The organism is Pseudomonas sp. RW407 (genome assembly GCF_003176655.1).
Classification (GTDB): domain Bacteria; phylum Pseudomonadota; class Gammaproteobacteria; order Pseudomonadales; family Pseudomonadaceae; genus Pseudomonas; species Pseudomonas delhiensis.
The window spans coordinates 889,838-931,355 of the sequence record NZ_QGSL01000106.1; the positions used below are offsets into that span (position 1 = coordinate 889,838).

General features: G+C 69.5%; 35 protein-coding genes and 1 pseudogene. 22 read left to right on the forward strand and 14 right to left on the reverse strand.

What is annotated here, in order from left to right; all coding sequences use genetic code 11:
- Positions 1-162: 162 nt before the first annotated feature.
- From DK254_RS20795 to DK254_RS20805, 3 genes are all read right to left on the reverse strand, one after another.
- Complete coding sequence (locus tag DK254_RS20795) at positions 163-1,023, reverse strand: helix-turn-helix transcriptional regulator (protein ID WP_109935804.1); 861 nt, start codon at positions 1,021-1,023, stop codon at positions 163-165.
- Between the two features lie 53 nt (positions 1,024-1,076).
- Positions 1,077-2,495, reverse strand: coding sequence for an aminotransferase (locus DK254_RS20800; RefSeq protein ID WP_109935290.1), 1,419 nt, complete (start codon positions 2,493-2,495; stop codon positions 1,077-1,079).
- A 109-nt stretch (positions 2,496-2,604) separates the two neighbouring features.
- On the reverse strand, positions 2,605-3,708 hold the full coding sequence (locus DK254_RS20805; RefSeq protein WP_109935291.1) for a polyamine ABC transporter substrate-binding protein: 1,104 nt from the start codon (positions 3,706-3,708) through the stop codon (positions 2,605-2,607).
- Between the two features lie 157 nt (positions 3,709-3,865).
- Between DK254_RS20805 and DK254_RS20810 the strand changes: the two genes are divergently transcribed.
- The 19 genes and pseudogenes from DK254_RS20810 (at position 3,866) to DK254_RS20900 (ending at position 27,098) form a co-directional block, all read left to right on the forward strand.
- Positions 3,866-4,513 (forward strand): TetR family transcriptional regulator C-terminal domain-containing protein, encoded by a 648-nt coding sequence (locus tag DK254_RS20810; protein ID WP_089393906.1) that lies wholly within the window; start codon positions 3,866-3,868, stop codon positions 4,511-4,513.
- Positions 4,514-4,623: 110 nt separating this feature from the next.
- Positions 4,624-5,364 (forward strand): response regulator, encoded by a 741-nt coding sequence (locus DK254_RS20815; RefSeq protein ID WP_109935292.1) that lies wholly within the window; start codon positions 4,624-4,626, stop codon positions 5,362-5,364.
- 2 nt (positions 5,365-5,366) lie between these two features.
- Entirely contained in the window at positions 5,367-6,149 is a 783-nt protein-coding gene (locus DK254_RS20820; protein ID WP_109935293.1) for an ABC transporter substrate-binding protein, read from the forward strand.
- A pseudogene (locus DK254_RS20825) lies at positions 6,146-8,346 on the forward strand (ATP-binding protein). Before DK254_RS20820 ends, DK254_RS20825 begins: the two are co-directional and overlap by 4 nt.
- A 407-nt stretch (positions 8,347-8,753) precedes the next feature.
- A complete protein-coding gene (locus DK254_RS20830; protein WP_109935294.1) occupies positions 8,754-10,157 on the forward strand; it encodes an amino acid permease in 1,404 nt (467 codons plus the stop codon).
- Between the two features lie 316 nt (positions 10,158-10,473).
- Positions 10,474-11,262, forward strand: a complete 789-nt coding sequence (locus tag DK254_RS20835) for an enoyl-CoA hydratase/isomerase family protein (protein ID WP_109935295.1) — start codon at positions 10,474-10,476, stop codon at positions 11,260-11,262.
- A 16-nt stretch (positions 11,263-11,278) separates the two neighbouring features.
- Positions 11,279-12,439: an acyl-CoA dehydrogenase family protein gene (locus DK254_RS20840; protein WP_109935296.1), complete on the forward strand. Its 1,161-nt coding sequence runs from the start codon at positions 11,279-11,281 to the stop codon at positions 12,437-12,439.
- A gap of 11 nt (positions 12,440-12,450) precedes the next feature.
- A complete protein-coding gene (locus DK254_RS20845) occupies positions 12,451-14,544 on the forward strand; it encodes an acetate--CoA ligase family protein (RefSeq protein ID WP_109935297.1) in 2,094 nt (697 codons plus the stop codon).
- 204 nt (positions 14,545-14,748) lie between these two features.
- The gene (locus DK254_RS20850; RefSeq protein ID WP_109935298.1) at positions 14,749-16,359 is read left to right on the forward strand and encodes a 5-guanidino-2-oxopentanoate decarboxylase; all 1,611 of its coding nucleotides are present in this window, start codon (positions 14,749-14,751) and stop codon (positions 16,357-16,359) included.
- Between the two features lie 57 nt (positions 16,360-16,416).
- Positions 16,417-17,607 (forward strand): pyridoxal phosphate-dependent aminotransferase, encoded by a 1,191-nt coding sequence (locus DK254_RS20855; RefSeq protein WP_109935299.1) that lies wholly within the window; start codon positions 16,417-16,419, stop codon positions 17,605-17,607.
- The gene (locus tag DK254_RS20860; RefSeq protein WP_109935300.1) at positions 17,600-19,018 is read left to right on the forward strand and encodes an aldehyde dehydrogenase family protein; all 1,419 of its coding nucleotides are present in this window, start codon (positions 17,600-17,602) and stop codon (positions 19,016-19,018) included. Before DK254_RS20855 ends, DK254_RS20860 begins: the two co-directional genes overlap by 8 nt.
- Before the next feature lie 179 nt (positions 19,019-19,197).
- Entirely contained in the window at positions 19,198-19,902 is a 705-nt protein-coding gene (locus DK254_RS20865) for an NAD(P)H-dependent oxidoreductase (protein WP_109935301.1), read from the forward strand.
- Positions 19,903-20,306: 404 nt separating this feature from the next.
- A complete protein-coding gene (locus tag DK254_RS20870; protein WP_218281430.1) occupies positions 20,307-21,242 on the forward strand; it encodes a LysR family transcriptional regulator in 936 nt (311 codons plus the stop codon).
- Positions 21,243-21,363: 121 nt separating this feature from the next.
- Positions 21,364-21,564: a hypothetical protein gene (locus tag DK254_RS20875; RefSeq protein WP_009614826.1), complete on the forward strand. Its 201-nt coding sequence runs from the start codon at positions 21,364-21,366 to the stop codon at positions 21,562-21,564.
- Positions 21,565-22,102: 538 nt separating this feature from the next.
- Positions 22,103-22,960: a MurR/RpiR family transcriptional regulator gene (locus DK254_RS20880; protein ID WP_109935303.1), complete on the forward strand. Its 858-nt coding sequence runs from the start codon at positions 22,103-22,105 to the stop codon at positions 22,958-22,960.
- A gap of 2 nt (positions 22,961-22,962) precedes the next feature.
- Positions 22,963-23,604 (forward strand): isochorismatase family cysteine hydrolase, encoded by a 642-nt coding sequence (locus DK254_RS20885; protein WP_109935304.1) that lies wholly within the window; start codon positions 22,963-22,965, stop codon positions 23,602-23,604.
- Positions 23,605-23,618: 14 nt separating this feature from the next.
- A complete protein-coding gene (locus DK254_RS20890; RefSeq protein WP_109935305.1) occupies positions 23,619-24,950 on the forward strand; it encodes a glutamine synthetase family protein in 1,332 nt (443 codons plus the stop codon).
- Positions 24,934-25,677, forward strand: a complete 744-nt coding sequence (locus DK254_RS20895) for an N-formylglutamate amidohydrolase (RefSeq protein WP_109935306.1) — start codon at positions 24,934-24,936, stop codon at positions 25,675-25,677. The genes DK254_RS20890 and DK254_RS20895 overlap by 17 nt, the downstream gene beginning before the upstream one ends.
- A gap of 77 nt (positions 25,678-25,754) precedes the next feature.
- Positions 25,755-27,098, forward strand: a complete 1,344-nt coding sequence (locus tag DK254_RS20900; RefSeq protein WP_109935307.1) for an APC family permease — start codon at positions 25,755-25,757, stop codon at positions 27,096-27,098.
- Positions 27,099-27,537: 439 nt separating this feature from the next.
- Here the strand turns inward: DK254_RS20900 and DK254_RS20905 are convergent, their stop codons facing one another.
- Positions 27,538-28,872 (reverse strand): sigma-54 dependent transcriptional regulator, encoded by a 1,335-nt coding sequence (locus DK254_RS20905; protein ID WP_109935308.1) that lies wholly within the window; start codon positions 28,870-28,872, stop codon positions 27,538-27,540.
- Entirely contained in the window at positions 28,869-30,626 is a 1,758-nt protein-coding gene (locus DK254_RS20910) for an ATP-binding protein (RefSeq protein ID WP_109935309.1), read from the reverse strand. Before DK254_RS20910 ends, DK254_RS20905 begins: the two co-directional genes overlap by 4 nt.
- A 103-nt stretch (positions 30,627-30,729) precedes the next feature.
- Here DK254_RS20910 and DK254_RS20915 point away from each other — a divergent pair, with 103 nt between their 5' ends.
- The gene (locus DK254_RS20915; protein ID WP_109935310.1) at positions 30,730-31,608 is read left to right on the forward strand and encodes an alpha/beta fold hydrolase; all 879 of its coding nucleotides are present in this window, start codon (positions 30,730-30,732) and stop codon (positions 31,606-31,608) included.
- Here the strand turns inward: DK254_RS20915 and DK254_RS20920 are convergent, their stop codons facing one another.
- Entirely contained in the window at positions 31,609-32,070 is a 462-nt protein-coding gene (locus DK254_RS20920; RefSeq protein WP_109935311.1) for a DUF3301 domain-containing protein, read from the reverse strand.
- A 124-nt stretch (positions 32,071-32,194) separates the two neighbouring features.
- Between DK254_RS20920 and pdxY the strand changes: the two genes are divergently transcribed.
- A complete protein-coding gene (gene pdxY, locus DK254_RS20925; protein ID WP_109935312.1) occupies positions 32,195-33,064 on the forward strand; it encodes a pyridoxal kinase PdxY in 870 nt (289 codons plus the stop codon).
- Between the two features lie 53 nt (positions 33,065-33,117).
- Here the strand turns inward: pdxY and DK254_RS20930 are convergent, their stop codons facing one another.
- The 6 genes from DK254_RS20930 to DK254_RS20955 form a co-directional block, all read right to left on the reverse strand.
- Positions 33,118-33,408, reverse strand: coding sequence for a nucleotidyltransferase family protein (locus DK254_RS20930; protein WP_109935313.1), 291 nt, complete (start codon positions 33,406-33,408; stop codon positions 33,118-33,120).
- A 4-nt stretch (positions 33,409-33,412) separates the two neighbouring features.
- Positions 33,413-35,107, reverse strand: coding sequence for a YbaL family putative K(+) efflux transporter (gene ybaL, locus DK254_RS20935; RefSeq protein ID WP_109935314.1), 1,695 nt, complete (start codon positions 35,105-35,107; stop codon positions 33,413-33,415).
- 182 nt (positions 35,108-35,289) lie between these two features.
- Positions 35,290-35,793: an acyl-CoA thioesterase gene (locus tag DK254_RS20940; RefSeq protein WP_089393931.1), complete on the reverse strand. Its 504-nt coding sequence runs from the start codon at positions 35,791-35,793 to the stop codon at positions 35,290-35,292.
- 141 nt (positions 35,794-35,934) lie between these two features.
- A complete protein-coding gene (locus tag DK254_RS20945) occupies positions 35,935-36,693 on the reverse strand; it encodes an SDR family NAD(P)-dependent oxidoreductase (RefSeq protein ID WP_089393932.1) in 759 nt (252 codons plus the stop codon).
- 191 nt (positions 36,694-36,884) lie between these two features.
- Positions 36,885-38,267, reverse strand: a complete 1,383-nt coding sequence (locus DK254_RS20950) for a glutamine synthetase family protein (RefSeq protein ID WP_109935315.1) — start codon at positions 38,265-38,267, stop codon at positions 36,885-36,887.
- A 133-nt stretch (positions 38,268-38,400) separates the two neighbouring features.
- A complete protein-coding gene (locus DK254_RS20955) occupies positions 38,401-39,795 on the reverse strand; it encodes an aspartate aminotransferase family protein (RefSeq protein ID WP_109935316.1) in 1,395 nt (464 codons plus the stop codon).
- A gap of 223 nt (positions 39,796-40,018) precedes the next feature.
- Between DK254_RS20955 and DK254_RS20960 the strand changes: the two genes are divergently transcribed.
- A complete protein-coding gene (locus DK254_RS20960) occupies positions 40,019-40,681 on the forward strand; it encodes a GntR family transcriptional regulator (RefSeq protein WP_109935317.1) in 663 nt (220 codons plus the stop codon).
- Positions 40,682-40,688: 7 nt separating this feature from the next.
- On the opposite strand, the gene DK254_RS20965 is transcribed toward DK254_RS20960, so the two are convergent.
- Entirely contained in the window at positions 40,689-40,901 is a 213-nt protein-coding gene (locus tag DK254_RS20965) for a YgdI/YgdR family lipoprotein (RefSeq protein WP_109935318.1), read from the reverse strand.
- A gap of 104 nt (positions 40,902-41,005) precedes the next feature.
- Positions 41,006-41,407: an SMI1/KNR4 family protein gene (locus tag DK254_RS20970; protein WP_074980597.1), complete on the reverse strand. Its 402-nt coding sequence runs from the start codon at positions 41,405-41,407 to the stop codon at positions 41,006-41,008.
- Positions 41,408-41,518: the final 111 nt, after the last annotated feature.

Genomic DNA, 41,518 nt, shown 5'->3' on the forward strand with positions numbered 1-41,518 from the left:
CGGGGGTTCCGGCTATCGCGGACAAGGTCCGCTCCTACCATTCCGGTGGGCACGGCTCGCTCCTACGAAGAGCCCCTCGGCGTAGCCGGTTAGACAGTTGCTGGACTCCCCCGTAGGAGCGGACTCCGTCCGCGATGGATGGGTGTCCGGGCGATCGGCGTTTCAGGCGGGCCCGTCGCGGGTCAGCCAGTCGATGAACAGCGAGAACAGCTCCGCCTGGGAGTTGATCTCGAGCTTGGTGTAGAGGTGCTTGCGGTGCATGCGCACCGTCTCCGGCGAGATGTCCAGTACCCGCGCGCTGGACTTCACCGAGTGGCCGCGCAGCAGCAGGTGGGCGATTTCCCGTTCGCGCTCGGTCAGGCAGTCGCCGCCGAAGTTCATGAAGGCTTCGCGGATGTGCCGGTTCAGCGCCGCCGCCGGTTGCGCGCCGGCGTCGCCGCCGGCCAGCAGCAGGTCGAGGCCGCCGCGGCTCTCGAACTGCCGGCACAGCTCGCGCACCAGCGGCAGGGCGGCGCGCAGCAGCTCGGTCTGCGCCTTGCTGAAGCGCGCGCCGCTGCGGCCCTGGTACACGCACAGGGAGAGCTTGCGCTGGGCGTCGAGGTCGACGATGTAGTGGCTGTCTTCCACCGAGCCGCACTTGAGGTAGTAGGTCTTGTAGTACTCGCTGGCGAAGAAGTCGTCCGGGGCGATTTCCGCCAGCGGGTAGAAGCCCTCGGCCAGGCCGCCCTCCATGGCCAGGCAGAAGGGGTCGAGCAGGTAGCCGCGGGCGTAGTAGCGCTCGGTCAGCGGCTCGCGGTAGGCCTCGGGGATGCCGTGCTGGAACAGGTGGCGCGGCGGCTGGCCCTTGCGCTCCAGGCCGAACAGCGAGGACTCGATGGGCACCAGCGCGTTCAGCGCCTCCACCAGGCGCGCCGGGAATTCCGCCGTGGCCACCGCGGCCATGGCGCGCGCCAGCCCCGCATGCCAGGCATGCAGGGCCGGGCTGTTGAGTGGGGCATCGAGTGGGGTGGCCGGTGTGCTCATGGTCGGCAGCATACGGCCGCCGCCGACCAGCTGCAAAGCGCCGCGTCCGCGCATCAATGCCCCGCGTAGTCGCCGCTGCGCTTGAGGTCCTCGGCGGTCTCGAGGATGGCCTCGCGCAGGGTGTCGACCACTTCGTCGACCTGCTCGCGGGTGATGGTCAGCGGCGGCGACATCACGTTCAGGTGCACGATGGGCCGCACCAGCAGGCCGCGGGCCTGGGCGCGCAGGTGGATCTTCTCGCCGATGTTCAGTTCCTCCGGGAACAGCGTCTTGCTGCGCTTGTCGGCAACGAACTCGACGCAGGCCATCAGCTTCTGGCAGCGAACGTCGCCCACCAGCGGCAGCCCGGCCAGTTCCTGCAGGCGCTGCTCCAGGTAGGCGCCGACGTCCTTGACGTGCTCCAGCAGGTTCTCGCGCTGGATGATCTCGATGTTCTTCAGCGCCGACACGCAGCTCACCGGGTGCCCGCTGTAGGTGAAGCCGTGGCTGAAGCAGCGGCCCTGGTTCGGCTCGGCGATCACCTTCCAGATTCTGTCGGAGAAGATGCACGCGCCCAGCGGCAGGTAGCCGGAGGTCAGGCCCTTGGCGGTGGTGATGATGTCCGGCTGCATGCCGAACACGTCCTCGGAGGCGAAGAAGGCGCCCAGGCGGCCGAAGGAGGTCACCACCTCGTCGGCGACGTAGAGCAGGTCGTACTTCCGGCACACCTCCCACATGCGCTTGTGGTAGCCCTTCGGCGGGATGATCACGCCGCCCGAACCCATGATCGGCTCGGCGAAGAAGGCCGCGACCTTGTCGGCGCCAAGTTCCAGGATCTTGTCCTCGAACTCCTTGACCAGGAACTCCAGGAAATCTGCCTCGGTCATGCCTTCCGGCGCGCGGTAGGGGTTGGGGCAGGAGATGTGGTGGATGAGGTCCTTGAGGAAGTCGAACTCCGCCGGGTGGTCGGCGACCTTGCCGCCCAGGGACATGGTCAGGAAAGTCGAGCCGTGGTAGGCGTTGACGCGGCTGATGATGTGCTTCTTGGCGTGCTTGCCGCGGCAGTTCTGGTAGTACTGGATCAGCCGGTAGGCGGTGTCCACCGCGGTGGAGCCGCCGGTGGTGAGGAACACGTGGTCGAGGTCGCCCGGGGCCAGTTCGGCGAGCTTCTCGCAGAGCTGGATGGCGGTGACGTTGGCCATGTCGCAGAAGGGGTTGGAGTAGGCCAGCTGGCGCACCTGCCCGGCGATGGCCTCGGCCATCTCCTCGCGGCCCAGGCCGATGTTGGTGCACCACATGCCGCCCACGGCGTCCAGGTAGCGGTTGCCCTTGGTGTCGTAGATGTAGGCGCCTTCGCCCGCGGCAATGTTCAGCGCGCCGTTCTCGCGGTGGTCGTCGAACACGTGGTAACCGTGGACGTAGTGGGCCTTGTCGGCGGCGACCAGCTTCTCGTCGTCGAACTGGGCGAAGAAGGCGGCGGATGGGGTGGTCATGGCAGTACCTCGATAGTGCGGTTTCAACTCGTTAATTCCGTTTCCCTCTCCCCAGCCCTCTCCCCGAAGGGAGAGGGCTGGGGAGAGGGGGCTCTTGCTTGAACAGATGTCAGGTCCCGGTCTTCACCGCATTCCAGGTCCGGGTGATCAGCCGGGTGGCCTTGGGCCCCTGGACCTTCTGGGTGAACAGCCGCGAGCGCGTCTCGGCGTCCGGGTAGATCGCCGGGTCGTCGCGCACCTCGGTGGCCAGCAGCGGCTTGGCCGCGATGTTGCTGCTGGCGTAGCGGATGTAGTCGCTGACGTCGGCGGCCACCTTGGGTTGCAGCATGTATTCGATGAACTTGTGGGCATTGGCCACGTGGGGCGCATCGGCCGGGATGTAGAAGTCGTCGAACCAGATCAGCGAGCCTTCCTTGGGCACGAAGTAGCCCAGCTTGACCTTGGCCCCGGCCTCGTCGGCGCGGGCCTGGGCGGTGGCGTAGTCGCCGGACCAGGTCATGGCCATGCACTGGTCGCCGTTGGCCAGGCCGTTGAGGTAGCTGGTGGAGTCGAACTTGCGGATGTAGGGTCGGATCGACTGCAGCAGGTCCTGGGCGGCCTTGAGGTCCTCGGGGTTGGCGCTGTTCGGGTCGCGCTTGAGGTAGGCCAGGGCCAGGGGGATGACGTCGGTGGGCGAGTCGATGATGGTCACCCCGCAGTCGGCGAATTTCGACACCACCTTGGGATCGAACAGCATCGCCAGCGAGCCGATGGGCGCGTCGGGCATGCGCTGCTTGATCTTGTCGATGTTGTAGGTGATGCCGTTGCTGCCCCAGGTGTAGGGCGCCGAGTACTGCACGCCCGGGTCGTAGTGGTCCAGGTGCTTGAGCACCTCGGGGTCGAGGTTGTTCCAGCTGGGCAGCCGGCTCTTGTCCAGCGGCTGGAACACCCCGGCCTTGAGCAGCGGCGGCACCAGCGCGGCGTTGAGCACCACCAGGTCGTAGCCGGAGCGGCCGGGCAACAGCTTGCCCTGCACCGTCTCGTAGGAGTCGTAGGTGTCGTAGACCACCTTGATCCCGGTGGCCTTCTCGAAGTCGGCGATGGTGTGCTCGCCGATGTAGTCGGACCAGTTGTACAGCCTCAGCGTGTTGGCGCCGTTGGCGTCCGCGGCCTGGCCGAGCAAGGGGCTCAGCGCCAGGGCCGTGCCCAGGATCGCTGCGAAGGGTTTGTACATGTCACTCCCACCTGTGGTTGTTTTCGAGGGTCGTGTCGGCTGTGGCCACTGTCCGCCGCCGGCCTTCGCCGGGCCATTCCCCGAATGGGTGGGTGGGGCTGGTATGCTGTTGCACATTCGTTCAGATTGGCGGCCTTGGACACAGGAGCGGCAGGCGATGAACCAGGCAGTGCGCTTTTCCCGGCTGGAACCCGAACAGCGCAAGGCGCTGCTGATCGAGGCCACCCTGGCGTGCCTGAAGCAGCACGGCTTCCAGGGCGCGTCCATCCGCAAGATCTGCGCCGAGGCCGGGGTTTCGGTGGGGCTGATCAACCACCACTACGCGGGCAAGGACGAGCTGGTCGCCGAGGCCTACCTGACGGTCACCGGGCGCGTCATGCAGCTGCTGCGCGAGGCCATCGACCAGGCCGCGCCGGATGCCCGCGCGCGCCTCTCGGCGTTCTTCCGCGCCTCGTTCAGCGCCGAACTGCTCGACCCCCAGCTGCTCGACGCCTGGCTGGCGTTCTGGGGCGCGGTGAAGACCGCCGAGGCGATCAACCGCGCCCACGACCATTCCTACGGCGAGTACCGCGCCCTGCTGGCCCAGGCGCTGGACCAGCTGGCCGAGGAGGAAGGCTGGGCCGACTTCGACGCCGACCTCGCCGCCATCGCCCTGTCGGCCATGCTCGACGGGCTGTGGCTGGAATCCGGGCTGAACCCCAACACCTTCACCCCCGAGCAGGGCGTCCAGGTCTGCGAGGCCTGGGTCGACGGCCTGCAGGCCGGCGGGCGGCAGCGCTTCAGCCGCCGGCCGGCGGACTGTTGATCGGCCGTTCAGCAATCGCTACTCTGCGCCGGCCCCTGGGAAATTTCCCACGGGCGTCCATCCTCTAATAAGAAATCCGCCGCGACCTCGCCGGCGGCCGCAGCAGGGTATTGGCGATGGCTCCCCGTGTACTGATCGTCGACGACGATCCGCTGATCCGCGAACTCCTCCAGTCCTACCTCGTCGGCGAGGGCTACGAGGTGGCCTGCGCCAGCACCGCCGAACAGGCCGAGGCCAGCCTGGCCGACGCCGAGCAGGGCGGCCCGCCGTTCGACCTGGTGCTGCTGGACATCCGCCTGCCCGGCAAGGACGGCCTGACCCTGACCCGCGAACTGCGGGTGCGCTCGGAGGTGGGCATCATCCTCATCACCGGGCGCAACGACGACATCGACCGCATCGTCGGCCTGGAATGCGGCGCCGACGACTACGTGATCAAGCCGCCGAACCCGCGCGAGCTGGTGTCGCGGGCGAAGAACCTGATCCGCCGCGTGCGCCACGCCCGCACCCCGGCCCCGGCCGCGCCGGTGCGCCAGCCGCTCAAGCGCTTCGCCCACTGGCGCCTGGACGCCGACCGCCGGCGCCTGGTCGACCGCGACGGCAGCGAAACCCCGCTGACCCACGGCGAGTTCCAGCTGCTCAGCGTGTTCCTGCGCAACAGCGGCCACACCTTGAGCCGCGACCAGCTGATGGACCAGATCCGCAACCGCGAGTGGCTGCCCAACGACCGCTCCATCGACGTGCTGGTCGGCCGCCTGCGCCGCAAGCTGCGCGACGACCCGGCCGAACCCGAACTGATCATCACCATCCACGGCGCCGGCTACCTGTTCACCGCCGCCCCCAGCGACGCCTGAGCATGCGCTGGCTGGCCCTGCTCGCCCTGGCGCTGCTCGTCCTGGCCCGGGGCGGCCTGGCGCCGGCCGCCGAGCGCGTGCGCTACTGCGACTATCCGGTGTACCCGCCGGTGTCCTGGAGCGACGGCCACGAGGTGCGCGGGCTGGCGCCGCAGGTGGTGAAGAGCGTGCTCGGCGGGCTCGGCTACGAGGTGCAGGTGGTGGTGCTGGGCAACTGGAAGCGCTGCCTGCTGGACGCCGCCGCCGGGCGCGTCGACGTGGTGCTGGCCTACCGCACCGAGCAGCGCGACCAGGGCCTGGCCTTCGCCGAGGCGCCGGTGCTGCGCGAGGAAGTGGCGCTGTTCTACAACCGCCGCAAGCCGGTGCGCTTCCAGGGCCTGGACGACCTCTCCCGCTACCGCGGCGGGTTGCTCTTCGGCGAGAGCTACGGCGCCGGGTTCGACCGCTTCGTCGCCAGCCACGACAACATCGAGTACGTCTCCGACAGCCGGCAGAACTTCGGCAAGCTGATCCGCCAGCGCATCGACTTCATCCCCTACGAGCGGCGCACCGGACGGCTGTTCGTCGAGCGCCTGCCGGGCGGCGCGGACATAGTGGACGCGCCGCGGCCGATCACCGTCGACTACCTGCGCCTGGCGGTGTCGCGGCATTCGCCGCTGCAGGCCCGCCTGGGCGAGATAGATGCCGCGCTGCGCCGCCTGCAGGCCGACGGCAGCCTGGCGCGCTGGCTGGACGAAAGCGAGCGCGACTACCGCGCCATGCTCGCCGCCGGGGCGCAGCCGTGAGGGCCCTGCGCGCCCCCGGCCCGCTGGCGCGGCGCCTGCTGCTACGGGTGCTGGCCTTCAGCCTGTGCTTCACCCTGCTGGCCGGCGCCGTGCAGCTGTACCTGGAATACCGCCGCGAGATGCGCGACATCGAGACCCGCCTGGAGCTGATCCGCAGCGGCTACCTGGCCAGCTTCGAGCGCAGCCTGTGGGACCTCAACCAGGCCCAGCTCAACGTGCAGCTGCACGGCCTGGTGGACTTCCCCGACATCGCCTGGGCCAGCCTGGCCAGCGCCGACTTCAACCTTGTCCAGGGCGACATCCAGGCCCCCGGCCCGCTGCGCGTCGAGCACTTTCCGCTCAGCTACCAGCCGCCGGACGGCGAACCGCGGGCCCTCGGCGAGCTGGCCGTGGCCATCGACCTGGGCGCCATCTACCGCCGCCTGTGGCACGGCGGGCTGAGCAACTTGCTGTGGATGGGCCTGTTCCTATGCGGCCTGGCGGTGGCCCTGAGCTGGCTGTTCCACAAGCTGGTGACGCGCCACCTGGAGCGCATGGCCGAGTTCGCCGGGCGCATGGCCGGCGGCGACCTGCAGCAGCCACTGCGGCTGGACAAGCGCATCCGCGCCGAGGACGACGAGCTGGACACCGTGGCCCACGCCCTCGACGACATGCGCCAGGCCCTGCGCGAGGAACGCGACGAACTGCAGCGCCAGGTCGAGCGGCGCACCGCCAGCCTGCGCCGGGCCAAGGACGAGGCCGAGGCGGCCAACGAGGCGAAGAGCCGCTTCCTGGCCACCATGAGCCACGAAATCCGCACCCCGCTCAACGGCATCCTCGGCATGGCCGAGCTGCTGCGCGACGCGCCCCTGGGCGAGCTGGAGCGCAAGCGCCTGCACGCCCTGCACAAGGCCGGCGAAGGCTTGCTGGCGGTGCTCAACGAAGTGCTGCACTTCGCCAAGCTGGAGGACGGCGCCAGCCTGCCGGAGCCGGTGGACTTCGACCTCGGCGAACTGCTCGACGAGGTGCTGACGCTGCTGGAGCCGCGCGCGGCAGCCAATGCCACCGTGCTCTCCTTGCGCCTGGACGCGGCCGTGCGCCGCCGTTGCCGCGGCGCCGGGCAGTTCCTCCGCCAGGTCCTGAGCAACCTGGTGGCCAACGCGGTGAAGTTCACCGAGGAGGGCGAGGTGCGCCTGGAAGTGACGCTGCTGGCGCAACGGGGCGAGGCCCAGCGCCTGCGCTTCGCCGTGGTCGACGACGGCATCGGCATTCCCGCGGCGGTGCAGGCGCGCATCTTCGAACGCTTCACCCAGGCCAGCGAGGAAGTCACCCGGCGCTACGGCGGCAGCGGCCTGGGCCTGGCCATCAGCAAGCGCCTGGTGGAGGCCATGGGCGGCCGCATCGGCGTGCGCAGCGTGGAAGGCGAGGGCAGCACCTTCTGGTTCGAGGTCGAGCTGCAAGCCGCGCTGGCCCCCATGGCGGAACCGCGGGCGGCGCCGCGCAGCGAGCGTGCCCTGAGCGTGCTGCTGGTGGAAGACGTGCCGCTCAACCGCGAAGTGGCCCAGGGCCTGCTGGAGCGCGACGGCCACCGGGTACGCTGGCCGAGGACGCCGACCCGGCCCTGGCCGCCTGCCGCGAACAGGCCTTCGACCTGATCCTGCTGGACATGCACCTGCCGGGCCTCGGCGGCATCGAGCTGTGCCAGGCGATCCGCGCCCAGGCCGACGGCCGCAACCGCGAGACGCCGATCCTGGCCTTCACCGCCAGCGTGCAACCGGCCCTGGTGCGCCGCTACTTCGACGCCGGCATGCAAGGCGTGCTGGCCAAGCCGCTGCGCCTGGACGACCTGCGCCGCGCCCTGGCCAACCTGCACGCGCCTGCGCCCGAGCCGGCAACGGACGGGGTGATCGACGCGCAGGTGCTGGCGACCCACCGCGAACTGCTGGGCGAGCACCGGGTGAACGAACTGCTGGGCGTGCTGCGCGACCTGCTGGCGCAACAGCTGCCGCTGCTGCACGAAGCCATCCGCGCCGGCGACGCCAGCGAGGCCGCCGGCCTGGCCCACCGCCTGGCGGGCAGCTGCCACTCCATGGGCCTGCGCGGCCTGGGCGAATGCCTGCACGGCCTGGAAGAAGCGGCCCTGGCCGGCGAGCCGCTGCAAGCCTGGAGCGAAAGACTCGACACGCAACTCAGCGCCGCCAGGACGCACCTCCTGTAGGAGCGAGCTTGCTCGCGAACGGATCCCCCGGCGGCTGCGGTGCCATGCGGTTCGCGAGCAAGCTCGCTCCTACGAAAGGCACAAAATGCGCAGACCCAGCAGGGAGGTACGCGCATCCAGCAGGCACGGACCGTCCCCTCTCCCTTCAGGGAGAGGGGGCCGTTCGGCAGGCTTGGATGTTTCGGAGTCAGCCGGACGTTGTCCCGAGGGCGTGGGGACTAGCCCGCTACAAATTCCTTACAGCTTTTTACATCTTCGATCCCGCCGTTCAACGCGACCTTACATCGCCTTCGAATAATCCGGCGGTATCCGTGCCCGAGCCACGGCCTCTGACTGATTGGAGATAACAACAATGATCCAACGTAGAGTTCCGCTGCGCCGCGCCCGCCGTCTGCCGGGGGGGCGCCATGTCTGATTCGAAGCTCCAGCTCTCCCGCGCGCTCAAGAGCCGCCACATCTTCATGCTGTCCCTCGGCGGGGTGATCGGCACCGGCCTGTTCATGGGCGCCGGCGTCACCATCAACCAGGGCGGCCCGGCCGGGGCCGTGCTGGCCTACCTGGTGGCCGGCCTGCTGATGTACCTGGTGATGGTCTGCCTGGGCGAGCTGTCGGTGCAGATGCCCGTCTCCGGTTCCTTCCAGGCCCACGCCACACGCTTCATCGGCCCGGCCACCGGGTTCATGATCGGCTGGGTGTACTGGATGAGCTGGGCCTCCACCGTCGGCCTGGAATTCACCGCCGCCGGCATGCTGATGACGCGCTGGTTCCCCGAGGTGCCGATCTGGATCTGGTCGGGCTTCTTCGTGGTCGTGCTGTTCTCCCTCAACGCCCTGGCCACCCGCGCCTTCGGCGAGGCCGAGTACTGGTTCGCCGGGATCAAGGTGGCGGCCATCCTCGCCTTCATCATCGTCGGCGTGCTGGTGATCTTCGGCGGCATCCACCTGAACGACGGCGCGCCGGCGCCGGGGCTGGACAACCTGGTCGGCGACAGCCTGTTCCCCAACGGCCTGTCGGCGGTGTTCGCGGTGATGATGACGGTGGTCTACGCCTTCCAGGGCTGCGAGATCATGGGCGTGGCCGCCGGCGAGACCGACCAGCCGGAGAAGAGCATCCCCCGCGCCGTGCGCAACGTGGTGTTCCGCGTGCTGATCTTCTACGTCCTGGCGGTCCTCGTGCTGGCCGCCATCATCCCCTGGCAGAAGGCCGGGCTGGTGGAGAGCCCCTTCGTGCAGGTGTTCGACATGGTCGGCATCCCCTACGCGGCGGACCTGATGAACTTCGTCATCCTCACCGCCATCCTCTCGGTGGGCAACTCCGGCCTGTACGCTTCCACCCGCATTCTCTGGGCCATGTCCAGGACCGGCATGGCGCCCAGGGGCCTGTCCAAGCTCAGCGCCCGCGGCGTGCCGCTGTACGCGCTGCTGATCAGCCTGGCCTTCGCCCTGCTCTCGCTGCTGACCAGCGTGGTCGCCGCCGACACCCTGTTCATGGTGCTGATGGCGGTGAGCGGGATGGCCGGCACCGTGACCTGGATCGTCATCGCCTACGCCCAGTACCGCTTCCGCCGCGAGCACATGGCCAAAGGGGGCAGCGTCAAGGACCTGAAGTACGCCGCGCCGCTGTTCCCGCTGATCCCCCTGGCCTGCATAGCGATCTGCTGCTCGCTGTTCGTGTTCCTGGCCATGGACCCGACCCAGCGCCCGTCGCTGTACTGGGGCTTCGGCTTCATCGCCGCGTGCTACCTGGCCTACTACGTGCTCAAGCGCAAGCGCCCGCAGCAGGCCAGCGAGGCGGTGCCCAGCGTCGGCTGAGCCTTCTGCACACAAGAAGCCCCGCCCTGCGGGGCTTCTTGTTTTTCGCGGACAGAGTCCGCTCCTACGGTTCCAGGGAAGCACGGACGTAGGAGCGGACTCCGTCCGCGAAGGCCCGCAGGGCCGTTTGTTCGAAATTGTAACAACGCCCGCCGCAAACCCTCACCAAATCCCCACAGCCCCCGCACCACGCGGCCTTCCCGCCGTCCGGCGGGGCGTTACAAGCCACCCATTCGGGTGCATTGCCGTCTTGTTGAACACTTGTTTAGTATGGTGGCCAACACCGCCCTCATGCGACAACAACAACGAGGCCAGCATGACTCACGCATCCCCGCTCAGCCGGGTCCAGGACGGCATCGCCTGGATCACCCTGAACCGCCCCGAACAGCGCAACGCGCTGGACATCCCGACGCTGAAGAACCTGCACGCCCTGCTCGACGCCTTCGAGGCCGACCCGGCCGTGCGCGTCATCGTGCTGACCGGCGAGGGCCGCAGCTTCTGCGCTGGCGCCGACCTCGCCGAATGGGCCGAGGCCGAGGCCCGCGGCGAACTGGAAACCTACGGCTGGACCGAGACCGCCCACGCCCTGATGCGTCGCCTGCACGGCCTGGACAAGCCGACCATCGCCGCCGTCAACGGCACCGCCGTCGGCGCCGGGATGGACCTGACGCTGTGCTGCGACTTCCGCGTCGCCGGCGCCGGCGCGCGCTTCAAGGCCGGCTACACCGGCATGGCCTACTGCCCGGACGCAGGCGCCAGCTGGCACCTGCCGCGGCTGATCGGCGGCGAGGCGGCCAAGCGCCTGCTGTTCCTCGATGAGTTGTGGAACGCCGAACGCGCCCTGGCCGCCGGCCTGGTCGGCGAAGTGGTCGCCGACGAGCGACTGCTGGCCAGCGTCGGCGAGTTCGCCGCGCGCCTGGCCGCCGGCCCGACCTTCGCCTTCGCCCAGACCAAGCGCCTGATCCGCGATGGCGCCAACCGCACCCTAGCCCAGCAACTGGAAGCCGAGCAGGCCGCCGGGCTGCTCTGCGGGCGCAGCGAGGATGCCGCCGAGGCCCTGCGCGCCGTGGCCGAGAAACGTTCCCCCCAATTCCAAGGCCGTTGAGCGGCGAGGTGATTCCATGGATTTCAAGCTGACCCAGGAACAGGAAATGCTCGTCGAGGCGGTCAAGGCCTTCGTCGAGAAGGAACTGCTGCCCCACGAGGAAGAAGTCGACCGCGCCGACGCCGTGTCCCCGGAGCTGGCCGCGCAGATCCGCGGCAAGGCCATCGCCGCCGGCTTCTACGCCTTCAACATGCCCGAGGAAGTCGGTGGCGGCGGCCTCGACTACCTGTCCCAGGCGCTGGTGGAGCGCGAGCTGTCCAAGGTTTCCTGGGCGCTGCACGTGTTCGTCGCACGGCCCTCGAAGATCCTCATGGCCTGCAAGGGCCAGCAGGTCCAGGACTACCTGCTGCCGGTGGTGCAGGGCGAGAAGATCGACTGCTTCGCCCTCACCGAGCCGGGCGCCGGCTCCGACGCCAACTCGATCAAGACCCGCGCCGTGCGCGAGGGCGACGACTTCGTCATCAACGGCGCCAAGCACTTCATCAGCCACGCCGGGCACGCCGATTTCGCCATCGTCTTCGCCGTCACCGACACCTTCGAGAAGAACGGCAAGAAGCGCAACGCCGTGACCGCCTTCCTGGTCGACAAGGGCACCCCGGGCATGACCGTGCGCCGCGGCCCGCGCTGCGTCAGCAACAAGGGCTACCACACCTACGAGATCTTCTTCGACGACTGCCGCGTGCCGGCCGCCAAGGTCCTCGGCGAAGTGGGCAAGGGCTGGGAAGTGGCCAACGCCTGGCTCACCGCTGGCCGTGTGATGGTCGCCGCCAACTGCGTCGGCCAGGCTCAGCGCGCCATGGACCTGGCCCTGCAATGGTCGGCCGACCGCAAGCAGTTCGGCCAGGCCATCGGCAGCTACCAGGGCATTTCCTTCAAGCTGGCCGACATGGCCACGCAGATCCGCGCCGCCGAGCTGATGACCCTGCACACCGCGTGGAAGATGGACCAGGGCAGCATGACCGATGGCGAGGCCGGCATGGCCAAGCTGTTCGCCAGCGAAGTGCTGGGCAAGGTCGCCGACGAGACCGTGCAGATCTTCGGCGGCATGGGCCTGATGGACGAGGGCCCGGTGGAACGCATCTGGCGCAACGCGCGCATCGAGCGCATCTGGGAAGGCACCTCGGAAATCCAGCGCCACATCATCTCCCGCGAACTGCTGCGGCCGCTGCTGCGCTGATCGGTGATCCCATGAGCCAACGTGACAATCTCAAGCGCCTGCTGGCCCCGCGCCACCTGGCCTTCATCGGCGGCCGCAGCATGGCCCGCGCGCTCAAGCGCTGCGCCGAGGGCGGCTTCGCCGGGCCGATGTGGCTGGTCAACCCGCAATACGACCAGCTCGAAGGCGTGCCCTGCGTGCGCAGCATCGCCGAACTGCCCGAAGGCCCCGACGCGGTCTTCGTCGCCACCAACCGCGACCTGACCCTGCAGGCCGTCGCCGAACTGGCCGCCAAGGGCGCCGGCGGCGCCATCTGCTACGCCTCCGGCTTCGCCGAGACCGGCGCCGAAGGCCAGGCCCTGCAGCAGCGTCTGCTCGATGTGGCCGGCGACATGGCCCTGCTCGGGCCGAACTGCTACGGCCTGCTCGACTACCTGCACGGCGCCGCCCTGTGGCCGGTGGCCCACGGCGGGCACATCGTCGAGAAGGGCGTGGCGGTGCTGACCCAGAGCGGCAACTTCGCCTACAACCTGTCGATGAGCGACCGCTCGCTGCCCGTCGCCTACATGGCCTCGGTGGGCAACCAGGCGCAGCTGGGCGTGGCCGAGCTGATGGACGTACTGCTGGACGAGCCGCGCGTCACCGCCATCGGCCTGCACCTGGAAGGCCTGAAGAACGTTCCCGGCTTCGCCCGCGCCGCCTACAAGGCGCTGCAGAAAGGCATCCCGGTGATCGCCCTGAAGACCGGCGTGTCGCAGATAGGCGCGGAACTGGCGCTCAGCCACACCAGCTCGCTGGCCGGCTCCGACGCGCTCTACGACGCACTCTTCGACCGCCTCGGGGTGATCCGCGTGAGCGGCCCGGTGAGCTTCATCGAAACCCTCAAGGCCGCCGCTTGCGGCAACCTGCCGGCCGGCCCGAGCCTGGCCGCGCTGGCCTGCTCCGGCGGCGACGCCGGGCTGATCGCCGACTACGCCGAGCGCAACGGCCTGCCGCTGCCCAAGCTGGTCGAGGCGCAGCGCGCCGAGCTGGCCCAGGTGCTGCCGGACTACGCCAACATCGCCAACCCGCTGGACTTCACCACCGCCATCTGGGGCGACGGCCCGGCGCTGGAGAAGATGCTCGACAGCGCCCTGCAGACGCCCGCCGACGCCGCGCTGCTGGTGCTCGACTACCCCGGCGAGGAAACCGGCGAGCGCCCGCAGTGCGACCTGCTGCTGGAACTGTACTGCGCCGCGCTGAAGCGCCACGGCAAGGTCGGCTTCATCGCCTCGGCGCTGCCCGAACTGCTGCCGGCCCATGCCCGCGAACTGTTGCACGGCCACGGCGTGGCGGCGCTGCAGGGCGTGGAGGACGGCCTGGCCGCCTGGGGCCGCATCGCCCACTACCGCCAGCGCCGCGATGCCTTGCTGGCCCGTGGCGAAGCGGCGCTGGTGCCGCTGTGCCCACAAGCCATCGAAGGCGAGGGCCGGCTGCTCGACGAATGGGCTTCCAAACAGACGCTCAAGCCCTTCGGCCTGCCGCTGCCGGCGGCCGTGCTCAGCACCCCCGGCCAGGCCCGCGAGGCCGCCGCCGACCTGGGCTACCCGCTGGTGCTCAAGGCGGTCAGCGCCGAGCTGCCGCACAAGACCGAGGCCGGCGGCGTGGCGCTCAACCTGCGCAACGAAGCGGCCCTGGAAGCGGCGCTGTTCGACATGCGCGAGAGCCTGGCCAGGCACGCGCCCCAGGTGAAGTTCGAGCAGGTGCTGCTGGAGCGCATGGCCAGCCCGCCGCTGGCCGAGCTGATCGTCGGCATCAAGCGCGAGGTCGGCTTCGGCCTGGCCCTGGTGCTGGGTGCTGGCGGCATCCTCGTCGAGCTGCTCAAGGACAGCCGCAGTCTGCTGCTGCCGACCACCGACGCGGCCATTCGCGACGCCCTCCTGGGCCTGCGCAGCGCGCCGTTGCTCAGCGGCTTCCGCGGCCGCCCGGCGGTGGACATGGACAAGCTGGTGGACGCCATCCGCGCGGTGGCCGACTACGCCTGCGAGCACGCCGACAGCCTGCTGGAGCTGGACGTGAACCCGCTGCTGGTGAACGCCGAAGGCGCCGTGGCGGTGGATGCGCTGGTGCGGCTGGGCGACGGCTGAGGACCTGAAGGGGAACACGAACGCTCCCCTCTCCCTTCAGGGAGAGGGGCTGGGGGAGAGGGTGGTGGGCCGGTGCTCCGATGGCACCGGCAAGAGCCCCTCTCCCCAGCCCTCTCCCGCAAGCGGGAGAGGGGGCAAAGCATTCCGGCGCCCGCCGCGAGTTCGGCGTCCGTCCCGGAACAACGAGTTGCGAGGAGACACCCCATGCAAGAACAAAAGACCCTCACCGGCGGCCAGGCCCTGGTCCGCCTGCTGGCCAACTACGGCGTCGACACCGTGTTCGGCATCCCCGGCGTGCACACCCTGGAGCTCTACCGCGGCCTGCCCGGCAGCGGCATCCGCCACGTACTCACCCGCCACGAGCAGGGCGCCGGCTTCATGGCTGACGGCTATGCGCGGGTCAGCGGCAAGCCCGGCGTGGCCTTCATCATCACCGGCCCGGGGGTGACCAACGCCGCCACCGCCATCGGCCAGGCCTACGCTGACTCCATCCCGCTGCTGGTGATCTCCAGCGTCAACCACACCGCCAGCCTGGGCAAGGGCTGGGGCTGCCTGCACGAGACCCAGGACCAGCGCGCCATGACCGCGCCGATCACCGCGTTCTCGGCCGTGGCCCTGACCCCGGAAGACCTGCCCGAGCTGATCGCCCGCGCCTACGCCGTGTTCGACAGCGAGCGCCCGCGCCCGGTGCACATCTCGGTGCCGCTGGACGTGCTGGCCGCGCCCATCGCCCGTGACTGGACCGGCGAGGTGGTGCGCCGCGCCGGCCGCGGCCAGCCTAGCACCGCCGCATTGCAGCAGGCTGTGGATAAGCTCGCGGCCGCCAAGCGCCCGATGATCATCGCCGGCGGCGGCGCGCTGCATGCCGCGCAGGCCCTGGCCGCGCTCAGCGAACGCCTGGCCGCGCCGCTGTTCACCAGCGTCGCCGGCAAGGGCCTGCTGGCCCCGGAAGCCCCGCTGGCGGCCGGCGCCACCCTGTGCACCCAGGCCGGCTGGGACATGATCGCCGAGGCCGACCTGGTCCTCGCCATCGGCACCGAGATGGCCGACACCGACTTCTGGCGCGAGCGCCTGCCGCTGACCGGCGAGCTGATCCGCGTCGACGTCGATTCGCGCAAGTTCAACGACTTCTACCCCAGCGCCGTGGCCCTGCTCGGCGACGCGAAGGCCACCGCCGAGGCGCTGCTGGCCGCGTTGCCGGCTGCCAGGCGTGACGTCGGCAGCGCCATCGACCGCGTGGCCCAGCTTCGCCAGCAACTGGAAGCCAGCCACGCGCCGCTGCAGCTTATCCACAAGGCGATCCTCGAACGTATCGCCAAGGCGCTGCCGGCCAATGCCTTCATCGCCAGCGACATGACCCAGCTGGCCTACACCGCCAACTACCTGTACCCCAGCCGCGCCCCCCGCGGCTGGCTGCACCCCACCGGCTACGGCACCCTCGGCTATGGCGTGCCGGCCGGCATCGGTGCCAAGTTCGGCGCGCCGGAGCGCCCCGGCCTGGTGCTGGTGGGCGACGGCGGCTTCCTCTACACCGCCCAGGAGCTGGCCACCGCCACCGAGGAGCTGGGCAGCCCGCTGGTGGTGCTGCTGTGGAACAACGATGCCCTCGGGCAGATACGCGACGACATGCTCGGCCTGGACATCGAGCCCATCGGCGTGCTGCCGCGCAACCCGGACTTCGCCCTGCTCGGCCGCGCCTACGGCTGCGAAGTGCGCCAGCCGCAGAGCCTGGACGAACTGGAGCGCGACCTGCGCGCCGGCTTCGCCCACCCCGGCGTGACCCTGGTCGAGCTGAAACACGCCTGCGCCCAGTAGGCCCCGTCGTACCCGCCGGGGCCCACGCGGGCCCCGGCGCCTTGAAGGACATTCCCCATGCGCTACTCCAACCTCACCCAACGCATCGCCGGCGACGGCGCCGCCGCCTGGGACATCCACTACCGCGCCCTGGCGCGCATGGCACAGGGTGACGACATCCTGCTGCTGTCGGTGGGCGACCCCGACTTCGACACCCCGGCGCCCATCGTGCAGTCGGCCATCGACAGCCTGCTGGCCGGCCACACCCACTATTCCGAAGTGTGCGGCAAGCGCAACCTGCGCGAGGCCATCGCCCGCCGCCACAGCCAGCGCAGCGGCCAGGCGGTGGACGCGGACGACGTGGTGGTGCTAGCCGGCGCGCAGTGCGCGCTCTACGCCGTGGCCCAGTGCCTGCTCGACCCGGGCGACGAGGTGATAGTCGCCGAGCCCATGTACGTGACCTACGAGGCGGTGTTCGGCGCCTGCGGGGCCAAGGTGGTGCCGGTGCCCGTGCGTTCGGAAAACGGCTTCCGCGTGCAGGCCGGGGATGTGGCGGCACTCGTCACCCCGCGCACCCGCGCCATCGCCCTGAACAGCCCGCACAACCCCTCCGGCGCCAGCCTGCCGCGCGCCACCTGGGAAGCCCTGGCGGCGCTGTGCATCGAGCACGACCTGTGGATGATTTCCGACGAGGTCTACAGCGAGCTGGTGTTCGACGGCGAGCACATCAGCCCGGCCAGCCTGCCGGGCATGGCCGAGCGCACCGCGACCCTCAACAGCCTGTCCAAGTCCCACGCCATGACCGGCTGGCGGGTGGGCTGGGTGGTCGGCCCGCGCGAACTCTGCGGCCACCTGGAGAACCTCGCCCTGTGCATGCTCTACGGCTCGCCGGACTTCATCCAGGACGCCGCCTGCACCGCGCTGGAAGCCCGGCTGCCGGAGCTGGAAGCCATGCGCGAGGCCTACCGCCAGCGCCGCGACCTGGTCCTCGACTGCCTGGATGGTTGCGTCGGCCTGCGCGCCCTGCGCCCGGACGGCGGCATGTTCGTGATGGTCGACATCCGCCCCACCGGCCTGTCCGCCCAGGCCTTCGCCGACCTGCTGCTGGACCGCCACGGCGTCTCGGCGCTGGCCGGCGAGGCCTTCGGCCCCAGCGCCGCCGGGCACATCCGCCTGGGCCTGGTGCTCGGCGCCGAGCCACTGCGCGAAGCCTGCCGGCGCATCGCCCTGTGCGCCGCCGAATTGCTGAAGGAGAAACGCTATGCATGACCGCCTGCAGCTCTACATCGACGGCGCCTGGGTGGCGCCGCAAGGGCAGGGCCTGGCCGAGGTGCAGAACCCGGCCACCGAAGAAACCATCGGCCGCGTGCCGCTGGGCGCCGAAGCCGACGTGAACCGCGCGGTGGAAGCCGCGCGGCGTGCCTTCCCGGCCTGGTCGCGGACGCCCTCCAGCGTGCGCGCCGGCTACCTGCGCGCCCTGGCCGAACAGCTCCGGGCCCGGGCCGACGAGATGGCCGCGCTGATCACCGCCGAGCTGGGCATGCCGGTGCAGTGGTGCCGGATGGTCCAGGTCGACGGGCCGATCGAGGGCCTGGAAAGCTACATCCCGCTGGCCTCGCACATGGACGAGGTGCGCGAGGTCGGCAACTCGCTGGTGGTCAAGGAAGCGGTGGGCGTGTGCGCCTTCATCAACCCCTGGAACTACCCGCTGCACCAGTTGATCGGCAAGCTCGCCCCGGCCCTGGCCGCCGGCTGCACGGTGGTGGTCAAGCCCAGCCAGGACACCCCGCTGCACGCCTTCCTGCTGGCCGAGATGATCGACGCCATCGGCCTGCCGGCCGGGGTGTTCAATCTGGTCAGCGGCCCCGGTTCGAAGGTCGGCGAGGCGCTGGCGCGGCATCCGCAAGTGGACATGGTCTCCTTCACCGGCTCCACCGGCGCCGGCATCAAGGTTTCCGAAGCGGCGGCGCCGACGGTCAAGCGCGTGTGCCTGGAACTGGGCGGCAAGTCGCCGTTCCTGATCACCGCCGATGCCGACCTGGCCGCCGCCGTGCGCCACGGCGTGCAGGACGTGATGATCAACTCCGGGCAGACCTGCACCGCGCTGACGCGCATGCTGCTGCCCGCCAGCCGCTACGCCGAGGCGCTGGAGATCGCCCGCGCCGAGGCCGAGGCGCTGAAGCTGGGCGACCCGCTGGAGGCGGACAGCTTCCTCGGCCCGATGTGCTCGGCCGGCCAGCGCCGCACGGTGCTGGACTACATCCGCGTCGGCCAGGAGGAGGGCGCGCGCCTGCTCTGCGGTGGCGCGGAGCGGCCGTTCGGCCTGGAGCGCGGCCACTACGTGCAACCGACGCTGTTCGCCGGCGTGAACAATTCGATGCGCATCGCCCGCGAGGAAATCTTCGGCCCGGTGCTGTGCCTGATCCCCTATGCCGACGAGGCCGAAGCCCTGGCCATCGCCAACGACTCGCCCTTCGGCTTGTCCAGCGCGGTCTGGGCGGGCGACCGCGAGGATGGCCTGCGCCTGGCCCGGCACATGCGCGCCGGCCAATGCTTCGTCAACGGCGGTGCGTTCAACTACCGCGCGCCCTTCGGCGGCTACAAGCAGTCCGGCAACGGCCGCGAATGGGGCGAGGAAGGCCTGGCCGAGTTCGTCGAGCACAAGGCCATCCAACTCTGAGCGCCTGAAGAGCACCCTCTCCCCAGCCCTCTCCCGCAAGCGGGAGAGGGGGCAAGAGCAGTCCAGCGCGGCGGTGAAGTGTCGCGCTGGCACGGATAGCTCCCCTCTCCCTTCAGGGAGAGGGGCTGGGGGAGAGGGTGCCGAGCCCAGCGCCGATGCCCGACCATCAAGGAATCCACATGAACGTACTGATCGTCCACGCCCACAACGAACCCCAGTCCTTCAGCACCGCGCTGTACAAGCTGGCCGAGGAAACCCTGCAGGGCCAGGGCCACGAAGTGCAGGTCTCGGACCTGTACGCGATGCACTGGAACCCGGTGGCCAGCGCCGCCGACTTCGGCGCCCGCGCCAACCCGGACTACCTGGTCTACGCCCTGGAACAGCGCGAAGGCGCCAAGGCGCATACCCTGGCCGCGGACATCCAGGCCGAGCTGGACAAGCTGCTCTGGGCGGACCTGGTGATCTTCAACTTCCCGATCTACTGGTTCTCCGCCCCGGCCATCCTCAAGGGCTGGTTCGACCGCGTGCTGGTCTCGGGCATCTGCTACGGCGGCAAGCGCTTCTACGACCAGGGCGGCCTGGCCGGCAAGAAGGCCCTGGTGAGCGTGACCCTCGGCGGGCGCGAGCACATGTTCGGCGAAGGCGCCATCCACGGCCCGCTGGAGGACATGCTGCGGCCGATCCTGCGCGGCACCCTGGCCTACACCGGCATGACCGTGCTGCCGCCCTTCGTCGCCTGGCACGTGCCCTACATCAGTAACGACGCGCGCCAGGACTTCCTGCGCCAGTACCAGGACCGCCTGCAGCGCCTGGAGCACGACCAGCCCCTGGAATTCCCGCGCCTGGAGCAGTTCGACGAGCGCCTCTACCCGCTGCCGCGCTGAGCGGCACGTCGGCACCGTACTGAAACCTCGTCATTCCCGCGAACGCGGGAACCCAGTGGCTGATGTTCGCGCTGGAAGTCGCTGGTTCCCCGCGTTCGCGGGGATGACGGGATAGGGATGCGGCGCTCCAGGGTTCGCGAGCAAGCTCGCTCCTACGGTTCGATGCACTCACCCCTAACGAAAAAAGGCGCACATCAATCAAGACATGCGCCTCTGGAGGAAAAGGGCAGCCGCTGCAGCCTGGTATGCGCGGGGGAGTGTTGGCGACCGGCTGGTGTGCCGGGTGCCATACGACGGGCCGGTTGGGCCCGTCGCTGCTGCAGCGACCTGGTTGCCACTATACCCGGCAACTGTCCGGGGAAAATGACCCTATACTGCGATTCAGTTTTGCAGACGGGGCAACAGTGGACACTTTACATGCGATGCGGGTCTTCGCCCGCGTGGTCGATGCCGGCAGCTTCACCGCTGCGGCCAACGCCCTGGGCCTGTCGACCGCCCAGGTCTCCCGCGTGGTCTCGGACCTGGAAGCCTACCTGCAGGCGCGCCTGCTGCACCGCACCACCCGGCGCCTGGCGCTGACCGAGACCGGCGAGCGCTACCTGCAGCGCTGCCGGGCGATCCTGGTGGACGTCGACGAGGCCGAGGCCGAGGCCAACGGCGCGCACCTGAGCCCGCGTGGCCGGCTGCGGGTGCACTCGCTGACCGGGCTCGGCCAGCAGCACCTGATCCCGCTGATCTCGCGCTACTGCCAGGCGTACCCCGAGGTCTACATCGAGCTGACCCTGGCCCAGCGCCAGCCGGACATCCTCGAAGAAGGCCAGGACGTGGTCATCACCCGCGACCGCGAACTGCCCGACTCCGAATACGTCGCCCAGACCCTCGGCACCATCTACAGCGTGCTCTGCGCCAGCCCCGGCTACCTGGCCGAACGCGGCACGCCGCGCGGCATCGACGACCTGCGCGAGCACCGCTGCCTGCGCCTGCAGGACCCGACCTTCCCGGAAGGCTGGGCCTTCGAGGAGGACAACGAGGCGAGCGTGATCCGCCCGCGCGACACCTTCATGGTCAACGTCGCCGAGGCCCTGGCCGGGGCGGCCCGCGCCGGCATGGGCATCTGCCTGCTGCCCAGCTACGTGGCCGCGCCGGCGCTGAGCCAGGGCGAACTGGTGCGCGTGCTGCCCGAGCGCAGCCTGCACGTACGGCAGATCTTCGCCCTCTACCCGTCGCGGCGTTTCCTCGACGCGAAGATCCGCACCTGGGTGGAATTCCTCAAGGAAGAACTGCCCAAGGCCTTCGATGCCGACGAGCAGGTGATGAACGACCCCGCGCACTGGGCCTGAAAACGGATTGTTGCTTTTCAGGCAATGGTCTGTTGGTGAGCCAGCTATTTTTCCGCCTGTCACCGAGTCGTAACCTTTGCATCGCCCCCAACGAGCGGGGCCAATCAAAGGTTCGAAAATCATGTCCCGTAAACTTGTTGTTGCTGCCCTGCTGTCCGTTTGCTCGCTGTCCTTCGTGCAACTGAGCTTCGCCGAAGAGTCCCGACTGATGACCGACAAGATGGTGAAAGCCAACGAGGCCGCCATCGCCGCTGCCCAGCAGGCCTCCGACGCCGAGCGTACCGCCGGCAAGGCCGCTGCCCAGTCCAACGCCGATTCCTGATCGGCGTTCCCTTCCCCCGGGAAGCCCGGAGCGTGAGCCGGTATTCCCAATGCCTTGCGCCGCATACGAGATGCGGCGTTTTTTTATCCCGGCGGGGGCGGTGATTCTTTCATTTTTTGAAAAAGTCTTTCGCCGTCTTCGCGCTTTATCCTCAATAGTTAGGTCAATATACTTGCCTTTATCTGCCGGTTTCCCCCGGCAGGCCCGACACGATCAGCCTGATGTGTCACCCGAGGGTGCGGTGACTGCGAATCTTCCGCCCCCTCACGCCAGCCGGTTCCTCCAACGCCGACTGGCGCTGCTTCCCGACGCCGATATCCGATTGCTCCAATCGACGTCTTCTTTCCGGCCGCTGCACTCAGCGGCCGTTTTTTTGCCCGGAACAAATCCCGACTGCCGAAGCGCCCGTGCCGCTGCCCGGTATAGAGCGGGCGGATGCCTGTGCGCGGAAAATGTAGTGAATCGAACATAAATAAAGTATTTGCAATGATTTGAAATATTCACTACAAGACCAGGCATAACCGCCAAGGGAGCTGCCATGTCCAGCCTCAAAGACCGCCTGGCCGCACCGGACGTCGCCCTGACGCCGGCCGAGCGCAAGGTGCTGCGTGCCCTTCTCGACGACTACCCGCGCCTGGGCCTGGGCCCCATGGCGCGCCTGGCGCGGCAGGCCGGGGTCAGCGACCCGACCATCCTGCGCCTGGTGAAGAAGCTCGGCTTTGCCGGCTACGGCGAGTTCCAGGATGCCCTGCTGATCGAGGTGGACGACCGCCTGCGCTCGCCGCGCACCCTGCTCGCCGAACGCCGCGAACGCATGGAGCACGACGACCCCTGGTCGAGCTACCTGGCCGACGCCTCGGACAAGCTGCAGCACACCCTGAACCTGACCCGCGCCGACGACATCCGTCTGCTCGGCGACTGGCTGCTCGACCCGCGCCTGCGCCTGTACTGCCACGGCGGCCGCTTCAGCCGCTTCCTCGCCGGCTACCTGGTCACCCACCTGCGCCTGCTGCGCGGCGGCTGCCTGTGGCTGGACGACGGCATGGCGCTGCCCGACCTGCTGCACGATATGGACCGCCAGTCGCTGCTGGTGCTGTTCGACTACCGCCGCTACCAGGCCCAGGCCCAGCTCGTCGCCCAGACCGCCAAGGCCCGCGGCGCGCGGGTGGTGCTGTTCACCGACATCTATGCCTCGCCGCTGCGCGAACTGGCCGACCTGATCGTCAGCGCGCCGGTGGAATCCACCTCGCCCTTCGACTCGCTGGTGCCGGCCATGGCCCAGGTCGAGGCGCTCATCGCCAGCCTGGTGGCGCGCAGCGACGCCCAGCTCGACGAGCGCCTGGAGGGCATCGACCAACTGCGCGCCGCCTTCAACGCCCACCTGCTCGAGGAGTGACCATGTTCAGCCTGCCCCACCACTCGCCCCGCGACCTGCCGTACCGCCGCGGCGAGACCGCCATCCTGTTCGTCGACATGCAGAACGCCTGGGTCATCCCCGGCCGCGACGCCCACGTCGACGCCGGCAAGGCCCGCTACTTCTACGAGCGCGTGCAGAACCAGGTGATCCCCAACCAGCAGCGCCTGCTGGCGGCCATGCGCGGCGCCGGGCAGAACGTGCTGCACACCATCATCGAGAGCCTCACCGCCGACGGCCGCGACCGCTCCCTGGACCACAAGCTGTCGGACATGCACCTGCCCAAGGGCCACCCCGACGCCCAGGTGATAGACGCGCTGGCGCCGGCCGAGAACGAAATCGTCCTGCCCAAGACCTCGTCCGGCGTCTTCAACTCCACCGCCATCGACTACGTGCTGCGCAACCTCGACGTGCGCCACCTGATCGTCTGCGGCGTGGTCACCGACCAGTGCGTGGACATGGCCGTGCGCGACGCCGCCGACCGCGGCTACCTGGTGACCCTGGTGGAAGACGCCTGCGCCACCCACACCGCCGAGCGCCACCAGGCCTGCCTGGAGGCCATCAAGGGCTACTGCTGGATCGCCGACACCGACGCGGTGCTGGCCCGCATCGCCGACCTCGCCTGACCGCGGAGCACGCCATGAGCCATCCCACCGGGCCGCTGCACCTGAGCAGCTTCGTCACCACCGACCTGGCCGGCGTTACCCGCGGCCGTTCGCTGCCGGCCGCCGCGGTCGCCGAGCAACTGGCCAGCGGCTGCGGCTGGGTGCCGGCGAACAGCGCGCTGACGCCGCAGGACATCATCGCCGACGACAACCCCTGGGGCAGCCACGGCGACCTGCGCCTGCTGCCCGACCCCCAGGCGCACCTGTACCTGGAACAGGGCCCGGACCCGCTGGCGCCGCCGCTGGACTACTACCACGGCGACCTGGTGGAGACCGACGGCACGCCCTGGCCGGTGTGCCCGCGCACCCTGCTGCGCGAGGAGATCGCCCGCTACCGCGAGCTGGGCCTGCAGGTCACCGCCGCCTTCGAACACGAATTCACCCTGCTGGGCCTGCCCGAGGGGCCGGGCGGCGCCTTCTCGCTGCAGGCCCAGCGCGCCGCCGGCAACTTCCCCGGCTGGCTGATGGCCGCCCTGGAGCAGGCCGGCGCCGAGCCGGAGATGTTCCTGCCCGAATATGGCCGCCGCCAGTACGAGGTGACCTGCCGCCCGACCCAGGGCGTGGCCGCCGCCGACCGCGCGGTGAACGTGCGCGAGGTGGTCCGCGAGATCGCCCGGCAGATGGACCTGGGCACCTGCTTCTCGCCGCTGCGCGCGCCCGGCGAAGTCACCAACGGCGTGCACCTGCACCTGAGCCTGCAGAGCCTCGACGGCACGCCGCTGTTCTATGACGCCGCGCAGCCGAACAACCTCTCCGAGACCGCGCGCCACTGGGCCGCCGGCGTGCTGCGCCACCTGCCGGCGCTGTGCGCGCTGACCGCGCCAACGGCCGTTTCCTACCTGCGCCTGAAACCGCACCACTGGAGCGCCGCATACGCCTGCCTGGGCCTGCGCAACCGCGAGGCGGCGCTGCGCATCTGCCCGGTGGTGAGCCTCGGCGGCAAGCCGCTGGCGCGCCAGTTCAACCTGGAGTTCCGGCCGATGGACGCCACCGCCTCGCCCCACCTGGCCATGGCCGCGGTGCTGATCGCCGGCCGCCTCGGCCTGGAGGAACGCTTGCCGCTGCGCGCGGTGGCCGACGTCGACCCGGACTCGCTCGACGCCGCCGAGCGCCAGGCCCTCGGCATCCAGGCGCTGCCCGGCTCGCTGGAGCAGGCCCTGCAACTGCTGATGGACGACCACGCGCTCTGCGCGCAGCTGCCGCCGGCGCTGCTGCAGACCTACTTCGCCATGAAGCGCCAGGAGCTGGCGCTGACCCGCGACCTCACCGACGACCAGGTGTGCCAACGCTATGCCAGCCTCTACTGAAAGCGGGATCTACCGCGAAGCGCCGTTCCGCCTGTTCAACCCGCAGGGCAGGAGCCCGGTGCTGCTGGTCTGCGAGCACGCCAGCCGCTACATCCCGGCGGAACTGGCGCAGCTCGGCCTGGACGACGCCGCGGCGCAGGAGCACATCGCCTGGGACATCGGCGCGCTGGCCCTGGCCGAGGCGCTGGCCGAGCGCCTCGACGCGCCGCTGCTGGCGGCCGGCTACTCGCGCCTGCTGATCGACCTGAACCGCCCGCTGGCCGCGCCGGACAGCATCCCCGGGCACAGCGAGGTCTACCCCATCCCGGGCAACCTCGGGCTGAGCGAGGCGAACCGCCGGGAACGCCAGGCGCGCCTGTTCGAACCCTTCCACCGCGCCCTGGCCGAGCTGATCGATCAGCGCCAGGCGGCCGGGCAGCCGACGCGCATCGTCGGCGTGCACAGCTTCACCCCGAGCTACCGCGGCGTGCCCCGGCCATGGATCGCCGGCGTGCTGTACGGCCGCGCCGAAGGCTACGCGCGGCGGATCGTCGACGGCCTGCGCGAAGGCGGCGGCGAGATCGGCGCCAACCAGCCCTACGACATCGACCCGGCCGAGGACATGACCGTGCCGGTGCACGGTGACGAGCGCGGCATCGACGCCGTGCTCCTGGAAATCCGCAACGACGGCCTGCGCGAGGCCGCCGCCATCCAGGCCTGGGCCGAGCGCCTGGCGCCCTGGCTGTAAGCCCTGGAACAAGAAACGCCGTCGCGCTCGCGGCGCAGACAACAACGACAAAGCTGCCGAATCGAGAGGACTCCCCCATGGCCATCGAACAGTTTGGCTACCAGCAACAGCTCCGCCGCAGTCTTTCCCTCAGCGACCTGGTCATCTACGGGATGATCTTCATGATCCCCATCGCACCCTTCGGCGTGTATGGCTGGGTCCACGCCGACTCCCAGGGCATGGTGCCCATGGCCTACCTGGTGGGCATGCTGGCGATGCTGTTCACCGCCCTGAGCTACGGCGCCATGGCCCGCGCCTTCCCCATTGCCGGCTCGGTGTACTCCTACGCCCAGCGCGGCATCCACCCGCACGTCGGCTTCCTCGCCGGCTGGGTGCTGCTGCTGGACTACCTGCTGATCCCGCCGCTGCTCTACGTGTTCAGCGCGTTGGCGCTCAACCACCTGTTCCCGGAAGTGCCGAAGCTGCTGTGGACGCTCGCCTTCCTGGTCTCGGCGACCCTGGTGAACCTGCGCGGCATCACCTTCGCCGCGCGCTTCAACCTGCTGTTCCTGATCGCCGAGATGATCGTCCTAGGCATCTTCCTGGTGGTCGGCTACCACGCCCTGGAGGGCGGCATGGGCAACGGCCGGCTGACCCTGGCGCCGCTGTACCAGCCGGAGCATTTCGACCTCGGCCTGGTGATGAAGGCGGTGTCCATCGCGGTGCTGTCGTTCCTCGGCTTCGACGCCATCTCCACCCTCGCCGAAGAGGTGAAGGGCGACCCGGCCAAGCAGATCGGCCGCGCCTCGCTGATCGCGCTGTTCGTCATGGGCGGCATCTTCGTCCTGCAGACCTGGCTGGCCACCGACCTCGCCGCCGGCATGCCCTTCCAGTCCGCCGACACCGCCTTCTACGAGATCGCCGAGGCCGCCGGCGGCAAGTGGCTGTCCACCCTGACCGCGGTGGCCACCGCGCTGGCCTGGGGCGTGACCGTGTCGATCACCTCGCAGGCGGCGGTCTCGCGCCTGCTCTACTCGATGGCCCGCGACGGCCGCCTGCCGCGGGTGCTGGCCAAGGTGCACACGCGCTACCAGACCCCGCACGTCAGCCTGTACCTGGTGGCGGTGCTGTCGCTGGGCATCGGCGTGGCCTTCCTCGACGCCCCGGACGTGCTCACCTCGCTGGTCAACTTCGGCGCGCTCACCGGCTTCTGCCTGCTGCACCTGGCGGTGATCAACCACTACTTCATCCGCCAGAAGAGCGGCAAGGTGCTTCGCCACCTGCTGTGCCCGCTGGTGGGGCTGGCGATCATCGGCTACGTGCTGGTCAGCATGAGCGCCGACGCCCAGTACCTGGGCCTGGCCTGGATCGCCGTGGGCCTGGTGTACCTGGCGGTGCTGCACAAGCGCGGCAAGGCCGGGGAGCTGGCCACGGGGCTGTGACCGGCAACGGCGGATGAAGCGTTCCGCTTCATTCGCCCTACAAGAGCGTCAGGGTGCGTAGGGCGGATAACCGTTCGCGGTTATCCGCCGCCTCACTGCGGCGGCGTGTCTCCAGCCTTGTAGGAGCGGGCTCCGTCCGCGATAGCCGGACGTTCCGGCGCGATTCGCGGATGAGATCCGCCACCACACCGTACCCATGTAGGAGCGCGCCCTGCGCGCGATTTCGCGGGCAGGGCCCGCTCCTACAGGTTGCCGTGGGGCACGGTGTTTATCCTGTAGGAGCGGACCTTGTCCGCGATAGCCGGAGGTATAGGCGCGATTCGCGGATGAGATCCGCTCCTACGCCGCGCCACCACATCGTGCTCCTGCAGGCGCGCGCCTTGCGCGCGAAATCGCGGACGGAGTCCGCTCCTACGGTTCCGGGGCGGCGCGGTGGTCGTCAGCCTTCGCCGAGGAATTCCCCGCGGCTCAGCCCGTGCCGCTGCATCTTTTCGTTGAGGGTGCGGCGTGGCAGGCCGAGCAGTTCCATCACCGCCTTGATGTCGCCCTTGCATTGGCTCAGGGCCTGGCGGATGCACTCGGCCTCGTAGGCCTCCATGCGTTCGAACAGGCCGCTGCCGGCCGGCGCTTCCAGTTGCGCCGCGCGGTCCAGGCCGAGCACGTGGCGCTCGGCGGCGTTGGCCAGCTCGCGCACGTTGCCCGGCCAGTCGTGGGCCAGCAGCCGCGCCAGCTCGGCGGTGGACAGCGGCGGCGCCTCGCGGCCGAGCTTTTCGCTGGCCAGCCGGGCGAAATGCTCGAACAGCAGGGGGATGTCCTCGCGCCTTTCGCGCAGCGGCGGCAGGCGCAGCTCGGCGACGTTCAGGCGGTACACCAGGTCCTCGCGGAAGCGCCCGGCGCGGGCTTCCTCCAGCAGGTCGGGCTTGGTCGCGGCGATCACCCGCAGGTCGACGCGGATGCTCTGGTTCGAGCCCAGGCGCTCCAGCTGCTGCTCCTGCAGCACGCGCAGCAGCTTCACCTGCTGGGCCAGCGGCATGCTCTCGATCTCGTCGAGGAACAGGCTGCCGCCGTTGGCGTGCTCCAGCTTGCCGATGCGCTTGCCCTGGGCGCCGGTGAAGGCGCCGCTTTCATGGCCGAACAGCTCGCTTTCGAACAGTTGCTCGGGGATGGCCGCGCAGTTCAGCGCGACGAAGGGCTTGCCGGCGCGTGGGCCGAAGTCGTGCAGGCAGCGGGCGACCAGTTCCTTGCCGCTGCCGGTGTCGCCGCGGATCAGCACGTTCACCGGGGTGTCGGCCAGGGCCATGACCTGGCGGCGCAGGGCTTCCATGGGCTTGGATACGCCGAGCAGGCGCGAGGCCACCTGGTCCTTGAGCGTCGCCTGCTCGCGCAACTGGCGGTTCTCCAGCACCAGGCGGCGCTTCTCCAGGGCGCGGCGCAGGCTGTCCAGCAGGCGCTCGGGGGTGAAGGGCTTCTCGATGAAGTCGTAGGCGCCGTCGCGCATGGCCTGCACCGCCATGGGCACGTCGCCGTGGCCGGTGACCATGATCACCGGCAGGTCGCGGTCCAGCTGCTGCAGGCGTTCGAGCAGGGCCAGGCCGTCCGTGCCGGGCATGCGCACGTCGCTGATCACCACGCCGGCGAAGCCGCGCTCCAGGTTCCTCAGGCACTCCTCGGCGCTCTTGCACAGGCGCACCTCGAAGCCGGAGAGCTGCAGCCACTGCTGCACGGCCTCGCGGATGGCGGCTTCGTCATCGACGAAAATCACGTGTTCGGTCATGTCTCTTCGCTCGCGGCGGGCAGCGCCAGGCGGAACAGCGCGCCGCCCTCGGGACGGTTGGCGGCCTCCAGGCGGCCGCCGAGTTCGTGGACGATGCCGTAGGATACCGCCAGTCCCAGGCCGAGTCCCTCGCCCACCGGCTTGGTGGTGAAGAAGGGGTCGAAGACGTTGCCCAGGTGTTCGCCGGCGATCCCCGGGCCGTTGTCGGCGATTTCCAGGCTCCACTGCTCGCCCTCGTGGCGCAGCGTCACCTCGATGCGCGGGCGCTCGGCGCCGGCCACCGCGTCCAGGGCGTTGCGCAGCAGGTTGACCAGCACCTGCTCCAGGCGGATGGCGTCGCCCAGCACCCAGGCCGGCACGCTGAGCACCTGGCTGATCTCCACCTGCTCGGCGCGGATGCGCGGCGTCAGCAATTGCAGGGCCTGTTCCAGCACGTGGCCCAGCTCGATGCGTTCGCGCAGGCCGCCGGGGGTCTTGCGGGCGAAGGTCTTCAGGTGGCCGGTCAGCGCGGCCATGCGTTCCAGCAGCTCGTCCAGGCGCGCCAGCGCGGCGCGGGCCTCGTCGTTGCGCCCGGCGTCCAGCAGCAGGCGCACGCTGGCCAGGTGCATGCGCTGGGCGGTCAGCGGCTGGTTGATCTCGTGGGCCAGGGCCGCCGACATCTGCCCCAGGGCCGCCAGCTTGGCGGCCTGCACCAGGCCGTCCTGGGCGGTGCGCAGGTCGGCGGTGCGCTGCTCCACCAGGCGCTCCAGTTCCTCGCGGCTGCGCTGGCGCAGGCGGGCGATGCGCCAGCGCTGCTGCAGCAGCATGGCCAGGAACACCAGGGCCAGCCAGGCCCCGGCGGCGGCCAGGCGCGCGGTGGCGACGTCGCTCTGCACGCCGCGGGCGTCGCGCAGCAGGTGCAGGGTCCAGTCGTCGTCGGGCAGGCTCAGGGACTGCCAGAGGTAGTCGGTCTCGTCGCCCCTGGCGCCGACGCGCACCAGGCGGCTGTCCTCGCCCAGCGGCTGCAGGGTGCGGTGTTGCAGCGGGGTCAGCGGCTGGCGGTCGTACTGGCGGGTCTGCGCCAGCTCCAGGCGGGCGAAGGTGTCCAGCGGCTGCAGCTCGCGGTAGCGCCAGCCGGGGTGGTTGGCGAGGAAGACGATGCCCTTGGTGTCGCTGACCAGCACCAGGTCGGGGGTCTGGCTCCACTGCTGTTCCAGGTCGGGGAACTCCAGCTTGACCACGATGGCGCCGAGGAAGCGCCCGGCCTCGTCGCGCACCGCGTTGGCCAGGAAGTAGCCGGGGATGCCGGTGGTCACGCCCACCGCGTAGAAGCGCCCGGTGCCCTGGGCGATGGTCTGGCGGAAGTAGGGGCGGAAGGCGTAGTTGTGGCCGACGTAGCTGGTCGGCAGGCGCCAGTTGCTGGCGGCCACGGCCAGGCCGTCGCGGTCGAGCAGCTCCAGGGTGGAGGAGCGCGCGGCGGCGTTGATGCGCTCCAGCTTGAGGTTCAGCGCCCGCTGCGCATCGCCCTGCACCGGGCCGGCCAGGGCCTGGCGCAGCTCCGGGTCCAGGGCCAGCACCGCCGGCAGGCTGCGGTAGCGCTCCAGCAGGGTGCGCAGGGAACTGACGTACAGCCCCAGCTGCTCGTGGGCCGCCTCGGCCTCGGCGAGCAGCGAACGGTGCCGCGCCTTCTCGCCCGCCCAGTACACCGACAGCAGCAGGCCGGCCAGCACCAGCAGGCTGGCGAGGATCAGGCGCAGGGGACGGTTGAAGGTCATGGTGCTCGGGGCGGGTGGGCGGAGCGCGACCATAGCACGTCCGGGCACTGGTCCGGCGCGACTGCGGGTCGCTACACTGCGCGACCTTCGAGGAGAACGTCCGATGCAGCTGATCGCCTGGTCCCATCCCTGTTCCGCCGGCTTCACCCTGCGTGGCTGGCGCAGCGAACCCAGCGGCAAGCCACTGCTGCACTTCCTGCATGGCAACGGCTTTTGCGGGCGTGCCTACGAGCCAATGCTCAAGCACCTGGCGCGGGACTTCGACCTCTGGCTGTGCGACGTCCAGGGCCACGGCGACAGCGACCACGGCGGGCGCTTCCACGGCTGGAACCGCAACGCCGAGATGGCCGTGGAGGCCTTCGAGGCCGGCCGCGCGGCCTACGGCGAAGTGCCGCGCCATGCCTGCGGGCACAGCTTCGGCGGGGTGCTCAGCAGCCTGATCCTCGCCCGCCATCCGCAACTGTTCGAGCGCGCGGTGCTGCTCGACCCGGTGCTCTTCACCCCGGCGATGATCGGCGTGATGGCGCTGTCCGAGGTGCTCGGCCTGCACGAGCGGCGGACCATGGTGCAGAAGGCCAGGGCCCGGCGCAGCCAGTGGCCGGACCGTGCCGCCGCCTACGCCGGCCTGCACGGCCGCGGCATCTTCCGGGGCTGGACCGACGAGGCGCTATGGGCCTACGTGGAGAACGCCATCAAGGCGGTGGACGGCGGCGTCGAGCTGAAGTGCCGGCCGAGCCGCGAGGCGGAGATCTTCAGTTCCTTCCCCAAGCGCCTGTGGCCGTCGCTGGCGAAGGTGGGCACGCCGACCCTGGTGCTGTTCGGCGAGCGGACCTACCCCTTCGTGCCCAAGGCGGTGGCCCGCTGGTGCGCGCAGAACACCCACGTCGGCGGGCAGAACGTCGCCGGCGGGCACTGCTTCATGCAGGAATATCCACAGGACAGCGCCGAGCGGGTGGCGCGCTTCCTGCTCGGCCACGAATAGTCAGTCGCCGACCTTCTTGCTCGAGTGGTTGCGGCGCCATTCGTCCAGCCGCACCACCTCGGCCTTGTGCCGCGGCGTCACGGCTTCCGGCTCGGGGGCCGGCAGGGCCTGGGCGATTTCCACCACCGCGCGCACCTCGTGGGGCTCGGGGTGGAAGCGGAAGGGCTCCAGCTCGATGGGGCCGGGGCGCTGGCCGAGCATGGTGATGCTGCCGTTGTAGCGGTCCTGGCCGCTGGCGGTGAACTCGAAGCCGTATTCCCGGGCCAGGCAGAGCATGCCGTTGGCGCCGCGGCGCAGGCGCAGGCGACGCAGGGCGACGTTCTCGTCGAGCAGCTCCACCCCCTGCCGCGCGCAGTGCTGGCGCGCCAGCTGCAGGGCGCGCTCGCGGATGCCGTGGGCGCGCCACCACCAGGCGGCGGCCGTGGCCAGCAGGAGGAATACGAAAAGGTTGCCCAAGGTCACTTCAAGGCTCCGCTCGGGAAGAGGCGCTTCAGCTTACCGAGTCTGTAGGAAAGCGGCGAGAGCCGCTGGTTCCCAGGTGGTGAATTGCGCCCCATACTGACACATCCAGTTGCAGGAATTCGCCATGTCGTCGCGTACCCCCCACGTCCTCGCCATCCAGTCCCATGTCGTCTTCGGCCATGCCGGCAACAGCGCCGCCGTGTTCCCGATGCGCCGCGTCGGGGTGAACGTCTGGCCGCTGAACACCGTGCAGTTCTCCAACCATACCCAGTATGGCCACTGGACCGGCCAGGTGCTGCCGCCGGAGCAGATTCCGGCGCTGGTGGAAGGCATCGCCGCCATCGGCGAGCTGGGCAACTGCGACGCCGTGCTGTCCGGCTACCTGGGCAGCGCCGCCCAGGGCCGCGCCATCCTCGAGGCGCTGGCGCGCATCCGCGAGGCCAACCCGCGGGCCATCTACCTGTGCGACCCGGTGATGGGTCACCCGGACAAGGGCTGCATCGTGGCGCCGGAGGTCGGCGAGTTCCTGCTCCAGGAGGCCGCCGCGGTGGCCGATTACCTGTGCCCCAACCAGCTGGAGCTGGACAGTTTCTGCCAGCGCAGCCCGCGTTCCCTGGAGGACTGCGTGGACATGGCCCGCAGCCTGCTGGCGCGCGGCCCGAAGGCGGTGCTGGTGAAGCACCTGAACTACCCGGGCAAGCCGTCGGACGCCTTCGAGATGCTGCTGGTCAGCGCCGAGGGCAGCTGGCACCTGCGCCGCCCGCTGCTGGCCTTCCCGCGCCAGCCGGTGGGCGTCGGCGACCTGACCTCCGGCCTGTTCCTGGCCCGCCTGCTGCTGGGCGAAGCGCCCTGCACGGCCTTCGAGTTCACCGCCGCGGCGGTGCACGAGGTGCTGCTGGAAACCCAGCACTGCGGCAGCTACGAGCTGGAACTGGTGCGCGCCCAGGACCGCATCGCGCACCCGCGGGTGCGGTTCGAGGCGAAGGCGATCTGAGCCGGGTTTCTATCTTGCAGGCCGCCTGGGGCCGTCCTTCAGGCGCCTGATGCTCATACCGGCATGGCTTCGCTCAGCAACTGGGCGCGGAACTTCGCCGGGATGTCGCCGGGTGTCAGCAGATCGACCTTTACGCCTAGCACTGCCTGCAGTTCATCCTGCAGGCCGCCCAGATCGAGGAGGGTAGTGCCGGGTACGACGTCCACCAGCAGGTCCAGGTCGCTGCCATCCTGGTCGGTACCGCGCAGGACCGACCCGAATACACGTGGATTGAACGCGCCGTAGCGCAGCGCGAGGTCGCGCACGACCTCGCGGTTCCGGTCCAGGGCGACCGAGGGCTTCACGGCCTCAAGCCGACTGCGGCAGCCCATCCGGCTGCGGCGCCGGGGTGTCGTGCTGCTCGACGCGCTGGTACATGCCCTGGGCGATCTCGCGTTCGCCCATGATCACCAGGTTGGCGCCGTTCTGCTCCAGGTACTCCACCTCGGCGTCGAAGTGCGCGCGGGCGATGATGTCCAGCTCGGGGTTGGCCGCCCGTGCGCGGCTGGCGATCTGCCCGGCCTCGAAGCCGTTGGGGATGGCGATCAGCAGCCAGCGCGCCGTGGTGATGTTGGCCAGGGCCAGCACTTCCGGGTTGGCGGCGTTGCCGACCACCACGCTCAGGCCGCGCTCGCGCAGTTCGGCGGCTTTCTCGCGCTTGTCCTCGATCACCACCAGCGGCGTGCCGTCCTTCTGCAGGCGCGCGCTGACCAGTTCGCCGACGCGGCCGTGGCCGATGAGGATGGCGTGCTCGTGCTCGCGCACCGGCGGCGGCAGGTCTTCGTCCTGCGCCTGGGCTTCGCTGGGCTGGGCGGCTTCCTTGCGCGCCTGCAGGCGCTCGATGGCGATGAACAGCAGCGGGTTGACCAGGATCGACAGGATGGCGCCGGCCAGCACCAGGTCGCGGCCCTGCTCGGGCAGCAGTTCGAGGGTCACGCCCAGGCCGACCAGGATGAAGGAGAACTCGCCGATCTGCGCCAGGCTCGCGGCGATGGTCAGCGCGGTGCTGTTGGGGTGGCCGAACAGGCGCACGATGACGTAGGCGGCCACCGACTTGCCGAACACGATGACCAGGAAGGTGGCCAGCACCGGCAGCGGTTCGTGGATCAGGATCGCCGGGTTGAACAGCATGCCCACCGAGACGAAGAACAGCACGGCGAAGGCGTCGCGCAGGGGCAGCGAGTTTTCCGCCGCCTCGTGGCTGAGTTCGGATTCGTTGAGGATCATCCCGGCGAAGAAGGCGCCGAGGGCGAAGGACACGCCGAACACCACCGCCGAGCCGGTGGCGATGCCCAGGGCGATGGCCAGCACGGCGAGGGTGAACAGCTCGCGCGAGCCGGTCGCGGCGATCTTCTCCAGGGCCCAGGGCACCACGCGGCGGCCGCCGAGGATCATCACCGCGACGAAGGCCACCACCTTGCCCAGGGTCAGCAGGATCGGCAGCAGGATGCCGCCGCTGGCGCCGTCCTCGGCCTTGCCGCCGAGGGTGCCGGCCAGTGCCGGCAGCAGCACCAGGGTGAGGACCATGGCCAGGTCCTCGACGATCAGCCAGCCGATGGCGATGCGCCCGCGCTTGGTGTCGATCAGCTGGCGCTGCTCCAGGGCGCGCAGCAGCACCACGGTACTGGCCACCGACAGCGCCAGGCCGAACACCAGGCCGCCGCCCAGCGGCCAGCCCATCATCCATGCCAGGCCCATGCCGAGCAGGGTGGCCACGCCGATCTGCACCACCGCGCCGGGGATGGCGATGGCCTTCACCGAGAGCAGGTCCTTCAGCGAGAAATGCAGGCCGACGCCGAACATCAGCAGGATCACCCCCAGTTCGGCGATTTCCGTCGACAGCGCCTGGTCGGCGACGTAGCCGGGGGTGAAGGGCCCGGCCAGCACGCCGGCCAGCAGGTAGCCGACCAGCGGCGAGATGCGCAGGCGGTTGGCCAGGGCGCCGAGGATGAAGGCCAGCACGAAGCCGACGGCGAGGGTGGTCAGTAGCGGTGTGTGGTGCATGGTCTGGGCTCCGGGCACGCAGGGAGCCAGCGCCCCGGGCGGGCGGCGGCTCGAAGGTGGATCACGGGGGCAAACCCGCGGATTGGGCAAGTCTAGGCGCTGGCAAGGCTTTCGGCCTTGCCGACGCTCAAGGTTAACTCGTTGACGCGCCGGACTTTTTCAGCGGCACTTGAGAAATCTTGTCAAGAAATGTCGGCATCCTTGTCCCATTCTTCACGAATTGCCTGGTAACGCTGCTCCAGCTCCTGGCGCAGCTGACGGCGCTGCTGGGCCTGGGCGAAGCGCCGGCGCTCCTCCCGGGTGGCCGGCTGCAGCGGCGGCACGGAGGTGGGTTTGCGCTCGTCGTCCAGCGCCACCATGGTGAAGAAGCAGCTGTTGGTGTGGCGCACGGATTTCTCGCGGATGTTCTCGGTGACCACCTTCACGCCGATCTCCATGGAGGTGCGGCCGGTGTAGTTGACCGAGGCGAGGAAGGTCACCAGCTCGCCGACGTGGATCGGCTCGCGGAAGATCACCTGGTCGACCGACAGGGTCACCACGTAGTGGCCGGCGTAGCGGCTGGCGCAGGCGTAGGCGACCTCGTCGAGGTACTTGAGCAGGGTGCCGCCGTGGACGTTGCCGGAGAAGTTGGCCATGTCCGGGGTCATCAGGACGGTCATGCTGAGTTGGTGGTTGCCGGGTTCCATATCGCTCTCGCAGGGCGGGTGGGGGGACCAAGACTGGACGCACTGCGCCTGGCCTTGCGACACACTCTTTTCTATACCCCCCATTGGCCCCGGCGAACAGGGGCGCGCGCCAATCGCCGGGCGATTGGCGCGCGGTGCGGCTCAGCGGCCGGCGGAGAGGCCGAAGTCGATGGCCAGGTCGGCGCCGGTGATGGCCTCGGACTGCGGGCCGCAGAGGTACCAGACCAGGTCGGCGACTTCTTCCGGGCGGATGAAGCGCGCTTCCTTGCCCTGTGGATAATCCCGCAGCAGGGCGATCTTGTAGGCGGCCGGGTTGCCCTGGCCGTAGCGCTCGGCCTGGTAGTCGAGCATGGGCGTGGCGATGTCGGCCGGGGAGATGGCGTTGACGCGCACGCCATCGCTGGCCAGCTCCAGGGCCAGGGTGCGGGTGAGCATGGTCAGCGCCGCCTTGCTCGCGCAGTAGGCCCCCGAGCCGCGGTAGGCCTGGCGCCCGGAGTCGCTGGAGATGTTCACGATGCAGCCGCGGTTCTCCTTGAGGTAGGGCGTGGCGGCCTGGCACATGTAGAACGCGGCCTTGAGGTTGACCCCCAGGACCAGGTCGAAGTCGTCCTCGTTGAAGCTTTCCACCGGGCCTTCGCGCCAGACGCCGGCGGCGTTGATCAGCGCGTCCAGGCGCCCGGTGCGGGCGAGGATGTCCGCCACCAGGCTCTGGCAGTTGTCCGCCCGGCGCAGGTCGGCCACGGCGCTGGCATCCAGCGGCACCTGGGCGTTGAGCGCATGCAGCCCGCTCTTGTCGACGTCGGTGGCGGCGATGCGCCAGTGGCTCTGGGCGAAGCGCTTGGCGATGGCCTTGCCGAGGCCGCCAGCGGCCCCGGTGATCAGAACAACGGGTGTGCTCATTGACTGAGTGATCTCCCTGCCTGATAGGGAAACGGCGCGCCGTCAGGCAGTGGCGGCACGCCGCAAGGAAGAGGGCCGCACGGGCGGCCCTCTGTCTCTACTGACCAAGAAAAGACCAGAATCTTCGCTTTGCCAGGGTAATTTTTTCGTAAATCCCGCTGGAGCTTTCGCAGGCGACTGATGGTCGCGGTTCAGGCGTGGTGCAGGTACCAGCGCCAGTCCTGTTCGCCGACTTCGCCCATGAACTGCCGGTACTCCTCCCACTTGATGGCCAGGAACACCTTGAGGAACTCCTCGCCCAGCGCCTCGCGGGCCCAGCCGGAGGCTTCCAGGGCGCGCAGCGCGGTGAGCCAGTCGGTGGGCAGGAACTCGCGGGCCTGCTCGTAGCCGTTGCCCTCGATGGCCGCGCCGGGGTCGAGCTGCTCGCGGATGCCCTTGTGGATACCGGCGAGAATCGCCGCGGCGGCCAGGTAGGGGTTGGCGTCGGCGCCGCAGATGCGGTGCTCGATGTGCCGGCTTTGCGCCGGCCCGCCGGGCACGCGGAAGGACACGGTACGGTTGTTCACCCCCCAGCTCTTGGCCAGCGGCGCGTAGCTGTTGGCCTGGAAGCGGCGGAAGGAGTTGGCGTTGGGGCAGAAGATGGCCAGCGAGTCGAGCAGGGTGGCCATCATGCCGCCGATGGACTGGCGCAGCAGCGGCGTGCCCTGCGGGCCTTCAAGGTCGGAAAGCTCGCTGGCGTAGAGGTTGTTGCCCTCGGCATCGGCCAGGCTGACGTGCAGGTGCATGCCGGAGCCCGCGCGATCGCCGAACGGCTTGGCCATGAAGCAGGCCTGCAGCCCGTGCCTGTTGGCCACACCCTTGACCAGGCGCTTGTAGCGCACGCCTTCGTCGATGGCCTGGAGCACGTCGAAGCGGTGTTCCAGGGTCAGCTCGAGCTGGCCGGGGGCGTATTCGGAGATGGCGGTGCGCACCGGCAGGCCCTGGGCCTCGCAGGCGGCGTAGAGGTCGTCGAGGAAGGGCTGCACCTGTTCCAGCTCGTACACGCCATAGACCTGCGGCGCCTGCGGGCGTACGCCGTTCATCTGCACCGCCGGCTGCGGGCGGCCCTGGGCGTCGCGCTGCTTGTCCAGCAGGTAGAACTCCAGCTCCACCGCCATCACCGGGTGGAAGCCATCGGCCTTGAGCCGCTCGACCACCCGCACCAGCGCCTGGCGCGGGTCGGCCGGGGTGGCCGGCAGGCCCTGGGTGGGGTGCATGCTGACCTGCAGCTGGCCGGTGGGCGAGCTGCGCCAGGGTTGCAGGGTCAGGCTGCCGGGCAGCGGGTAGGTCCAGCAGTCGGCATCGGCCACTTCCCAGACCAGCCCGGTGCCCTCGACGTCCTCGCCCTGCACGGTGAGGGCGAGGATCGAGCTGGGCAGCGGCCGGCCGTTGTCGTAGATGGCCAGCAGCTCGTCGCGGTGCAGCAGCTTGCCGCGGGGGATGCCGTTGGCGTCGATGATGAACAGCTCGATGCTGCGCACCTCGGGGTGGGCGGCGAGGAAGGCTTCGGCTTCCTTTCGATCGGCGAATTGCATGGTGGTCCTCGGTTGGCGCGGCGCGCCGGGTGTTCTTTGTGTAGGAGCGAGCTTGCTCGCGAACCGTTCTCGCGGCGACGTTTCGGAAGAGCGTTCGCGAGCAAGCTCGCTCCTGCAGGGAGTGGTGTGGCGTTCAGGCCTCGCGAGCCCCGGGAATCGCCAGCAGCTCCGTGATGCCCGCATCCAGGGTGTCGATCAGGCGGTCGACGTCGGCCTCGGTGGTGTCCGGGCAGCACAGGGCCATGTTGTGGAACGGCGTGATCAGGATGCCGCGGTTGATCAGGTACAGGTGCAGGGCCATCTGCAGTTCGTCGTGGAAGGCGGCCTCGGCCTCGGCGCCGGTGCGCGGCGATACCGGGCAGAACTGGAATTCGCTGCGCGCGCCCAGTTCGGTCACCGACCATTTCAGGCCGTGCCTGGCGATCAGCCGGCGGAAGCCGTCGGCCAGGCGCCTGGCCAGCGGCAGCATGTGGTCGTAGGCGGCCTGGGTCATCACCTGTTCCAGGTTGGCGCGCATGCAGTGCATGGCCAGGGCGTTGGCCGAGAGGGTGGTGCCCATGCCGCTGTGGCCGTGGCCATGGCTGTCTTCCTGGGCCTTCTGCCGCGAGGCGAGCATCTTCTCGGCCATTTCCGCGCTGCAGCCGAAGATGCCGCAGGGCACGCCGCCGGCGATCGGCTTGCCGACCACGAAGAAGTCCGGGTCGAGGTTCCACAGCTTCGTGCAGCCGCCGATGCCGGTGGAGATGGTGTGGGTTTCGTCGATGACCAGCAGCGCGCCGTACTTGCGCGTCAGCTCCCGGCACTTCTGCAGGAAGCCCGGATCGGGCAGGACCATGCCGATGTTGGTCATCGCCGGCTCGCACAGCAGGGCGCAGACGTCGCCCCGGGCCAGCGCGGCTTCCAGAGCCTCGACGTCGTTGAAGGGGATGGAGCGGCTGTACTGGGTCAGGTCGTAGGCCTGGCCGACCAGCCCGGAACGCGGCACGGTCTGGCCGTCGCGGTAGCGCACCATGACGTCGTCGACGGTGCCGTGGTAGCAGCCGTCGAACACCAGCAGGGTCTTGCGCCCGGTGATGGCGCGGGCCCAGCGCAGCACGTAGCGGTTGGAGTCGGTGGCGGTGGCGGTGACCTGCCAGAACGGCAGGCCGAAGCGCGCGGCCAGCAGTTCGCCGCAGACCACGGCGTCCTCACCCGGGAGCATGGTGGTCAGGCCGTTGTTGGCCTGCTCGGCCAGCGCCCTGGCGACCGGGTCGGGGGAATGGCCGAACATGGTGCCGGTGTCGCCCAGGCAGAAGTCCACGTACTCGTGGCCGTCAACGTCGTAGAAGCGGGCGCCCTTGGCGCGCTCGACGAACAGCGGGCAGGGGGTGGACCAGTCGGCCATCCAGTGCATCGGCACGCCGGCGTACAGCGAGTTGCGCGCGCGCTCGGCCAGGGCCACGGATTTCGGGTTCTGCTCCAGGAAGCGTTGGCGTTCGCGGGCGGTGAATACATCCACGGCCTGTTGGGCGATTCCGCTGGCGGTCATCTTGCACACCTCGTTTGTTTTTTTGCACATCTTCCGTTTGTGATCACAAAAAAGTCAATACATGCTGGGTGACGCCTGTTAATCTTCGACGCAACAGTATTTGTGATCACAAAAATGTGCGGCCCTGGCAAGGGGCCCCGACGAGGACGATTCGAAATGACGCACGAATGCAGCCTGACCTTCGCCCAACTGCCGGCGCCCCCGGCCCGCGCGGAGTGACGCCATGGCCGAGAACCTCCAGCAACAGCTGTACCAGAACCTGCGCCAGGCCCTGCTCAGCGGGCGCTTCCAGCCCGGCGAGCGGTTGAAGATCCGCGACCTGGCCGACGAATGGGGCACCAGCCCGATGCCGGTGCGCGCCGCGCTGCAGCGGCTGGTCGCCGAGGGTGCCCTGGAGGGCGAGCCGCAGCGCTCGCTGCGGGTGCCGCTGATGACCCGCGAGCGCTTCCTGCAGATACTGCAGATTCGCCAGTCACTGGAGGGGCTCGCCGTCGAGGATGGGGTACCGCGCCTGCAGGGGGCGGACATCGAGGTCCTGGAGGACTGCACCCGGGCCATGGCGCAGGCCGTGCAGCGGCGCGACGTCCAGGCCTACCTGGAGCACAACAGCCGCTTCCACCTGACGCTCTACCACGCCTGCGGCAACCCCACGCTGCTGCGCATGATCGAGGCGCTCTGGCTGCAGGTCGGGCCCTTCTTCAACCGGCTGTTCACCGGCGCCGACCTGTCGCTGCGCCTGAACGACTTCCACGAACACGCCCTGGACGCGATCTGGCGGGGCGATGCCCGCGCCGCGCGGGCGGCCATCGAACAGGACCTGGCCTACTTCGGCCAGTACCTGCTGAATCTGCTGGCGCTGGAGTCGGGAGTGAGCGTGACGCGCTGAGGGCGCGTCACTCGGTCTTGATGTAGCGGACGTTTTCCTTGCGGATGAGGATGGTCTGCCCGTCTAGTTGTTCGAATTCATAGTAGTCGTGGTACTTGTCGAAATCGGCGTGGTCCTTGACCAGGACCTCGCTGCCGTCGTTCAGCGTCACCACGGCCTTGTCGGCACAGCCGGCCAGGCCGAGCAGCAGCGCGCTGAGGAGTAGGTATTTCAGCTTCATAGAGTCTCCAAGGGACATCGTGGACCGGCCTTGGCAGAAGGTTTGGGTACACGCTCGGTAGCCACTGTGACAACCGCTCCGCTTGGAAATTCAGTGGTCCGGGCTCAGGTGTCCAACCATACGTCGCGTGCCCAGGTCCACACCGAGTCCCAGGTTTCTTCGGTCAGTTCGCCGTCCGCCCAGAGCACCACCTCGCCGTCCTGGGCCACCGCATAGTAGTCGTCACCATCGGCGCAGAGCGGTATCAGCTCGCGCGGCAGGCCCATCGCCCAGGCCACCGCGGCCACCTCCGGCAGGTAGGTGTGGGAGTGCGGGTCGGTTACCGTGACCGGCTCCAGGCGGCCGTAGATGACGTCGCTGACCTTGAGGAGGAACTCGCGGAATTCCGACGGAAGGCCGATCAGCAGCTCTTCCTCGATCTCCACCAGCAGTTCCTCGTCCGGCAGCTCCAGGGGGACAGGGACGGGCTCGTTGAGTTCACGCAATTGGTCGATGACATCTTCCACGGCAGGGGCCTCTCGATTGACTGGCGCGCTTTATACAGTAGTAGCCGGCCCTGGGCGCAAGTTCACGTTGGGGGTGTCTGGCGGACGAGTGGAAGGGGTTGGGTTGGGAGG

What these genes read in the sequence shown, in the direction of transcription:
- DK254_RS20955 (WP_109935316.1), bottom strand. Translation starts at nt 39,795, where the DNA reads ATGACCGCCAGCGGAATCGCCCAACAGGCCGTGGATGTATTCACCGCC.
- DK254_RS20845 (WP_109935297.1), top strand. Translation starts at nt 12,451, where the DNA reads ATGAGCCAACGTGACAATCTCAAGCGCCTGCTGGCCCCGCGCCACCTG.
- ybaL (WP_109935314.1), bottom strand. Translation starts at nt 35,107, where the DNA reads ATGCACCACACACCGCTACTGACCACCCTCGCCGTCGGCTTCGTGCTG.
- DK254_RS20830 (WP_109935294.1), top strand. Translation starts at nt 8,754, where the DNA reads ATGTCTGATTCGAAGCTCCAGCTCTCCCGCGCGCTCAAGAGCCGCCAC.
- DK254_RS20810 (WP_089393906.1), top strand. Translation starts at nt 3,866, where the DNA reads ATGAACCAGGCAGTGCGCTTTTCCCGGCTGGAACCCGAACAGCGCAAG.
- DK254_RS20800 (WP_109935290.1), bottom strand. Translation starts at nt 2,495, where the DNA reads ATGACCACCCCATCCGCCGCCTTCTTCGCCCAGTTCGACGACGAGAAG.
- DK254_RS20910 (WP_109935309.1), bottom strand. Translation starts at nt 30,626, where the DNA reads ATGACCTTCAACCGTCCCCTGCGCCTGATCCTCGCCAGCCTGCTGGTG.
- DK254_RS20860 (WP_109935300.1), top strand. Translation starts at nt 17,600, where the DNA reads ATGCATGACCGCCTGCAGCTCTACATCGACGGCGCCTGGGTGGCGCCG.
- DK254_RS20905 (WP_109935308.1), bottom strand. Translation starts at nt 28,872, where the DNA reads ATGACCGAACACGTGATTTTCGTCGATGACGAAGCCGCCATCCGCGAG.
- DK254_RS20820 (WP_109935293.1), top strand. Translation starts at nt 5,367, where the DNA reads ATGCGCTGGCTGGCCCTGCTCGCCCTGGCGCTGCTCGTCCTGGCCCGG.
- DK254_RS20855 (WP_109935299.1), top strand. Translation starts at nt 16,417, where the DNA reads ATGCGCTACTCCAACCTCACCCAACGCATCGCCGGCGACGGCGCCGCC.
- DK254_RS20965 (WP_109935318.1), bottom strand. Translation starts at nt 40,901, where the DNA reads ATGAAGCTGAAATACCTACTCCTCAGCGCGCTGCTGCTCGGCCTGGCC.
- DK254_RS20885 (WP_109935304.1), top strand. Translation starts at nt 22,963, where the DNA reads ATGTTCAGCCTGCCCCACCACTCGCCCCGCGACCTGCCGTACCGCCGC.
- DK254_RS20880 (WP_109935303.1), top strand. Translation starts at nt 22,103, where the DNA reads ATGTCCAGCCTCAAAGACCGCCTGGCCGCACCGGACGTCGCCCTGACG.
- DK254_RS20805 (WP_109935291.1), bottom strand. Translation starts at nt 3,708, where the DNA reads ATGTACAAACCCTTCGCAGCGATCCTGGGCACGGCCCTGGCGCTGAGC.
- DK254_RS20900 (WP_109935307.1), top strand. Translation starts at nt 25,755, where the DNA reads ATGGCCATCGAACAGTTTGGCTACCAGCAACAGCTCCGCCGCAGTCTT.
- DK254_RS20890 (WP_109935305.1), top strand. Translation starts at nt 23,619, where the DNA reads ATGAGCCATCCCACCGGGCCGCTGCACCTGAGCAGCTTCGTCACCACC.
- DK254_RS20940 (WP_089393931.1), bottom strand. Translation starts at nt 35,793, where the DNA reads ATGGAACCCGGCAACCACCAACTCAGCATGACCGTCCTGATGACCCCG.
- DK254_RS20960 (WP_109935317.1), top strand. Translation starts at nt 40,019, where the DNA reads ATGGCCGAGAACCTCCAGCAACAGCTGTACCAGAACCTGCGCCAGGCC.
- DK254_RS20895 (WP_109935306.1), top strand. Translation starts at nt 24,934, where the DNA reads ATGCCAGCCTCTACTGAAAGCGGGATCTACCGCGAAGCGCCGTTCCGC.
- DK254_RS20945 (WP_089393932.1), bottom strand. Translation starts at nt 36,693, where the DNA reads ATGAGCACACCCGTTGTTCTGATCACCGGGGCCGCTGGCGGCCTCGGC.
- DK254_RS20850 (WP_109935298.1), top strand. Translation starts at nt 14,749, where the DNA reads ATGCAAGAACAAAAGACCCTCACCGGCGGCCAGGCCCTGGTCCGCCTG.
- DK254_RS20875 (WP_009614826.1), top strand. Translation starts at nt 21,364, where the DNA reads ATGTCCCGTAAACTTGTTGTTGCTGCCCTGCTGTCCGTTTGCTCGCTG.
- DK254_RS20840 (WP_109935296.1), top strand. Translation starts at nt 11,279, where the DNA reads ATGGATTTCAAGCTGACCCAGGAACAGGAAATGCTCGTCGAGGCGGTC.
- DK254_RS20915 (WP_109935310.1), top strand. Translation starts at nt 30,730, where the DNA reads ATGCAGCTGATCGCCTGGTCCCATCCCTGTTCCGCCGGCTTCACCCTG.
- DK254_RS20835 (WP_109935295.1), top strand. Translation starts at nt 10,474, where the DNA reads ATGACTCACGCATCCCCGCTCAGCCGGGTCCAGGACGGCATCGCCTGG.
- DK254_RS20950 (WP_109935315.1), bottom strand. Translation starts at nt 38,267, where the DNA reads ATGCAATTCGCCGATCGAAAGGAAGCCGAAGCCTTCCTCGCCGCCCAC.
- DK254_RS20865 (WP_109935301.1), top strand. Translation starts at nt 19,198, where the DNA reads ATGAACGTACTGATCGTCCACGCCCACAACGAACCCCAGTCCTTCAGC.
- DK254_RS20795 (WP_109935804.1), bottom strand. Translation starts at nt 1,023, where the DNA reads ATGAGCACACCGGCCACCCCACTCGATGCCCCACTCAACAGCCCGGCC.
- pdxY (WP_109935312.1), top strand. Translation starts at nt 32,195, where the DNA reads ATGTCGTCGCGTACCCCCCACGTCCTCGCCATCCAGTCCCATGTCGTC.